Annotated in this window: 45 protein-coding genes (1 of these 45 running past the window's edge); 13 read left to right on the top strand and 32 right to left on the bottom strand. The window is 67.1% G+C overall.

Going from position 1 to position 57,671, the window contains the following annotated elements; genetic code table 11:
* The 3 genes from BDI24065_RS20110 to BDI24065_RS20100 all read left to right on the top strand — a co-directional run.
* A protein-coding gene (locus BDI24065_RS20110) for an aldehyde dehydrogenase (protein WP_175032742.1) crosses the window boundary here: on the top strand, window positions 1–1,252 show its 3' portion. It extends 218 nt beyond the left edge of the window; 1,252 of the gene's 1,470 nt are visible here — the last part of the coding sequence; the start codon falls outside the window, past its left edge; it ends in the stop codon at window positions 1,250–1,252.
* A gap of 113 nt (window positions 1,253–1,365) precedes the next feature.
* Window positions 1,366–2,778 (top strand): purine-cytosine permease family protein, encoded by a 1,413-nt coding sequence (locus BDI24065_RS20105; protein ID WP_175032741.1) that lies wholly within the window; start codon window positions 1,366–1,368, stop codon window positions 2,776–2,778.
* Between the two features lie 123 nt (window positions 2,779–2,901).
* Window positions 2,902–3,291 carry a carboxymuconolactone decarboxylase family protein gene (locus BDI24065_RS20100; RefSeq protein ID WP_175032740.1) on the top strand — a complete coding sequence of 130 codons (390 nt, stop codon included), beginning with the start codon at window positions 2,902–2,904 and terminating at the stop codon, window positions 3,289–3,291.
* A gap of 114 nt (window positions 3,292–3,405) precedes the next feature.
* On the opposite strand, the gene BDI24065_RS20095 is transcribed toward BDI24065_RS20100, so the two are convergent.
* The 4 genes from BDI24065_RS20095 to BDI24065_RS20080 all read right to left on the bottom strand — a co-directional run bounded on the left by BDI24065_RS20095 (window position 3,406) and on the right by BDI24065_RS20080 (window position 11,965).
* Window positions 3,406–5,736 (bottom strand): putative bifunctional diguanylate cyclase/phosphodiesterase, encoded by a 2,331-nt coding sequence (locus BDI24065_RS20095; protein ID WP_175032739.1) that lies wholly within the window; start codon window positions 5,734–5,736, stop codon window positions 3,406–3,408.
* Between the two features lie 53 nt (window positions 5,737–5,789).
* Entirely contained in the window at window positions 5,790–7,889 is a 2,100-nt protein-coding gene (locus BDI24065_RS20090; protein WP_254609807.1) for a putative bifunctional diguanylate cyclase/phosphodiesterase, read from the bottom strand.
* Between the two features lie 518 nt (window positions 7,890–8,407).
* The gene (locus BDI24065_RS20085) at window positions 8,408–10,105 is read right to left on the bottom strand and encodes a M4 family metallopeptidase (RefSeq protein WP_175032737.1); all 1,698 of its coding nucleotides are present in this window, start codon (window positions 10,103–10,105) and stop codon (window positions 8,408–8,410) included.
* A 645-nt stretch (window positions 10,106–10,750) separates the two neighbouring features.
* Entirely contained in the window at window positions 10,751–11,965 is a 1,215-nt protein-coding gene (locus tag BDI24065_RS20080; RefSeq protein WP_254609806.1) for an MFS transporter, read from the bottom strand.
* A gap of 469 nt (window positions 11,966–12,434) precedes the next feature.
* On the opposite strand from BDI24065_RS20080, the gene BDI24065_RS20075 reads away from it, so the two are divergent.
* Window positions 12,435–12,965, top strand: a complete 531-nt coding sequence (locus BDI24065_RS20075; protein ID WP_175032736.1) for a toxin — start codon at window positions 12,435–12,437, stop codon at window positions 12,963–12,965.
* A 29-nt stretch (window positions 12,966–12,994) separates the two neighbouring features.
* On the opposite strand, the gene BDI24065_RS20070 is transcribed toward BDI24065_RS20075, so the two are convergent.
* From BDI24065_RS20070 to BDI24065_RS20050, 5 genes are all read right to left on the bottom strand, one after another.
* Window positions 12,995–13,744, bottom strand: a complete 750-nt coding sequence (locus BDI24065_RS20070) for an SDR family oxidoreductase (protein WP_175032827.1) — start codon at window positions 13,742–13,744, stop codon at window positions 12,995–12,997.
* Window positions 13,745–13,865: 121 nt separating this feature from the next.
* Entirely contained in the window at window positions 13,866–14,273 is a 408-nt protein-coding gene (locus BDI24065_RS20065) for a VOC family protein (protein WP_175032735.1), read from the bottom strand.
* 209 nt (window positions 14,274–14,482) lie between these two features.
* Complete coding sequence (locus tag BDI24065_RS20060) at window positions 14,483–14,977, bottom strand: hypothetical protein (RefSeq protein ID WP_175032734.1); 495 nt, start codon at window positions 14,975–14,977, stop codon at window positions 14,483–14,485.
* A gap of 85 nt (window positions 14,978–15,062) precedes the next feature.
* Window positions 15,063–15,974, bottom strand: coding sequence for a hypothetical protein (locus tag BDI24065_RS20055; RefSeq protein WP_175032733.1), 912 nt, complete (start codon window positions 15,972–15,974; stop codon window positions 15,063–15,065).
* Window positions 15,975–16,777: 803 nt separating this feature from the next.
* Window positions 16,778–20,599 (bottom strand): YadA family autotransporter adhesin, encoded by a 3,822-nt coding sequence (locus BDI24065_RS20050; protein ID WP_175032732.1) that lies wholly within the window; start codon window positions 20,597–20,599, stop codon window positions 16,778–16,780.
* 1,131 nt (window positions 20,600–21,730) lie between these two features.
* On the opposite strand from BDI24065_RS20050, the gene BDI24065_RS20045 reads away from it, so the two are divergent.
* Window positions 21,731–22,537 carry a response regulator transcription factor gene (locus tag BDI24065_RS20045; RefSeq protein WP_175032731.1) on the top strand — a complete coding sequence of 269 codons (807 nt, stop codon included), beginning with the start codon at window positions 21,731–21,733 and terminating at the stop codon, window positions 22,535–22,537.
* A gap of 31 nt (window positions 22,538–22,568) precedes the next feature.
* Here the strand turns inward: BDI24065_RS20045 and BDI24065_RS20040 are convergent, their stop codons facing one another.
* The gene (locus tag BDI24065_RS20040) at window positions 22,569–24,761 is read right to left on the bottom strand and encodes a TonB-dependent siderophore receptor (protein ID WP_175032730.1); all 2,193 of its coding nucleotides are present in this window, start codon (window positions 24,759–24,761) and stop codon (window positions 22,569–22,571) included.
* A gap of 446 nt (window positions 24,762–25,207) precedes the next feature.
* Here BDI24065_RS20040 and BDI24065_RS20035 point away from each other — a divergent pair, with 446 nt between their 5' ends.
* On the top strand, window positions 25,208–26,155 hold the full coding sequence (locus tag BDI24065_RS20035) for a mannuronate-specific alginate lyase (RefSeq protein ID WP_254609805.1): 948 nt from the start codon (window positions 25,208–25,210) through the stop codon (window positions 26,153–26,155).
* 110 nt (window positions 26,156–26,265) lie between these two features.
* On the opposite strand, the gene BDI24065_RS20030 is transcribed toward BDI24065_RS20035, so the two are convergent.
* The 7 genes from BDI24065_RS20030 to argH all read right to left on the bottom strand — a co-directional run bounded on the left by BDI24065_RS20030 (window position 26,266) and on the right by argH (window position 33,469).
* Window positions 26,266–27,651: an MmgE/PrpD family protein gene (locus BDI24065_RS20030; RefSeq protein WP_175032728.1), complete on the bottom strand. Its 1,386-nt coding sequence runs from the start codon at window positions 27,649–27,651 to the stop codon at window positions 26,266–26,268.
* The gene (locus BDI24065_RS20025; RefSeq protein WP_254609804.1) at window positions 27,648–28,556 is read right to left on the bottom strand and encodes a polysaccharide deacetylase family protein; all 909 of its coding nucleotides are present in this window, start codon (window positions 28,554–28,556) and stop codon (window positions 27,648–27,650) included. Before BDI24065_RS20025 ends, BDI24065_RS20030 begins: the two co-directional genes overlap by 4 nt.
* Complete coding sequence (locus BDI24065_RS20020; RefSeq protein ID WP_175032726.1) at window positions 28,553–29,425, bottom strand: polysaccharide deacetylase family protein; 873 nt, start codon at window positions 29,423–29,425, stop codon at window positions 28,553–28,555. Before BDI24065_RS20020 ends, BDI24065_RS20025 begins: the two co-directional genes overlap by 4 nt.
* 7 nt (window positions 29,426–29,432) lie before the next feature.
* The gene (locus tag BDI24065_RS20015; protein WP_053060346.1) at window positions 29,433–30,266 is read right to left on the bottom strand and encodes an ABC transporter substrate-binding protein; all 834 of its coding nucleotides are present in this window, start codon (window positions 30,264–30,266) and stop codon (window positions 29,433–29,435) included.
* Between the two features lie 82 nt (window positions 30,267–30,348).
* Window positions 30,349–31,152 carry an amino acid ABC transporter ATP-binding protein gene (locus BDI24065_RS20010; RefSeq protein WP_277403765.1) on the bottom strand — a complete coding sequence of 268 codons (804 nt, stop codon included), beginning with the start codon at window positions 31,150–31,152 and terminating at the stop codon, window positions 30,349–30,351.
* Window positions 31,149–32,042: an amino acid ABC transporter permease gene (locus tag BDI24065_RS20005; RefSeq protein ID WP_175032725.1), complete on the bottom strand. Its 894-nt coding sequence runs from the start codon at window positions 32,040–32,042 to the stop codon at window positions 31,149–31,151. Before BDI24065_RS20005 ends, BDI24065_RS20010 begins: the two co-directional genes overlap by 4 nt.
* Window positions 32,036–33,469: an argininosuccinate lyase gene (argH, locus tag BDI24065_RS20000; RefSeq protein WP_175032724.1), complete on the bottom strand. Its 1,434-nt coding sequence runs from the start codon at window positions 33,467–33,469 to the stop codon at window positions 32,036–32,038. Before argH ends, BDI24065_RS20005 begins: the two co-directional genes overlap by 7 nt.
* A 126-nt stretch (window positions 33,470–33,595) precedes the next feature.
* Here argH and gcvA point away from each other — a divergent pair, with 126 nt between their 5' ends.
* Complete coding sequence (gene gcvA, locus BDI24065_RS19995; RefSeq protein ID WP_174967229.1) at window positions 33,596–34,474, top strand: transcriptional regulator GcvA; 879 nt, start codon at window positions 33,596–33,598, stop codon at window positions 34,472–34,474.
* 25 nt (window positions 34,475–34,499) lie between these two features.
* Here the strand turns inward: gcvA and BDI24065_RS19990 are convergent, their stop codons facing one another.
* Together BDI24065_RS19990 and BDI24065_RS19985 are read right to left on the bottom strand one after the other, a co-directional pair.
* Complete coding sequence (locus BDI24065_RS19990; protein ID WP_175032723.1) at window positions 34,500–35,030, bottom strand: GNAT family N-acetyltransferase; 531 nt, start codon at window positions 35,028–35,030, stop codon at window positions 34,500–34,502.
* Window positions 35,031–35,176: 146 nt separating this feature from the next.
* Window positions 35,177–36,202: an AraC family transcriptional regulator gene (locus BDI24065_RS19985; protein WP_175032722.1), complete on the bottom strand. Its 1,026-nt coding sequence runs from the start codon at window positions 36,200–36,202 to the stop codon at window positions 35,177–35,179.
* A 352-nt stretch (window positions 36,203–36,554) separates the two neighbouring features.
* Between BDI24065_RS19985 and BDI24065_RS19980 the strand changes: the two genes are divergently transcribed.
* From BDI24065_RS19980 to BDI24065_RS19955, 6 genes are all read left to right on the top strand, one after another.
* Complete coding sequence (locus BDI24065_RS19980; RefSeq protein WP_175032721.1) at window positions 36,555–37,802, top strand: dienelactone hydrolase family protein; 1,248 nt, start codon at window positions 36,555–36,557, stop codon at window positions 37,800–37,802.
* A 41-nt stretch (window positions 37,803–37,843) separates the two neighbouring features.
* Complete coding sequence (locus BDI24065_RS19975; RefSeq protein WP_175032720.1) at window positions 37,844–38,632, top strand: SDR family oxidoreductase; 789 nt, start codon at window positions 37,844–37,846, stop codon at window positions 38,630–38,632.
* Between the two features lie 70 nt (window positions 38,633–38,702).
* Window positions 38,703–39,941: a styrene monooxygenase/indole monooxygenase family protein gene (locus tag BDI24065_RS19970; protein WP_175032719.1), complete on the top strand. Its 1,239-nt coding sequence runs from the start codon at window positions 38,703–38,705 to the stop codon at window positions 39,939–39,941.
* Window positions 39,942–39,946: 5 nt separating this feature from the next.
* A complete protein-coding gene (locus BDI24065_RS19965) occupies window positions 39,947–40,474 on the top strand; it encodes a flavin reductase family protein (RefSeq protein WP_175032718.1) in 528 nt (175 codons plus the stop codon).
* A 35-nt stretch (window positions 40,475–40,509) separates the two neighbouring features.
* Window positions 40,510–41,466: a SphA family protein gene (locus BDI24065_RS19960; protein ID WP_175032717.1), complete on the top strand. Its 957-nt coding sequence runs from the start codon at window positions 40,510–40,512 to the stop codon at window positions 41,464–41,466.
* A gap of 134 nt (window positions 41,467–41,600) precedes the next feature.
* Complete coding sequence (locus tag BDI24065_RS19955) at window positions 41,601–42,863, top strand: serine hydrolase domain-containing protein (RefSeq protein WP_175032716.1); 1,263 nt, start codon at window positions 41,601–41,603, stop codon at window positions 42,861–42,863.
* A gap of 269 nt (window positions 42,864–43,132) precedes the next feature.
* Here the strand turns inward: BDI24065_RS19955 and BDI24065_RS19950 are convergent, their stop codons facing one another.
* From BDI24065_RS19950 to BDI24065_RS19890, 13 genes are all read right to left on the bottom strand, one after another.
* Window positions 43,133–45,076 carry a heavy metal translocating P-type ATPase gene (locus BDI24065_RS19950; RefSeq protein ID WP_175032715.1) on the bottom strand — a complete coding sequence of 648 codons (1,944 nt, stop codon included), beginning with the start codon at window positions 45,074–45,076 and terminating at the stop codon, window positions 43,133–43,135.
* Window positions 45,073–46,116, bottom strand: coding sequence for a protease modulator HflK (hflK, locus tag BDI24065_RS19945; RefSeq protein ID WP_175032714.1), 1,044 nt, complete (start codon window positions 46,114–46,116; stop codon window positions 45,073–45,075). The genes BDI24065_RS19950 and hflK (BDI24065_RS19945) overlap by 4 nt, the downstream gene beginning before the upstream one ends.
* Complete coding sequence (gene hflC, locus BDI24065_RS19940; RefSeq protein ID WP_175032713.1) at window positions 46,113–47,165, bottom strand: protease modulator HflC; 1,053 nt, start codon at window positions 47,163–47,165, stop codon at window positions 46,113–46,115. Before hflC ends, hflK (BDI24065_RS19945) begins: the two co-directional genes overlap by 4 nt.
* 93 nt (window positions 47,166–47,258) lie before the next feature.
* Window positions 47,259–49,154: a protease modulator HflK gene (gene hflK / locus BDI24065_RS19935; protein ID WP_175032712.1), complete on the bottom strand. Its 1,896-nt coding sequence runs from the start codon at window positions 49,152–49,154 to the stop codon at window positions 47,259–47,261.
* Window positions 49,155–49,356: 202 nt separating this feature from the next.
* A complete protein-coding gene (locus tag BDI24065_RS19930) occupies window positions 49,357–49,854 on the bottom strand; it encodes a hypothetical protein (RefSeq protein WP_175032711.1) in 498 nt (165 codons plus the stop codon).
* Window positions 49,855–50,267: 413 nt separating this feature from the next.
* Window positions 50,268–51,236, bottom strand: coding sequence for a type II secretion system F family protein (locus tag BDI24065_RS19925; RefSeq protein ID WP_175032710.1), 969 nt, complete (start codon window positions 51,234–51,236; stop codon window positions 50,268–50,270).
* 36 nt (window positions 51,237–51,272) lie between these two features.
* Entirely contained in the window at window positions 51,273–52,250 is a 978-nt protein-coding gene (locus BDI24065_RS19920; RefSeq protein ID WP_175032709.1) for a type II secretion system F family protein, read from the bottom strand.
* A 33-nt stretch (window positions 52,251–52,283) separates the two neighbouring features.
* The gene (locus BDI24065_RS19915) at window positions 52,284–53,651 is read right to left on the bottom strand and encodes a CpaF family protein (protein WP_175032708.1); all 1,368 of its coding nucleotides are present in this window, start codon (window positions 53,649–53,651) and stop codon (window positions 52,284–52,286) included.
* 18 nt (window positions 53,652–53,669) lie between these two features.
* A complete protein-coding gene (locus BDI24065_RS19910) occupies window positions 53,670–54,878 on the bottom strand; it encodes an AAA family ATPase (RefSeq protein ID WP_175032707.1) in 1,209 nt (402 codons plus the stop codon).
* 22 nt (window positions 54,879–54,900) lie between these two features.
* Window positions 54,901–55,344, bottom strand: coding sequence for a TadE/TadG family type IV pilus assembly protein (locus tag BDI24065_RS19905; RefSeq protein ID WP_175032706.1), 444 nt, complete (start codon window positions 55,342–55,344; stop codon window positions 54,901–54,903).
* A complete protein-coding gene (locus tag BDI24065_RS19900) occupies window positions 55,341–55,874 on the bottom strand; it encodes a TadE/TadG family type IV pilus assembly protein (protein WP_175032705.1) in 534 nt (177 codons plus the stop codon). The genes BDI24065_RS19905 and BDI24065_RS19900 overlap by 4 nt, the downstream gene beginning before the upstream one ends.
* 13 nt (window positions 55,875–55,887) lie before the next feature.
* Complete coding sequence (locus BDI24065_RS19895) at window positions 55,888–57,159, bottom strand: TadE/TadG family type IV pilus assembly protein (RefSeq protein WP_175032704.1); 1,272 nt, start codon at window positions 57,157–57,159, stop codon at window positions 55,888–55,890.
* A 25-nt stretch (window positions 57,160–57,184) separates the two neighbouring features.
* The gene (locus tag BDI24065_RS19890; RefSeq protein WP_175032703.1) at window positions 57,185–57,481 is read right to left on the bottom strand and encodes a hypothetical protein; all 297 of its coding nucleotides are present in this window, start codon (window positions 57,479–57,481) and stop codon (window positions 57,185–57,187) included.
* Window positions 57,482–57,671 lie beyond the last annotated feature (190 nt).

The raw sequence follows: 57,671 nt of genomic DNA, 5'->3' as shown, positions 1-57,671 counted from the left end.
CGCCGATCTCGTCGAACAGGCGGCGCCGCGGCTCGCTGAAATCGAAACGACCGACACCGGCAAGATCATCCGGGAAACGTCGAGCCAGATCGCCTATGTCGCGGAGTACTACCGGTACTACGCAGGCATCGCCGACAAGCTCGAAGGCAGCCATATCCCCGTCGACAAGCCCGACATGCAGGTCTGGCTCGAACGGCAGCCCGTCGGCGTGGTGGCCGCGATCGTGCCCTGGAACAGCCAGCTGTTCCTGTCCGCGGTCAAGGTCGGGCCGGCCCTCGCGGCCGGCTGCACGGTGGTGCTCAAGGCGTCCGAGGAAGCGCCGGGGCCGTTGCTCGAATTCGCGAGGCTGGTACATGACGCGGGCTTTCCGGCAGGCGTCGTCAATGTGATCACCGGCTTCGGCCCGGAATGCGGCGCGGTGCTGAGCAGCCACCCGGGCGTCGACAAGGTCGCGTTCACCGGCGGCCCCGAGACGGCGCGCCACATCGTGCGGAACACGGCGAACAATCTCGCGAAAGTGTCGCTGGAGCTCGGCGGCAAATCGCCGTTCATCGTGTTCGCCGATGCCGATATCCAGAGCGCGGTGAATGCGCAGGTGGCCGCAATTTTCGCCGCGAGCGGCCAAAGCTGCGTGGCGGGTTCGCGTCTGCTGATCGAAGCCTCCATCAAGGAGCGGTTCCTCGCGCTGCTGGTCGAACGCGTATCGCGCATTCGCGTGGGTTCGCCCGGCGAGATGGCAACGGAATACGGGCCGCTCTGCACGGAGCGACAACTTCGCCACATCGAGGCGGTCGTCGCGAGTTCCGTGCGCCAGGGCGCCCGAGTGCTTGCCGGTGCAACGAAGCTGGAGCGCGACGGCTATTACTACGCGCCGACGATCCTGGACTGCACGGGCGTCGACGATGCCGACAGCATCACGACGGAACTGTTCGGCCCCGTGCTGTCGGTCGACACGTTCGAATCCGAACAGGAAGCGATCGACAAGGCCAACAGCACGGCCTATGGTCTCGCGGCCGGGATTTTCACGACCAACCTGACCCGCGCTCACCGCGTGTCGAAGCGCGTGTGTTCGGGCATCGTCTGGATCAACACGTATCGGGCGGTGTCGCCGCTCGTGCCGTTCGGCGGCTTCGGCTTGTCGGGGCATGGCCGCGAAGGCGGCTTGAGCGCCGCGCTCGAATACACGACGACGAAATCCGTGTGGCTTCGCACGTCGGACGAACCGATCAGCGACCCGTTCGTGATGCGTTGAGCAACCGCGCATTCACCCGCAGTACCGATCAAAAGCCTCGAAGGTCATGCCGGGCCGCGCGCGAGAACGTGCGCGGTGTTCCGGCATGACCAGGCGACAAGGATGGAGACAGCATGACAAACCCGGAAAGCGATAGCGGCGTTCTGGCTATCGAAAGCAATTCGATCGATTATGTGGCCCCCGAGGCCCGGCACGGCAAGCCGGCCGACCTGTTCACCCTGTGGTTCTGCACGAATGTCGCGCCGCTGGCCGTGATTTCCGGCGCCACGTCGGTGCTGGTGTTCCACCTCGATCTGGTGAGTGCGATTTTCGCGATCGCGGCCGGGCAGTTCTTCGGCGCGATCTTCCATGCGCTCACCTCCGCGCAAGGGCCGCTCGTCGGCGTACCGCAGATGATCCAGAGCCGGGCGCAGTTCGGTCGATACGGGTCGCTGCTGGTGGTGGCATTCACGACGCTGATCTACCTCGGCTTCTTCGTGTCGAACATCATCCTCGCGGGCAAGACGCTCCACACGGCGGCGCCTTCGGTGCCCGTGCCGGTCGCGACCGTCGTCGGCGCCGTGCTCGCGACACTGGTCGGCGTGATCGGCTGTCACTTCATTCACCGCTTCAACAAGGTGGGCGCGTGGTTCATGGGCGGTGCGCTCGTCGTCGGCATCGCGCTGATGGCGCCGAACCTCGACGCCCGGATCCTCCAGCAAGGCCAGTTCGATCTCGCCAACTGGTTCGCGATGTTCGGACTGTGCGCGGTCTGGCAGATCAGCTTCGCCCCCTATACGTCCGATTATTCGCGCTATCTTCCGGCCTCCACCGGGTTCGCGAAGACCTTTGCATACACGTACTTCGGCACGTCGCTCGGCACGATCTTCGCGTTCCTGTTCGGCGTGCTGGCCGTCAGCACCGGGCATTCCACGGACGCGATGCAGGCGATCCGCGATCAGACCGGCGTGTTCGGCTACGTGCTGATCTTTCTGTTCCTGGTCAACATCATCGGTCACAACGGGATGAACCTGTACGGCGCGGTGCTGTCGTTCATCACCGCCGCGCAGACCTTCCGGCCCCACTGGGTGCCCGGCCGCAGCGTGCGCGTCGTCGTGTCGATGGTCCTGCTGGTTGCGTCGACCGCCACCGCGCTGTGGGCATCGAGCAACTTCATCGCGATCTTCCTGAATGCGGTCTTCGCGATGCGCATCGTGCTCGCGCCGTGGATCGCGATCAACCTGATCGATTTCTACCTCGTCAACGACCGGCACTATCGGGTCGCCGAAATCGTCGGCAGCCATGGCGGCGCATACGGATCGTTCAACGTCAGGAACATGGCGATCTACGTGTTCGGCATTGCGGTCCAGGTGCCGTTCATGGACGAGAGCTTTTTCCACGGCCCGTGGGCATCGGTCCTCGGCGGCGCGGACGTGTCGTGGATGGTGGGCCTCGTCGTCACGGCACTGGCCTGCTATCTGTTCGCGTCGAGGGACGGTTCGCGTGACCGCCGCGGGTGCCCGGCAGCCGCGGAGGTATTGGAGTAAACGGGTGTGTCGGTCGTCGGCGAGGTTCGCGCGGAACGGGTTCGAACACCCGCTTCCCGACCTCGTTCCGACGGTGACGGCAGGTTTTCAAGGACGCTCGTGCGTCAACAGGAGAAATCGATCATGAACGAAGATGATGCGCTGTTTCAGAAGGGGTTGCCGATTCGCCGGGAAGTGCTCGGCGCCGAATATGTCGATGCGTCGATGGAAAAGGCCGACGCCTTCATGATGTCGTTCCAGCGCGCGACGACCGCCTGGGCCTGGGGATGGGCCTGGGGCGACGACACGCTCGATCGCAAGACCCGCAGCCTGCTCAACCTCGCGATGTTGACGGCGGCCGGCCATACCAACGAACTCAAGCTGCACGTCAAGGGGGCGCTCAACACCGGGGTGAGCGTGGATGAAATCAAGGCGACGCTGCTGCACGCGACCGCTTACTCGGGCATCCCGCACGGCCTGAGCGCATTCAAGGCCGCACACGAAGTGCTGGTGGCCGAAGGCGCGTTGAAGTGAACGCCGACGGCTGAAAGACGCAGGGGCGCCAGTGCCGAAGACGCGGCGGCCGTTTCACACCGACGCCTGACGATCGGGATCGGGTATTCGGCAGTCCGGCGGTCTCGCCGGCACTTACGCCTGCCTGGCCGTGGCCTGCGCCGCCAGCGCGGCCCGCTCGATCCAGCGGATGGCCGGTGCATCCTGCTCGCCCGGCGCGGGCCTGCCGATCAGGAAGCCCTGCACCTCGCGACAGCCGGCATCCGTGATGCACGCCAGCTGTTCCTCCGTCTCGACGCCTTCCGCGACGGTCGTCACGCCGAGGCGCTTGCCGAGATCGGCCACCGCGCGCACGACGGCTGCGCAGTCCGGGCGCGTGACCGCATCGCGCACGAAGCTGCCGTCGATCTTGATCTTGTCGAACGGGAACGCACGCAGATGCGCGAGCGACGAGAAGCCCGTGCCGAAGTCATCGAGAGCGACGCGCACACCCATCGAACGCAGCGCGCGCAAGTCCGCGATGGCCTTGGCCTCATCGTGCAGCAGCGCGGTTTCCGTCACCTCGATTTCCAGCCGGTCGGGTGTGAGGCCCGCGCCGGCCAGCGCCGCCGCGAAGGTCGGCACGATCGTGCCGTGGCCGAGTTGCCCCGCCGACACGTTGACCGCGACGCGCGCACCGTCCGGCCAGCGTGCCGCCTCCCGGCAGGCCTGGTCGAGCACGAAGCGGCCGAGCCGGTCGATCAGGCCGCCGCGCTCGGCCACCGGAATGAAGCGGCCCGGTGAAATCCAGCCGGCGCGCGGGTGATGCCAGCGCAGCAGCGCCTCGCGCGTCGTGATCTGGCGGGTCCGGACATCGACGATCGGCTGGTAGAACACGTACAGCCCCTGGTTCTCGTCCAGCGCGACGCGCAGCTTCGATTCGAGCGCGACCCGCTCCTGCGCGCTCGTTTCCATGTCCGGCGAGAACATCCGGTACGTGCCCTTCCCCGCTTTCTTGGCCGCATAGAGCGCCATGTCCGCGCGCGACAGCAGCGCGCCGGCGTCGTTGCCGTGATGCGGCGCCAGCACGCAGCCGATCGACGCGCCGATGCGGAACGGCCGGTCGGGCGACGGCGCATAGGGCGCGACGAGCGTGTCGACGAGCCGCGCGGCCGCGCCCATCGCACGATCCGCGTCGGTGTCGCGCAGCAGCACCGCGAATTCGTCGCCGCCGATGCGCCCGAGCATCATCGCCGGCTCGGGGCACTGCCCGCGCAGACGTTCGGCGACCTGCCGCAGCACCTCGTCGCCCGCCGAATGCCCGCACGCGTCGTTGATCAGCTTGAAGCCGTCGAGGTCGATGAAGAGCAGCCCGAGCACCTTGTCCGAGCGGCGCAGGCTCGCGTCGAATTCGGCCAGGAAGGTCGCGCGGTTCGGCAGCCCGGTGAGCGAATCGTGATGCGCGAGCTGGTGGATACGCGCCTCCGCCTCGGCCTGTTGCGTGACGATCGACCACGACAGCATCGGGCCGATGTAGCGCCCGTCGGCGTCGCGCACGGCCGAGACCTGGATGTCGAGCACTTCCGGCCCGAGCGGAATGCGCGCGCGATGCGGCAGGTTCGCCGGATCGGCGAGCAGGCGGCGCTGGTGCTGCGGGTGCGGGTGGAAGAAGTCGATCGACGCGCCGAGCGCATCGTCCGCGCGGATCGGCAGCAGGTGCTCGATCGAGCGCAGCAGGTTGCGCGACGTCGCGTTCAGGTAGTTGATGCGGAACGTCTCCGGGTCGGCCGTCATCACGGCCACCGGCATGTCGTCGATCATCCGCATCAGCCGCGTCTGCGCCTGCTCGCGCAACCGCGATTCGGCCTGCGCATCGACGGTGCGCAGGAAGCCCCGGTAGTTGACCGAGATGACGGCAATCAGCGCCGCCGACACGAAGGCCATGTTGAGCGCGGTGGCGACGAGCGTCGGCTGGCCGGTCGAGATGAAGAACGCGATGAACGCGACGTTGACGATCACGGCCACGCTCAACGCGGCCGTGCGCAGGTACATCAGGCTGAAGATGCAGCCGATCACCGTGATGGCCAGGTAGAACGCGACCTGGGCCTTTTGCCACGCGTCGCCGTACGGGAACAGCAGCAGCGCCCAGGTGGTGAACGTCACTGCGACCGGGATCACCAGCCAGTTCGTGACCGTGAGCGCGCGGATCACGGTGTCCGGCGTGGGCTCCAGCAGCCGGGTGCGGTGCCAGTGCAGCAGCCGCGCGAGCGCCGCGAGTGTCATCGCGGCCGGCATCGCGACCGACAGCCACCACGGCGTGCTGCCCAGGTGCGTGACGGCGAGGCTCCAGGTGCTCGAGACGAGGATCAGGTACGACACCGGGATCTGGCCGGCGAATACCCGGTATTGCGCCGCGAGCAGGTCCGGGTTCCGGGCCGGCGCCGCGATGCTTGCCAGTCTTGCCATCCGTGCGTAGTGGATTTTCATGTGAGCCTGCGGGCTGCAACCCGGGGTCGGGTTGCCGTGTCCGGCGTCATGGGTTACCCGCGCGGGCCCGGGTCGAGATCGGCGTTGACGGCCGATTCGGACGCGGGAACCGGCGCGCCGGCGCGGTTGCCGCCGGTCAGCGCGATCTGCCCGCTGCCGACGATCTCGTTGAGGGGGGCGGGCCTGCCGAGCAGGAAGCCCTGCGCTTCGTCGCAGCCTTCGTCGGCCAGCAACGCAAGCTGGTCGCGCGTCTCGATGCCTTCGGCCAGGATCGGAATGCCCAGGCTCTTGCCGAGCGCGAGCACGGCGCGGATGATCGCGCGATCCTGCGGTTTCGCTTCCGCGTCCGCGACGAACGACTGGTCGAGCTTGATGCGGTCGAACGGGAACGAGCGCAGCGTGTCGAGCGACGAATAGCCGGTACCGAAATCGTCGAGCGCGATGCTCACGCCCATCGCCTTGATCTGCCGCAGCGTGTCCAGCGCGCGCTCGCGGCCGGCGAAGATCGTCGATTCGGTCAACTCCAGCTGCAGGCGCGACGCCGGCAGGCGGGTTTCTTCGAGCACGCTCGCCACGAGCGCCGTCAGGTCCGCGTGCATGAACTGCACGGCCGATACGTTGACTGCGACCGCATAGGGCGGCTCCCACGTCGCCGCCCGCGCGCATGCCTCGCGCAGCACCCACGCGCCGATGTCCAGGATCACGCCGTTTTCCTCGGCGAGCGGAATGAATTCGGCGGGCGGAATCGTGCCGAGCGTCGCATGCTGCCAGCGCAGCAGCGCCTCGTAGCCGCGGATCTCGCCGGTCGCGAGCGACGTCTGCACCTGGTAGTGGACGCTCAGCTGGTTGTCGGCCACCGCGCGGCGCAGGTCGGCCGCGAGGCTGCGGCGCGCGCGGACGATCAGGTCCATCGCCGGCTCGTAGAAGCAGATCGTTTGCGCGATGCTGCCCTTGGCGCGATACATCGCGAGATCCGCGTTGTTGATGAGGATGGGCTTGGTGGTGGCGTCGTCCGGGTAGATGGCGACGCCGAAGCTCGCGCCCGGCACGACCTCGTAGTCGTCCAGCCTGACCGGCTTGTAGAGCGCCGGCTCGAGCCGCTCGAGCAGATTCATCAGGCGTGCGTCGTCGTCCATCCGGCAGAGCGCCGCGAATTCATCGCCGCCGATGCGGGCGACGAATTCGCCCTCGCGCAGCAGGTTCGCCATGCGGCGAGCCAGGATGCGCAGCACCTCGTCGCCGGCGTGGTGGCCGCGCAGGTCGTTGATTTCCTTGAAGCGGTTCAGGTCGATGCCGATCAGCGCGAGCTTCGTGCGGCGCTCTTGCGCAAGCGCGATCTCGAGGTCCAGCCGCTCGTTGAAGCTGGCCCGGTTCGGCAGGCCGGTCAGCATGTCGCTCAGCGCCAGCCGGCGCAGGTGTTCGAGCGATTCGGCCCGCACGTTGCTGTCGATCACGTAGCTCACGAGCCCCGTGCAGACGATCACGAGCGACGTGCCCGCGACCGCCAGCGCCAGCGGGCGCAGCTCGCTGATATCGGTCCAGTTGCCGTCGAGCGTCAGCGGCGTGATGCGCAGCGCGGCCATCCCGGTGAAATGCAGTGCGAGGATCGCGAGCGACAGCACGCCGGCCATCTGGTTGACCGCGTGCGGCGACGGCCGCAGCGCGAGGTGCAGCGCGAGCGCCGCGAGGGTCATCGCCAGCAGCACCGACGCGATCAGGTAGCCGACGTCCCACGACACGATCCCCTCGACCCGCCACGCGAGCATGCCGGTGTAGTGCATCAGCACGATCGCCACGCCGACGATCGCGCCGCCGAGCGCGGGCGCGACCCTGACGATGCGACAGGTCGTCAGCGCGAAGCCGATCGTGCTGCCGCCGACCGCGATGGCCAGCGACACGAGCGTGAGCGGCAGGTTGAAATGCACGGGCGCGCCGGCGTCGAAGCCGAGCATCGCGATGAAGTGCGTGCACCAGATCGCGACGCCGGCCGAAATGGCCGTCAGCACGTGCCAGCCGAGCCGCTGCGTGCCGGACGTGTTCACCGTGCGCTGGAACAGGCGCGCGGTGACCCACGAGCCGGCCCCGCACAACAGTGCGGCAAGCAATACCAGCCAGTGATTGTGCCGATAAACGATGCACCCTAAAACTGTCACCAAAACCTTTCTTCCCTTATCCGTCGCATGGGCTGATGCCGTTCCTGATCGACGCGGCGGGGGGCGATGCCGCTTCGATCAGGAGCGCCTTCGAGATATCGGCATGTGATGAATAAACTGAACGGCGCGCGTCCGGGCGCAAACGATTGCCCGGCAGATATTTTTCCGGGAAAAAGTGCCGGAACGCGGCGGGACGGGGCGTCGGGGGTGGCCGATGGCTTGCCGATCAAATGCTTGGGCGCCGGCGATGGGTAAGGCGGCGGGCTGCTGCGTAGCCTGCGAGCATCACGCTTGAACGGCGCGACAGGTGTCGACTCGCGGCGAGATCAGCGAGACAGGCGGCGGGTGGAATGAAAGCCGGATTCCAAAAAAATCGACCGCCTGCAATCGCAGGCGGTCGATCAACATCTATCCGTCGTTCGCCCGAGCGTCGCGTGGCTTCGATCGGTTCGACCTTCTCCGAAGCGAAGCACCCGCCACGCGATCTCCGGGCGTTCAACGCATTCACACAGGCGCGATCAATTCACCCCGACCGCACTCCAGGCGCGAGCGACCGTTGCGCTTTCGGCCGAGTTCGCACCGTACAGGTCGGTTGCCGCCTGGATCGATGCACGACGTGCGTTCGGGTAGCTGGAGTTGGCGTTCAGATACACGGTCAGCGTCCGGTACCAGATCTTGCCGGCCTTTTCGCGGCCCAGGCCGCTGAAGGTCGTATCGCCGTTGCAGACCAGCTGCGCCTTCGTCAGGCCGGTATCGGTCGACGGCACCGTCGGGCCTTCGGCCAGCAGGTAGAACAGGCGGTTGCCGACGCCCGACGAGTAATGCGGATCATGGCGCGGATTCGACCACGAGAATCCGCCGGACGGGTAACAGCTGAACGAGCGGCCGTCGAGATCCTGCTTGTACATCTTGCGCAGGCCGCCGCTCACCACGCGTGCACCGATCACGTAGTTGCCGGGATCGTTCGGGTTGTTGGCGTAGTACTTCACGAGCGTGCCGAAAATGTCCGACGTCGACTCGTTCAGGCCGCCCGCGTCGCCCGAATAGTTCAGGTTGGCCGTGGCCTCGGTCACGCCGTGGCTCATCTCGTGCCCGGCGACGTCCACCGAAACGACCGGTTTCGGCAGGCTGGTGCCCGGTTGACCGTCACCGTACACCATCACGCGCGAGGAGAGCCACGCCGCATTCGCGCCGGTCGTGCCGCTGCCGGTGTTGAAGACGACGTGCGCATAGCTCTTCACGCCGCGGCCGTCGTTGAAGATGCCGTTGCGGTTGTGCATCGTCTTGTAGTAGTCCCAAGTCAATGCGAGACCATAGTCGATGTCGGCGGCAACGGTCTGCCGGTCGGTGGTCGTGTTGTTGCCCCACACGTTCGTGCTGCTCGTGAAGATCGGCAGGTCGGTCGCCTGCTCGACATCGTCCGAGGTCAGGCCGCGGCCGTCGTAGACCGAGCCGGAGCCGCGGCTCGGATCCAGCATCCGGTACGCGTTCGTGCCCGTCTGGTCCGTGGTGAGCGTCAGGTTGCCGTAGTACAACGAGCGGCCGGTGCCGGTCGCGGCGGCGGTCTTGATCAGGTCCTGCGCGTCGAGCACGGTGCCGGTACGCGCGTCGACGTAGTACAGCACCGCATCGCCGTGCGCGTCGGTCGCCTTGCCGTACACGCGCACCGCGTAGGCCAGCGTCGGCGCGACGTCACGTGCAAACACGACCAGTTCCGCGTCATCGACGCGGCGCACGTCCGAGTTGAAACGCGCGGCTGCGATGCGCTTGACCCGGGCGGCGCCGACGTCGGGCGCGTTGCGCACCACCGAACGGTTTCCGACCTTGCCGATCGTGCCGGCGAGATTGACCGGCGCGAGCTGCGTCACGCTCGCCTGCTTCAACTGCCCCTTGCTCGAATGGACGACAACGTCACCGCCGATCACGGGCAGGCCCGCGTAGAAGCGGTCGAAACGCACGTGCTCGGTGCCGTCGGGATCGACGATCACGTCGCGTACCTCGAACTGATCGCCGTCCGTCGGCGCGCTCGCCGACGGCCCCGCGAACTTCAACGTGCGTGCTGTGCCGCCAACCGCGAGACTGAAGGCGGACGGGTTCTGCTGGATCAGTTGCAGTGCCTTGTCGACCGTAGCCGACTGGTCGCCGGCCTGGGCAAAAGCACTGAGACTCGCGACGGTAATCGCGGAGATGGACAGCAGACGAGACAGTTTCTTCATGTAATCCCCCGGTTATAAGTGGGTGATGTTCGAGGAATGCATCAAGTACAACTTTGATCCAAGACATGTCACGAACCGCAGAGGGATGCTAGAAGGTCATTTTTATAATTACAAGATATTTTCTGTCAGTTTAATTTTTACTGTCATCTGTGTTAATCAGGTCATGGTTTGGTGAGAAATCTGAAATGATGTCGTCGGTATTGATGACGATATCGGCAACGATGCATCGGTGAAATGTGTGTGGCGAGCCTTGTGCAACTTGGGCAAGGCGTTATGTGGCGCGGGTCCGGCAGAACGGGCGACGTGAGGCAACGGTAAAGCGCAGATGCTATTTGCTTTATTAAATATTGATTTTGATTGTTGCCGTTCCCGGTGCGTCAATGCGATTTTCAAGGTCTCGTCGATTATCGCTTTTGATGGCAGCGCCTTTGAATTCGTAGTGGAAGCGTGGCCATCGACGCACGAGATAATGCTTTCTACGAATCTTCCGGTTGAGCGGCGTCGCGCCGCCCATGGCATATGCGCGTCGCGCATTCCTCCTGCATCGGAATGCCCGCGCAAACAGCGGGCTGTCGATTTCGATGCGGTTTGCCGGAGCCGACCGATCCGGATTCGCGACGGATAGGCAGTGGTCGGTGCGCGGGCCTACCCGCCCCTCACCTTCAACCGCACCACCAGCCACGTCAGCGCCCCCAGCACGAACACGGCGAGCGTCCACGTGCCGCCATGGTGCTGCAGCACCGCGGCTGTCGCGGCGATGCCCGCGAGTCCTTGCTGCAGGAAGCCGCACAAGGCCATCGCATGCGCGCCATGTTCGTGCGCATCGCTGACGGCGGTCGCCATGCTGTTCGGAAACAGCACGGCCTGGCCGAAAATCGCCAGGCAATACAGCGCGATGAAGATCCACAGGCCGGTGAAATGCGTCAGCAGGCCGCCCAGCCACGACGCCAGCATCAATGTGGTTGCGAGCGCAAGCAGTGCGGCGCCGGCATGCATCAGCCGCACCCCGCCGAACCGTCTCACGACGCGATTGACCAGCATCGCGCCGCTGAAATAGGCGATGCCGAGCAGCAGGCCGATACTGCCGAAGCTCGTCACGGCCAGCTTGAAATGGTCCTGGAACACGAACGGACTCACTTCCTGCAAGGTCACGGTCGTCGCGAACCCCAACCCGCCCGCGCAGGCTGGCCACAGGAAGCCCGGGCGCTGCAGCAGGATCCAGTAAGTGCCGGCCATGCCCGACGTGACAGCGGTGCGGCTTCCCGCCTTCAACGGCAGCGCGTAAGACAGGCCGATCGCCAGCGCGGCGATGACGGCCATCAGCACGAAACCCGTTTGCCAATGACTGTACCGGCCGATCAGCCCGCCGACGAACTGGCCGCCGCCCAGCGCCGTGATGAACGCGATCGACAGCACGGAGAGGCGTCGCGCGAGTTCGTCGCCGCGCCAGTTGTCGCGAACGACGATTCTGGCGATGATCGCCGCGCCGCCGCCCCCGATACCCTGGACGGCGCGCAACACGAGCAGCGCCGGTGCGGCCGTGCAGCTGGCGAGCAGCAGGCTGCTGGCGGCGAACAGCAGCAGCGAAATCAGCAACGGGCCACGCCGGCCCCAGCGTTCCGCGGCGGCGCCCCAGAACGGCACCGGCAACGCCGCGCCGATCACGTAGGCGGAGATGGAGAATTCGGCGCCGCCTTGCGTCATCTGCAGTTCGCGCATGACGACAGGCAGCGACGGCAGGTACACCGTCGTCGCCATTTGCGCCATGAAGACGACCAGGCACGCCAGCGCCATCAGGGAAACAGCCGACGCGGCAGGTTCGCACGGTGCGCCGGCGGCAAGAACGGGTTTGTCGCTCATGCCAGCCCTCGTCCCGCTCGCGACGCACACCCGGTGCTTGCCCATCCATGCGCGCATGTCGGGATTCCGTCGCAAGCGTCGCCCGCGTGCATGCATGCCCGCCCCCGGAGTTCGGTCGCCATCGTTTCTCTCTCGCTCTTGTTGACGTTCGTTGCGGCCGTGCGCTGCCCGACCCTCGCGCGAGATTGTACAAAACGCTGAAAGTGCCTGCACGACGCCTCATGCCCTTCGCTATCGTCGCAAGCGCGAGCATTCGGGAGCCGTGTCGTCACGACGTCTCGCGGAGCCGATTCCGGGGAAAATTCGAACCTGTCCGGAACGGCGTGTTCCATTGCATCGAGGACATCGAGGACATCGGGGCGCGCACGACAACCGGTGTGCCAGTTGCCCGGAACCGACCGAAGGCGCAGCACCGTATCGATGCATGAGGCACAATGGGCGGCTTCAAAATTCAATCGCGGCCAAACACATGCGCTTCGTCGTCGTTGGAACCAGCGGAGCGGGGAAATCCACCTTTTCCAGCGCACTGGCGGCAGCAGCCGGCTGCCCGTACATCGAGCTGGATCGACTCTACTGGGGCCCCGACTGGACAGCCGTGCCGCCGGAACAGTTCGAGAACGCCGTGCGGGCCGCAACGGCCGGCGACCGATGGGTCGCCGACGGGAACTACAGCGCCGTGCGCGACGTGCTCTGGTCGAGAGCGACACACGTGATCTGGCTGAACTTCGGGCGGCGCACGGTGTTCTCCCGGGTGCTGTGGCGCACGTTGAGCCGCGGACTCATGCGCACCGAGCTTTCGCACGGTAACCGCGAGTCGCTGCGGATGGCATTCTCACGGGAGTCGGTGCTGCTGTGGTCATACACCACGTTCGCGAAGAATCGCGTCAAGTTCGCCGGCCTGCGCGATGACCCGAAATACGCGCATCTGCACTGGACGGAAATCACCGAGCCTTCGCGCACCCGCGCGGTCATCGACAGGCTGGCCCGCGCCGGTCGTTGAGCGCGGCGCGCGCGTGCGCCAACGGGACATCACTTCACGGCCGCATTGCCGCCGTCCGCGAACAACGCCGAGCCGGTAACGAAACTGGCCATCGGGCTCGCCAGGAACAGCGCCGCGGATGCGATCTCGTCGGGGCGGGCGATACGCTTCATCGCGTGCAGCCCGGCCGCCCATTCCTTCTGCTCCCGGTCGCCACCCATCGCGGTATCCACCCCGCCGGGCAACAGCGCGTTGGCCCGGATCCCGCGTGCCGCATAGTCCGCGGCGATGCCCTTCACCAATCCCGTCAAGCCGGCCTTGGACGCGCCATACGCGGCCATGCCGGGAAGCCCGACGCTGGTTCCGACGAAGCTGGACGTGAAGACGATCGAACCGCCGCCGCGTTCGAGCATCGCGGGAATCTGATGGCTCGCTCCGAGAAACGCCGCCGTCAGGTTGGTCGACAGCGTTTGCTGCCAGTCGTCGAGCGAGAGGTCGGCGAGCGGCTTGAGCGGCCCGACCGTCCCTGCGTTGTTGATCGCGATGTCGAGACCGCCGAACGCGCGCAGGGCCGTCGCGACGAGCCGTCGATGCGTATCGACGTGACAGACATCGCCGGCGCATGCGCATGCCTGCCCGCCCTGACGGCGGATTTCGTCCGCAACCTGGTTCAGCGAGGTTTCGTTTCGCGCGCCCAATACGACTGATGCGCTGTGCGCCGCGAACATCAACGCGATCGCGCGGCCGATGCCGGTAGACGCGCCGGTGACGATGGCGACTTTCCCTTCGAGTAAGGTCATTGTTTTCACATCCCGTGAGTGAGGTTCATCACGGCAATGTAGATGGCCGTTCGCGGGCAGGCACTCCGTTTCTTGCTGTTGAAGTCCTGCGCGGCGGCAGGCGGCGTGCCGCGTGCCTGCGTCAGTCGTCGAACGTGCGTTGATATTCCGGCGCGGCATCCGCGCGCGTGTTCAGTTCGAACATCACGCCGCCCGGTGCGCGGCAGAAGAAGCGCGAACCGCGCCCGTTGTTGAAGACGTCCGTCACCATCTCGACGCCCTCTTCCCTGAAGCGCTCGAACAACGCGCGAACGTCATCGAAGCTCGGCAGTTCGAACCCGACGTGGAAATTCGTCGGCCAGGCGGGCACGCCGTCGCCGACGTGATCGATCACCACGTCGAAGCCCGGGCGCTTGAGGATCCAGGATTTGTCCCAGCTTCCCGCGATCGTGAAGCCGAGGTGCCGCTCGAAGAATCGGGCCGTCGCCAGTGTGTCGGCCGACGGGAAACTCAGGTGATTGAGTTTCATGGTGTGCGTAATGGCAGTCATTGCGAGTCTCTGTCATGCGTCGATCGGCGGAGGCCCCATGCCGTTCCGCCCGGCGCATTCAGAATACGAGCCGCCGCCCACCTTCCACAACTCGCATTGGACGCACGTCCGGACAGCGCGCGAACCCGCGTGAAACCGCGGGCCGGGGCGCGGAGGGGATCGCCGCGAATCGCGCTACTCGCATTCGGCCGGGATGGGCCGGAACCCCATCATTTCCGGCATCCGCCCACGTCCACCTTCGTGATGATGTCGGCATGGTTCGTCTTGATGGTGATCATGCACACGTAGTCGAGGACGGTTTCGTGGTCGTAATAGCCCGTCGCTTGATAGTCGTCCTGATACACCGGCATTTCCGCCACGCCGTTGCCGCCCGGAATCACCCCGGCCACATGACTGCCGACGTACTGGCTGCCGGTCTGGACGAACGACAGGTTCGGGCTCACGTGGACCCGCGAGTTGTCCCAGAAGTAATTCCCGGTATAGCTTGCCGACTCCGGCGACTGCGATAGCGGCGGATGATTGATGAACGGGCGGCCGAACGCCTTGAACGCCACCGATATCGGCTGCCCTACCATCGCTTTGGCCGCCTTTTGAATCGGGCCGGGATACATCGTCGCGCACACCGGGCTGGAATCCATGACGGAGCAGACATTCGCGCAACCGGCGAAGAACGGTATCGCCACGCACGCCCACATCATCGACACGCTCTTTCTCGAGACAGACATCACCATTCGATCCTCTTCCTGGACAAGGGGAACCATCGTTGAAAACGCCATGCTGCGTGCCGCCCTACGTCTTCGCTGCTTCGTAAACCTTCGTTTTCGGATTGAACCGGTATTCGACGACATCCGCGGCGCCGTAGGATTTCTTCTGCCCGGCGTTGTCGATGCCCGTCCCCTTCATCGCCACGCGAAGACGCGGCAAATCGCGCTGATCGGTCGACACGAAGGTCAGCGTCGACGCGCCGGCCACGCACGGGATGCGATTGCCGGTGCCGTCGGCATCGCACGACGCGCCGTTGTCGTTGCCGCGAAACACGTTGCCGGCATAAGTCCAGTCGGTATCGTCAGGATTGCTTGACGCATTGGTGCGCTGGTAGACGAACAGGCTGAACGACTTGATCCGGGTACCGGAAGCCAGATACCAGGTCGGGACCGCCAGCACGATGTGCCCGTCCGGCGTTGTCGTGCTCACGGTCGGCTCCTTGTCGTCGATCGCGTCAGCCTTCTCATAGCCGCCGAACTCGCCAATCGAGCGTTCCGACTCGACCATGTTCCAGCCGGCCACGCCGCTGTCCGTGGTCCATTCGAAGGTGGCTTCGGTGAGCGTCACCCGCGCGTCGGGCGCGGGCGCGGCCGTTTTCTCCTGCTCGGCGTACTTGTTCGGCGTGTCGTAAGCGAAGCCGGTGAAGTAGTGATGGCCGTTCAGGTCGAACGCGTGGCCGTACCAGTACGAGGCCTGGCTTCCATTGGCGATCTCCATCGTGCTCTCGTCATGCGCGTCCTTCTGGTAAATGCCCTCGAGCACCTGGCCGGGCCTCGGCGGCACGGGTGCCGGGATCTTCTCGCTTGCGGCGACAGCGTGTGGTGCCGACGCCGCAGCCGATGGCGCATTCGATGCCGTATCGGCGTGCCCGGATCGATCCCCGCATGCCGCCACCAGAAACGAAACGACGGACAGCCACGCAAACTTCCCGATCATGTGTTTTTCCCCCGTGTGCGATTCCGTAATTCGTCGTCATGTGACCCGATGCGATTTCACGGGATGCACCGACGGGTATCGCAGTGCGATACCGATTGCCCGGGCGACCGATTCAGACGCCGGGTTGTGTTGAACGAATGGAGCGGCGCATCTGGGCGCTCAGCGGCACCGGGCGTCGTAACCAGCGGGACAAGCAGACGGCATGACGGTATGCGCCGCGAACGCAGGCAGCCGAAGGTGACGCGGCAACGCGAAGCGCTGCGCGGGAAGCATCTTGTTGACGGGTTTCATCGTTTTCATTTGTCGTTGTCGGCGCCAATACGGGATTGGAAGACGTGCTCGGACACGCTCAACGCGGGTTGCATTGCGCCAGTCGACGATTATCGCCACTATCGGCGAATAAATCATCCATCGACGGCGTTGGCGGGCGTTGTTTCCCGCCTTGGCGGTAACGCTTGAAATACGCGGGCACTTGGCACGGGCCACACGCTTTCTTTCATAAAAATCACACAATCTGCCGAATCGCAAGTCACCCTTACCGATTTGGCGTGGCCGGTTGCCGGAATCGACGGCTGCGTCCTGCCGACTCCGTTGTTCCGCTGTTTCCCGAGTGAGACTCGAGCGTAGCGCAAGCGGCATGGACTGCCTGACGCGCTCGGCGCAGCCACGTCGATCTTCGTGGCGAACCAAACGTCGATGGCCCGGGGTAGACAAATCCACCCCGGGCCACGGATTTCCCGCCAGTGCCGGGCATCACAGCGGCTGCCCGGCACCATCGGTCAATCAATACCGCTCCAGCAACGTCAGAACTGATAACCCGCGCCCACCACCGCGCCGAAGTCCGAACGCGTGTTGCCCGTTACCGACGCCTTGACGACCCAGCGGTTGCTTTCCGTCACGTACGAATACCCGGCGGCGAAACCCTGCTGGCCGTGATAGTTCGACGTCGCCGCAGAGACCATCGAGCGACCGGCGCCCGTCGGTTGCGGCAGGCCGGCCACGGCCATTGCCGATGCCACGCCGCCGTACATGTCCTTCTTCAGGTCGTTGAACGAGTTGTACACCTGGCCGATGCGCTGGTCGGTGTAGCCCTTCGCCTGGTTCGACGCGGCCGACAGGTTGTCGTTCAGCTGCTGCACGTTCACCGCGTCGGTCGGCGCCGTACCGGCCGCGACGTTCGTGACCTGGCGTTCGCTGCCCTTCGCGCCCACCGAGAACGAATTGTCGCGATCGGCGACGGAGCCCTGGCCGACCGCCACCGCGTTCTTGCCGGTTGCGGTTGCCGTCGACCCGATCGAACCCGCATCGGCACGCGCGATCCACGTGGTGTTCGCATCGGTGGCCGCCGCACGGATCTGGTCGTTGGCCGCCGCGTTCTTCAGCGCGTTGTTGAACTGGCCCATGCTGACCGCGTCGTTGTCCTTCACGCCCGCCGCGACACCGGTCAGCACGCGGTCGCCCGCCGAGCCGGAGAAGTTCACGCTGGTGCCGCCGGTGTCCTTCCCGACCGTGATCGCGCCGTTCGGATCCTGCTGCTGCACGAGGCCGGCCTTGCCGTTTGCGATGTTGGTCACGTTCCCCTGCAGGTTCGTGATATCGGACGTGTTCTTCGCGACCTGCTGGTTGGTCGCGTACAGCTGCGAGCCGTTCACCGCGTCGGTGCTGGTTGCGCTGAGCGTGCCAGCCTGCACGTTGGTGATGCGCGTGCCGCCGGCGCCGCCGAGCGTGATCGTGCTCTTCGAGCTGTCGTCGTACTGCACCGCAAGCGCGCCGAGCTGGTTGAGACTCGACTGCACGCCCTTCAGCTGCTTCACGTTCACTGCGTCCGTATCGTCGGTGCCCGCGGCGACGTTCTTCAGCACGACGGCCGCATTCGTGTTGCCGCCGATCAGCGAGACCGAATTCAGCCGGTTGCCGTTCGCGTCGACGTCGTACTTGACGACGTTCTTCACGGCCTCGCCCGCCTGATTGGACACCTGCGTGATCTGCTGTTCGAGCGACGATTTCACGCCCGACAACTGGCCGCCGTTCACCGCGTCCGTGCTGCCCGCAGCGATATTGCCGTCGGCCACGTTCGTCAGCTTCGTCGGTGCGGCGCCGCGCGCCGCGTTGTAGGCGCCGGCCTTCGGGTCGAACTGCAGCGCGTCCTGCTGCAGCCCGGCGATCGCGGCCGTGTTGCCGGCGATGTTCGTTTCGGCATTGCCGATGCGGGTTTCGTGATTCTCGAGCGTCGTCGTGTTGCTGCCGACGCGGCCGTCGAGGTTCGTGAGGGCGTCGCCGACGTTGTTGAACGAACCGCCGCCGACTTTATAGGCCGGCGCGCTGATCGAGCCGTCCGGATTCGCCGTCGCACCGCCGCCCAGCGCGGCCGCCGTGCCGTCGGTCGCCCGACGCAGTTGCGCGCCGTTCACCGCGTCCGTGCTGCCGGCCGCGACGTTACCTGCCGCGACGTTGGTCAGGCGCACCGGGCTCCCGCCGTTGCCCGCGCCGAGCGAAACCTGCTTCTTGCTCGCGTCGTCATACTTCACCGCGAGCGCATCGAGCTGGCTCGTGCCGTCCTGAATCGCCGCGTTCAACTGGTCGACGTTGACGGCATCCGTTCCGTTCTTGCCGGCCGCGACATTGCCGATGCGTTGCGGGCCATTGCCGCCGTGGCTCGCATCGTAGGTGCCGAGGTTCGCGTTCCACTGGAGCGCGTCCTGCTGGAGTGCCGCGATGTTGCCCGTATTCGTCGTCACCTGGTTGCCGAGCGTCGTCACGTTGTTGCCGACGGTCGTGATCGACTGGTTCAGCGTGTCGGTCGCCTTGCCGAGCTGGCCGACGTTCACGGCGTCGCCCGCGGCAATGCCGTCGGCCACGTTGTGCAGGCCAACCGGCGACTGCGCGCCCTTGCCGCCGAGCGTGACACCGCTGTGGGCGTCATCGTCGTACTGCACGGCGTTCTTCGTCGCGTTGCCGATCTGGTTGGTGATCGACGTGCTCAGGTTGCCGAGCGTCGTGCTGATGTTGCTCGTCACGCTCGTGCTGAGCGACGACAGGCCGCCGTTCAGTTGGCCGACGTTCACCGCGTCGGTATTCGCGACGCCGGCCGCGACGTTGCCGATGCGTTGCGGGCCGTTGCCGCCGTGGCTCGCATCGTATGCGCCGAGGTTCGTGTTCCACTGGAGCGCATCCTGCTGGAGTGCCGCGATGTTGCCCGTATTCGTCGTCACCTGGTTGCCGAGCGTCGTCACGCTGTTGCCGACATTCGTGATCGACTGGTTCAGCGTGCCGGTGGCCTTGCCGAGCTGGCCGACGTTCACGGCATCGCCCGCGGCAACACCGTCCGCGACGTTGTGCAGCGCGACCGGCGACTGCGCACCCTTGCCGCCGAGCGTCACGCCGCGGTGGGCGTCGTCGTCGTACTGCACGGCATTCTTCGTCGCGTTGCCGATCTGGTTGGTGATCGACGTGCTCAGGTTGCCGAGCGTGGTGCTGATGTTGTTCGTCACGCTTGTGCTGAGCGACGACAGGCCACCGTTCAGTTGGCCGACATTGACCGCATCGGTGTTGGCCACACCCGCCGCGACGCCACTGAGCTTCGTGCCGTTGCTACCGTCGAGCGCGATCGCCGCATGCGAATCGTCGGTGTATTTCACGACGTTCTTCGTCGCCGTGACGATGCTGGTGCTGAGGCTGTTGCCCACGCTGGTCACGCGCTGGTCGACGTTCGAGATCGTGGTCGACAGCGAATTGCCGACTGACGTCACGCGTGCGTCGACCGTGGCGATGCTCGTGCTGAGCGTGCCGTTCACGTTCTTCAATTGCTGGACGTTGACGGCATCGGTATCGGCCGCGCCGGCCGCGACGTTCTTGAGCTGGCGCTCGCTGCCGATCGCGCCGAACGACACCGCGCCGCCGACCGGTGCGGCCGTGCCGCCGAACACCGGCGTGCCGCCGTTGTTCGCCCCGACGCTGCCCGAGCCGATTGCCACCTGGTTGTTGCCGTTCGTCTGCGCGCCCGCACCGATCGCCACGGATTGCGTGCCGGCCGCGCGCGTCTGGGTGGCCGCGTCATACGACGCACCGGCCGACACGCCGTCGCTCGACGTCGGGTTGGCGCCGCCGATCGCAACCGAACGATCGCCGCTGGCGAGCGCCGAGTGGCCCAGCGCGATCGAGCTCACGCCGTGCGCGTCGGCGACGTTGCCGATTGCCATCGAGAAATCGCCGACCGCGGCCGACTGACGGCCGACGGCGAGCGACGTGTTGCCTTGCGCAACCGCTACCGTGCCGATGGCCGTGGCCGAATTCGCCAGCGCCTGCGAACCGACGCCGATCGCGATCGAACCGCCGCTGCTGGTGCCGCCATTGCTGCTTGCATTCGACTGGTCGCCGATCGCGATACCGCTGGAATTGGCCTTGGCGTTCGTTCCCATCGTCACGTTGTTGGTGCTCACCGCCACGAAAGTCCCGCTTTTGGTCGACACGCACAGCGGGTTCGTCCCGTCGATGCACTGACCGTTCAGCGCGTTGTCCGGGTTGCCGCGGTCAACGAAATTGTCTGCATGCGCGGCGCCCGCGATCAGGACCCCTGCACCCGTGAACATGGCGGCGGCAAGCGCCGAAATCTGCTTCTTCTTCATGGTCTTCTGCTCCGTTTTGTAGCGTTTGGTTTGAATACGGACTACTTAATTTTGTTGAAGACTTCAGCTGCGATTACGATTGCGACTTCAGTGCGGAACCCGAATGCCATGCCCGGCGCGAGCGTGCCGAAGGCGACACGCATCGTCGCCCCGCCGCGACGGGACGATCGAAAGCCCGGGCACGCCGTTCGTGTTACGGCCCGTTCCGTTAATTCCGGTATTACATTAGGAATGCATATCGTTTTATATGGGCGAATTCGCCCAGCGACTGAATCCGGAGATTCAACCCGCCGTTATGGACACCCCTGATTCGATGTCGCGTAGACCGCGACCAACCCCGCTTCTTTTATTTCATCCACGGCAACCGGATTCTCGCTTGCGCGCTGCGGACATGCGTTCGGATGCGCATCAATTGATGCGTCGGACCCGAATCGCACAACGTCCGCCACAATCCGCCGTGCCTTGTGTTGCTCGGTGCAACCCTGCATTCAAAGTTCGGACGAATTATGGGACACGATCTAAAATTATTGAAGGTAACATTCTTTATAGATTGTAAAATTCAATATATTCAACGAGTTACATTAAAAATGTCCGACTCGCAAACGATTTCGCGTCGCAGGAATTAATCCGGATGTTTTGTTGAGCGGATAAATACTTTGCTGAGGCGGATTAAAAATAAATGCCGGAAAAATTTTCGAAGAAAAACCCGGAGCCGCGAGGTGGGACGCGGGGATGCAAATGAAAATGGCGGAAATGGACAGGCACCGGCGCGCCGCACTGTAAAAGCCAATCCCGATACACGATGAAGAATTCGAAAAGCGGAATGATGCGAATAGAGTCAATGCGTCTGGCAAGAATCGAAATATGCCCCTACAATTCGGCTCGCATCGATACCGGCAGCCGTGCCCTTTTCAGCGCGCGGTGACGGCAACGCGCCGTGTCTTTACCCGATCAGTGATCAAAACAAGCAATACCGGGTATTACGCCGGCCGGTTGTCTGTCGCGCAGTGTGGCGAACGCCGAATATCGATGTGCTTGTGCGTCGCCATAGAGCGGCTTCCGACGATTATTCCGAACCGGGCCGGCCACCCGCAGGAACGCAGCCAGCGGCCATTCCAGAACAGGTGCACGATGCATCCATCGATCTCCGCATTGGGTGACGCCCATATCCTGATCGTCGACGATCAGCCCGACCAGCTTCGCTTGCTGATCGACATCCTGCGCGGCACGGGATGCCGGATCAGCATTGCATCCGACGGGTTGCAAGCGTGCCAGCGCGCGCAGGCGCTCGTGCCCGACCTGATCCTGATGGATGTCCGCATGCCGCGCATGGACGGCTTCACCGCGTGCCGGCTGCTGGCCGCCGATCCGCTGACATGCGCGATTCCGGTGATCTTCCTGACCGTGGCCGGCGCGTTGCACGAACGCCTCGAGGGATTCGAAATCGGCTGCGTCGACTATGTGGTGAAACCGTTCGAGCCGTCCGAAGTGCTCGCACGGATTCGCGTGCAGCTTGCGCGGGAACGGCGCGAGCAGCCCGTCGACACGGAAAGCCCGTTTGCGGCCGGCAAGGACGACGACATCATCGTGCGCGCGGCCATCCGCCACCTGGCGCGGACGCTGAACGATCCACCGACGGTGGAGCAACTGGCACGCGCGGTCGGCACGCATGAAAAGCGGCTGTCACGTGCGTTTCGCGACAACCTCGGCCAGACGGTATTCGAGTATCTGCGGCACGAGCGGCTGCGGATCGCGCAGGATCTGCTGGATTCGACGTCGCTCAGCATTGCCGGCATTGCGAAGGAAATCGGCTTCTCCACGCCGGCGAATTTCGCGACCGCATTCCGCGAACGTTTCGGCCTCACGCCGACCGAGTGGCGCCGCCAGCGCCACGCCGGCGAACGTGCCGCGCGCCGGGAACCGCAGCGCGACGCGTAGCACGCGTTCCACGCGTTCCGCGCGTTCGCGATTACCAGTTGTATTTCGCGCTGGCCAGCACGGTCCGCTCGTTGCCGAACACGCAGACGGCGTACGACTGGCAACCGCTGACATAGCGCCGGTCGAACAGGTTCGCGACGTTCAGCGCGAACCGCCAGTGCGGCATCTCGTAGTGCAGCGCCAGATCGACCAGCGTCACGCTCGGCACGGTCAGCGAGTTGTCGGGTGCGCCGGCCGACGCACTCTGGTAGCGCACGCCACCGCCGAGCCCGAGGCCCGACAGCGGGCCCGTGCGCCAGGTCCAGTCGGCCCACATCGACGCCATCTGCCGCGGCAGCGGCACGGCGACCGGCCAGTTGTTCAGCGACGCATCGTTCGCCTGCACGTTCTTGACGTCCTGATAGACATACGATGCGACGATCGACAGCTCGCGTGTCATCTTGCCGACCGCACTCAGCTCGATCCCGCGCGAACGCACCTTGCCGGTCTGCACGGACGTCGTGCCGGTCGGGTCGAGATTGACCGGTGTCGGCGTCACGACGTGAGTCTGGTCGATCTGGTAGACGGCCGCACTCAGCATCAGGTTCCTGCCGGGCGGCTGCCAGCGCAATCCGGCTTCCGTCTGCTTGCCGCGCGTCGGCGTGGGCAAGCCGCCGCCATACAAGCGCACGCCGATGACGGGATCGAACGACGTCGAATAGCTCACGTACGGCGACAGTCCGGCGTCCCCCTGATAAGTGAGCCCGACGCGCCCGGAGAACGCACTGACGTCCTGCTGCGCCTGCGTGCCGGCCGTGCGGTCGTCGAACCGCGCATTGACGAAATCCTCGCGGCCGCCGAGCGTCAGCGTCCAGCGCTTCCAGCGGATCTGGTCCTGCGCGTACACGCCGACGCCGTTCATCGCCGTGTACTGGTCGATGTGGCCGAGCGACGTCGGGCCGGAGAAAATCGCGTCGGTGACGGGGCGATAGACGGGTTGATACAGGTTGAGCGACGGCGCCAGCGCGAGCCGCACGCTGTTGGTCGTCGTCTGCCGGTCATATTGCACGCCGAGCAGCAGCGTATGTTCGAGCGGCCCCGTGCCGAAGCGTGCCTGCGCGTGGTTGTCGATGTCGAACCGGCTGTAGTTGAGCTGGAACAGCCCCGCGTAACGCATCATGTCGGTGGTGCTGCGGGGCATGAAACCAATGCCGAACACCGTCGCGTCGTCGAGCGACAGGTGCGACCAGCGCACGTCCTGGTGCAGCGACCAGATCGCATTCACGCGGTGCTCCAGCGCGTAGCCGAGCGACCACTGCTTCTTCCGGTAGTCGTTGAACCCGGGGGCGCCCATGTAGATGTCCTGCGACAGGCGGCCGTTCGGGTTCGGCAACACCGTGCCCGACGCGGGCAGGAAGTTCGACGAAATATCGCCGCTGTCCTGCAGGAACGTCGCCGAGAGCGTCAGCGACGTGTCCGCGTTCGGCCGCCAGCGGAACGACGGCGCCAGCGCGACGCGCCGGTCGCCGTTCGGGCCGGTGACCGCATTGCCGTCGCGCGCCACGCCGACGAAGCGGTACGCGTAGCGGCCGTCCGGGTCGAGCGTGTCGCCGACATCGACCATGAATTGCTTGCGCGCGTCATTGCCGATCTCCACGCCGGCTTCGCGAACGCGTTCGCCGTCGGCGAGCTTCGTGTGCGCGTCGACGATCGCGCCGGGCTCGCCCGCGCCGTACAGCACCGACGTCGGCCCGCGCAGCACGGCGATCGAGTCGATCGTGTACGGATCGACGCGCCAGTTCGCGATGACGGCCGTATTCGGCGCGGCCACACCGTCGACGTACAGCGTCGGCGTGAAGCCGCGCAGCGCCGCATACCAGTCGGTGCGGCTGTCGGCGCCGAACGTCGCGAATCCCGGCACGTAGCGCAGTGCCTGGTTCAGGTCGGTCGCGCCGGTCATCTCGATCTGCTGCGCGGTCACGAGATTGATCGTTTGCGGGATCTCGGCCACCGGCGTGTCGGTCTTCGTGCCGGCCGCGGTGCGCAGCCCGACGAGCCCGCTCGACGAACCGTCGGCCTTCCCTGCCACGTCGATTGCCGGCAGCGCGGCCGCCGCCGCGCCGGCCGGCGGCGTGGCGGCCGCACCCGATGCCTGCGCGTGTGCGCCGCCCGCTGCCGCCACGTACAACGCGCTCCCGGCAGCGATCGCCCTCGCGCGTCGCGCCGCGCCCGTCCCCGTTACCATCGTTCCATGCTCCGTCGTGCTGGTGGCCGATTCGGCCCGATCGCGGCGCGACGCACCGTCGGCGTCCGCCCTGTGTTGTCTTCCTGGCGATGCTGGTTGCGCGCGAGTCGGCATGCACTGGCCCATGGCGTCGGTCGCGAGCGCAGCGATGATACCGGGCGAACATAGCGCAGTCTTTAAAAAAGTGAGTCGACGTTCGGTGCATGGAAAGCGGAGCCGGTTCGGCAGCGATCCATGCGGCTTTCGCCGGGCAAGGCGGATGAAAGACGAGGACGCTAGACTGCGTGCGCCGCGGGAGCGGCCGCAGATTGAACGGCCCTGCGCGCGTCACCGGGCTTCGCCGGGTCGTTCCGGCCGCACGCGCCCGACGTCGCGATGTTGTGCGCCCCAGGGGCGGCTTCCGTGTTTGTCACACCACCGTCATCAGCGAGGATCCTATGCGCCGCATGTCGTCCCGACCGCTGTTCGCTGCGTTGTTCGTCGCAGGCGCGCTCTTCGCCGTTGTGCCACCCGCCCATGCGTGCGACCTCCCGGCGGCCGTCACGACGATCGATCCGCCCGGCTACTATGACGACGCCGCCGGCTATGCGCGCGCCGTGAAGCCGATGCGCGATTTCATTGCGCGGCTCAATGCGTCGGCCGACAAGGGTGACTGGTCGTGCGCCGCGAGCCTGCTGGAAAGCTGGGCGCAAGCCGATGCGCTGATGGGCCCGATCTCCGGTTATCAGGGCTACTACGAGCGTTCGTGGGCCGGCACCGACTTCGCGATGGTGATCCTGCGCATGCCGCGCGACGTGCGCGAAGCAAACCGCGCGCGGTTCGACACGATCGATCCGTGGCTCGAACGCATCGCGATCGCCACCCGCGATGCGGAGGCGATCAATCATTTGCACAACAACCTCGTGTACTGGGCCGGCCTCGACCTGATCGCCATCGGCACCGTGACCGGCAACGCGAGCCTCGTCGACTCGGGGCTGCTGCGGGTACGCGAAGGCATCCGCGACATCGGCCCCGACGGGGCGCTCGCGCGCGAAGTCAAACGCGGCAACCGCGCGCTGCACTATCACACGTTCGCGCTGCTCCCGCTCGTGTTCGCAGCGGAACTCGTGCAGCGGCGCCATATCGATCTCTATCGGGAAAACGACGGCGCGATCGGCCGCCTCGCGAACCTCGTCATCGATGCGGTCGACGATCCCGCCAGCTTCACGGCCATCACGCCGGTCAAGCAGGACCTGTTTCCGTGGACGTTCCGCGATGAACTGAGCTGGGTCGAGCCGTACTACGCGCGCTTTCACGATAGCCGCCTGCCGGCGATCATCGCGCCGCGCCGGCCGTTCACCGAATGGCGGCTCGGTGGCGACGTGACGGCGGTCTGGGGTGCGCCGCTGCCGTAAGCCCGGTCACCCGCGCACGCGGCGCGCCCTGAGCGTCGCCGTATCGTCGGCCGGCAGCTTCTCGCGAAAATGTCGCAGCCGCAGCGCCCGCACGAAACCCATCGGCACACTCAATCGAGGCTGCCCGGATCGCCTGCGAGCCGCTCGTTCAGCACGCGCGCGTCCGCCTGCCGGTCCAGCGACAGGCACATGTCGCTCAACGCATCGACGCGCGCACGGTCAAGCGCCAGGCCCGCCAGCGCACGATATTTCGCCAGAAGCGTCGCATCCGGCAGCGGATTGCGCGGATCGCCGAGTGCGATCGGAACATGACGCGATTCCCGCATTCCGTTCGCGCGGTACAGGATGACCGTCGGCTCGTCGAGATCGCCGAGCTCGGGATCGACATCGACCTCGATGCGTGCGAGCAGCGCGGTGACGCGCGGATCGGTGCGCCGGTCGTCGCGATAGACACCGAGTCCCGTGTCGCCGAATGCGAGTGCCGCCGCCACCGCGTACGGCAGGCTCATCTGCGCGGATGACAGCGTCGACAGGTCGCGACCGCCGCACATCCGCACAACGAACGCGCTTGCGCGCACCACCACCCGTTCCAGCTCGCCGGCGTCGAACGTGCGGCCGTCCGCAAGCTGCAGCGCCGCGTCGACGGCCGCATGCGCACTGCGGCACGATGCATGCGGCTTGATCGAGCAGCGCATCAGCTTCCAGTGCGCGCCAAGGCCATCAGTCAATGCGTCGGGCACACGAGACTGCGCGGCGAACGTGTTGAAGAAGCCACCCCATACGTCGTCGAACACGCGGGCGGGACCGCTTACGCCTTCGCGCGCGAGCAGCGCCGCGAGCACGCCGCCTTCCGCCGCGCGCCCGGCGTGCAGCCGCTTCGTCTGCGATCCGTCGTGGATGAAGCTCCACAGTCCGCCGGCGAAGCTCGCCGCGTGGCCAAGCGCGTCGCGCGTGCGTGCGGTGTCGAGCCCGAGCACGCGCGCACTCGCGGCCGCCGCGCCGAACACGCCGCAACTGAGCGTCGAATGCCAGCCCGCGCCGTTATGGGCCGAGTAGCCGCCCGCCGCCTCGAGCACGCGCCGGCCGACGTCGTAACCGAGCACGATTGCCGTCACGCATTCCCGGCCCGTCACCGGGTGGCCGGCGCACGACAGCGCGGCGAGCACGGCAGGCAGCACGACCGCCCCCGAATGGTCGCAGCCGCCGGAATCGTCGAGCTCGAGCGCATGCGCGGCAATGCCGTTGACGAACGCCGCGTCGCGCGCGCCGGCGGTCCGGCGCGTGCCCCAGAGCGATGCGCCACCGTGCGCGGTGTCGCCGGTCAGCGCGCGGGCGCTGCGCGTCTCGACGGCCGACGTGCCGGCCAGCGCCGCACCGAATGTGTCGAGCACGTGACGCCTGGCCTTCGCAACGACCTCCTCCGGCAACGCGTCGGCGGCTGTCTGCGCGACGAACGCCGCGAGCCGCGTCGCGCGTGTTTGCGCATCCGTCGTCATCTCGCCGACTCCTCGGCCACGCAGTGCGCGAACACGTCGACCGGATGACCCGGTTCATTGACGGGCGCCTGGGTGCGCCACCAGCTTGCGATGTCGCGCCCGGTGGCGAACCACACGTCGCCCGCGTCGCGCAGGTGAGCCAGCAACGCCCGCAGCAGATCGATGCGCGCCGCCGTGCCGATGATCTCGGGATGCAGGCGCAACACGCAGCACAGCCCGAAACGCCGGAACCCGTCGACGTCGCGCAGCCAGTTGTCGAGCACGTCGCGATAGGCAGCGATGCGAGGCTGGCCGGCAGGCACGGGCGGCGACAGGTTGAACGCGAAGTACGGCTCGTCGTCGAGTTCGTCGTGGAGCGGCAGTTCGACGAGCCGCGCACCTTCCGTGCCGCCGTCGCCGCGCGGATGCACGTACGGCCGATCGTCGCCGCGCCACGACGACGACCACGTGAAGCCCTCCGCGACGAGAAAATCCGCGAAACCGTCGGCCCAGTTGCCGGTGAACGAGCGAAAACCCGCCGCCTCGCGGCCGGTCGCGTCCGCCAGCGCGCCACTCCCGGCGCGGCACGCATCGATCTGCGCGGCGAGCGGCAGCGCATCGAAATCCTCGCAGCGATAACCGCTCACGCCGAGCTCGTGGCCAGCCGCCGCGATCTCGCGCACCGCGGCCCCGTGGGTTTCGGCGACGACGCCGGGCACGAACCAGCTCGCCGGTACGCCGAACGCGTCGAATGCCGCGAGCAACCGGTCGACGCCTCGGGTCGCGCCGTAGCGCCACACCGACAGCGATTTCTCGCGGCCGACGATGCGCGGCTCGCGGGTCTGGATGCCATGAATGTCGTTGAAGTCGACCGTGATCGCGACCGCGCAGCGCGCGCCGCCCGGCCATGCAGGAAATATCGTCACGCGTTGCTCCGTTGCGTCGGTTGTGCATCTCGCGTGGCCTGCGCGAGCCACCAGTCGGCCACTTCGCGGCAGCGCGCGAACCATACGCCATCCCGTGCGCGCATGTGCGCGAGCCACGCCTCCAGTAGCGCGATGCGCCCCGGCTTGCCGCAGACCTTCGGATGCAGCAGCGTCGTCAGGCACAGCCCTTCGCGGTACACGCCGTCGAATTCGCGCGTCCAGTTGTCGAGTGTCGCGCCGTAACCGGCGATCCGGTCGAGCCCGGCCGGATAGTCGGGGTTGCGGTGATACGCGAGCGACGCGTAATCGTCGGTCTCCCAGCGGCCCGGAATCTCGACGAGCGGCGGCGCGCCGTCCGTGCCGTGCAGCAGGTACGGCCGGTCGTCGCCGCGCATCGAACTCGAATAGCGCACGCCGGCCTCGCGCAGCACGGCCACGGTCGCGTCGCTCCAGTCGCCGGACGGCGTGCGGAACCCGACCGGCCGCACGCCGAGCGTGCGCGCGAAGACGTCGGCGGACTGCGCCATGATTTCGCGCTGCCGCTCGGGCTCGAGCGTCCAGAACGCTTCGTGCCGATAGCCGTGATAGCCGATTTCGTGGCCGCGCTCGACGATCGCCGCGCATTGCGCGGGCCACGTCTGCGCGATCCACGCGGGCACGAAGAACGTCGCGGGCAGATCGAACGACGCGAGCAGGTCGAGCAACCGGCCGAGCGCGCGCCACGGCCCGTAGCTGCCGAGCGTGAAATACGCGGGGTTGCGCCAGATCGACCCGTTCAGCATCGCGTCGCCGGTCGGGCCGTCGAGATCGAACGCGAGCGCGACGCATGCGCGCTGCGCGTCCGGCCAGCGGGGAGCGAGGTCCGTCATCTCGCGCTCAGCGCGTCGCGTTGATCGTCGCCTTCGCCACTGCGTGCTCCTGCAGCCCCCATTTCGCGAGCAGCTTCTGGTACGAACCGTCGGCGATCAACTGGTTGAGCGCCGTCGTCAGCGCACTGCTCAGCGCGGTATTGCCCTTCGCGACGCCGATACCGGTGTATTGCGACAGGAACGGCTTGCCGACCGGCGCATATGCGTTCTGTTCGAGACTGTTCTGGTACGGCAGCGTCTCGCCGCCCTGCACGGCCGCGTCGATGCGGTTCTGGCGCAACTGCATCCGGGCGTCCGCCGAGCCGTCGGTACCGACCACGACGATCGCCGGCTTGCCGGCTTTCACGCAGTTCTCCGCGCTCCACGCGGTCGTGTTGTCCGGAAACGACGTGCGCCGGCTCGACCCGACGCGCTTTCCGCATAGCGCGTTCATCTGCGCGAACTCGCCGGCACGCGCCTTCAGCGTGTAGAACTGCGGGCCCGTCTCGATGTAGTCGACGAAGGTCACCGCATCGCGGCGGGTCGGCAGGTCGGTCATGCCGGACAGGATCATGTCGACGCGTTGGGTGGCAACCGCGCTCATCATCTGGTCGAAGCTGGTTTCGACCCAGTTCAGTTTCGCGCCCATCTTCGCGGCCAGTGCCTCGCCGAGATCGACGTCGAAGCCCGCCAGCTTGTCGGTCGCCGGGTCCTTGTATTCGAACGGCGGATAGTTCGGCACGATCGCGACGTTCAGCGTACGTTTCGCGCTCGCGGATTGCGCGGCGGCGTACGACGCGTGGAGCGCGAGCGCGCCGAATGCGACAGCGGCCAGCGTGCGGGTCAGGACGGATGCTTTCATGGGATGTCGCCTTGTCGTAATGAAGTCATGGGGGACTGCGCCGCTCTCGGTGACGGCTCGATCGATCGGGGGCCCGGCCCGTTCATGCAATCACGGCGGAGATGAAGTCGCGCGTGCGCGCATGCGTCGGCGCGGACAGTACCTGGTCGGGCGGCCCGCTCTCGACGATCCGGCCGCCGTCCATGAACACGACGCGGTCGGCCACCTCGCGCGCAAACCCGAGCTCGTGCGTGACGACGATCATCGTCATCCCGCTCTTCGCGAGATCGCGCATCACGGCCAGCACTTCACCGACGAGTTCAGGGTCGAGCGCCGACGTCGGTTCGTCGAACAGGATCAGTTGCGGATGCATCGCAAGCGCCCGCGCGATCGCGACGCGCTGCTGCTGGCCGCCCGACAGCTCGACCGGAAACGCGTCGCACTTGTGCCCGAGCCCGACGCGCGCGAGCAGCGCGCGCGCTTCCTCCTCGGCTTGCGCGCGGCGGCGCTTGAGCACCTGCACCGGGCCTTCGATCACGTTCTCGAGCGCGGTCTTGTGCGGAAACAGGTTGAAGCGCTGGAACACCATGCTGGTCGCGAGCCGCTGGCGCGCGACCTGGCGCTCCGACAGTTCGTGCAGCCGGTCGCCGGTGCGCCGGTAGCCGGCCAGCTCGCCGTTGACCCACAGCGCGCCCGCGCTGATCGTCTCGAGCTGGTTGATGCAGCGCAGGAACGTGCTCTTGCCCGAGCCGGACGGCCCGATGATGCACAGCACTTCGCCCGGCGCGACGTCGAGCGTGATGCCGTGCAGCGCCTGGAAATCGCCGTACGACTTGCGCACGTCGACCGCGCGAACGACCGCGTTCGTCATGACGTTCTCCCGATGGTTGAGGATCGTATCGTTCATTTGCGCCCTGCCGCTCGGCCCGCGCCGCGTGCGTAGCGGCGTTCGACGCGCGCCTGCGCGAGCGACAGCACGGTCACGACCGCGAGATACCAGATGCCGGCGACGATCAGCAGCTCGATCACGCGGGCGTTCGCGTAATAGATGTTCTGCGCGTTGTGCAGCATCTCCGCGTATTGCACGACGCTCGCGAGCGACGTCAGCTTGACCATGCCGATCAGCTCGTTGCCGATCGGCGGCACGATCACGCGCATCGCCTGCGGCAGGATGATCCGGCGCAGCGCCTGCAGGCGCGCCATGCCGATCGATTTCGCGGCCTCGTACTGGCCGGTGTCGACCGACAGCAGCCCCGCGCGCACGACCTCCGACGTATACGCGCCCTGGTTGATCCCGAGCCCGAGCACGGCCGCGAGGAACGGCGTCATCACGTCGACGGTCCGGTATTCGGCGATGCCCGGAATGCCGAGCGTCGGAAACACCAGCGCGAGGTTGAACCACAGCAGCAGCTGCAGGATCACCGGCGTGCCGCGGAACAGCCAGATGTAGCCCTGCGCGATCGCGCCGAGCACCGGGTTCGACGACAGCCGCATCACCGCGGTGACGACGCCGAGCACGACGCCGAGCGTCATCGCGAGCACGGTCATCACGATCGTGTTGCCGAGCCCCGTCAGGATCGAGTGCGCGGTGAGGAACTGGCCGACGACGCGCCACTCGATCTGCCCGCGCGCGAACGCGGCGACCACATAGGCCAGCGCGGCGATGATCGCGATCGACGCGACATAGCGGCCCCAGTAGCGCCGGCGCACGCGCACGAGGCCGGCCGTGTCGTCGGCCGCGGGGCCGGTCGGCACGGATGCGCGGTCGAGACGGCTTGAATCGGATGCGCTCAGCATGACGGCCCCCGGTAGTCGACCGCCCACGCGGCCTGGCGTTCGATGGCTTCGCCCAGGCGGCCGATCTGCTCGCGCACACGGGCGGGCGACGTGCCGCCCGCACCGCCGCGGGCCGCGACGGCCGCGTCGAGCGTCAGATGCGCGCGCACCGCCGGCGCGAGCCGCGCGTCGACGGCCTGCAGCTGTGCCGCGCTCGCGTCCGCGAGCTCGATGCCGTCCCGCTCGCACGCGCGCACGAGCGCGCCGGTGATTTCGTGTGCTTCGCTGAATGGCACCCCCGTCAGCGCCAGCCAGTCGGCGACTTCGGTGGCGAGCGTGAAACCGAGCGGCGCCTGGCGACGCATCTCGTCGACGTTCACGCGCATCGTGCGGATCATCCCCGCCATCGCGGGCAACACGAGTTCGAGCGTATCGATCGCATCGAACGCGGCGATCTTGTCTTCGGCGAGATCGCGGTTGTACGCGAGCGGCAGCGATTTCAGCGTCGCGAGCAGGCCCGTTAGGTTGCCGATCAGGCGCCCGGCCTTGCCGCGCGTGAGTTCCGCGATGTCCGGGTTCTTCTTCTGCGGCATGATCGAGCTGCCCGTCGCATAGCCGTCGTCGAGTTCCACCCAGCGGAATTGTCGCGACGTCCACAGGATCACTTCTTCCGACAGGCGGGACAGGTTGACGGCCAGCATGCTCGTGACGAACGAGAATTCGGCGACGTGATCGCGGGCGGCCACCGCGTCGATCGAGTTCTCGCACGGCGCGTCATAACCGAGCTCCTGCGCGGACAGCTCGGGCCGCACGCAGATCGCCGAACCGGCAAGCGCGGCCGCGCCGAGCGGCGAACGCGCGGTGCGACGGTCCCAGTCGACCAAACGGTCGGCGTCGCGATACAGCGACTGCGCGTGCGCAAGCAACTGATGGCCGAACACGATCGGCTGGGCCGGCTGCAGGTGGGTGAATCCAGCCGTCACCGTATCGACGTGCCGGCTCGCCTGGCCGACCAGCGCGTCCTGCAGGTCGAGCACGCCGCGCACCAGCTGGCGCGCCTTGTCGCGCAGGTACAGGCGCAGGTCGTTCGCCGCCTGGTCGTTGCGCGACCGCCCGGCGCGCAGCTTGCCGCCCAGCGCCGGCAGCCGCTGCGTGAGTACGCGCTCGAGGAAGGTATGCACGTCCTCGTCGGCCGGCGACGGCGCGATCGCGCCGGCCGCGTAGTCGCGTGCGATGCCGTCCATCGCGGCCAGCAGTTGCGCCAGTTCGTCGTCGCTCAGGATGCCTGCGCGATTCAGCTCGCGCGCATGCGCACGGGAGCCCGCCAGGTCGTACGGCACGAGACGGAAGAAACTCGGATCGGAGCGGGACAGGTTCAGCAGCGCATCGGACGGCTTCGACTGGAAGCGGCCGCCCCACAGGCGTTCGATCGGTTCGGTAAGGCTCATTGCGGTCGACCTCGACTCGGTTGGATTGCCCCCACTGTAGGCATTCAATTTTTTTTGTTGTAGCGAGAAATTGAATCCGCTTAAATGAAATTTTTCTCAGCACAGCGTCATTCGACGCGCCCGCCGATGCGCAACCGCCTGCCCCCGCTGAACCCGCTTCGCGCGTTCGAAGCCGCCGCCCGGCGCGGCAGCGTGTCGGCCGCCGCCGACGAACTGCACGTGACCGCGAGCGCGGTCAGCCACCAGATCCGGATTCTCGAAAGCACGCTCGGCGTCGCGCTTTTCGTCAGATCAAAGGCGCGCGTGAAGCTCACGCCGGAAGGCGAAGCGCTGCTGGAGCCGGTCGGCGCTGCGTTCGACATGATCGCGAACGCGACCGTCAGGCTCGATTCGCCGGCCGCCGCCGGCGATCTCGTCGTGTCGACGCCGCTGTCGCTGACGTCGCGCTGGCTCGCCAGGCACATCGGCGATTTTCTCGAGCGCTACCCGGGTATCCACCTGAAAGTGATTCCGTCGAACGACGAGCGCGAGATCTATTCGCCGGACGTCGACGTCTGCATTCGCTACGGGGAAGGCAACTGGCGCAACCGGCATGTCGAGTTGCTCGAGCATCCGGCGCTGTTTCCGGTCGTGAGCCCGGCCTTGATGAACGGGCCGGATGCGATCCGCAAGGTGCAGGATCTCGCGGGACGCACGCTGTTCTGCGAGCATGCGGGTTCGTGGATGCGCTGGCTGGCGGAAGCGAACGCCGACCAGCTGCCGGGCATCCGCATTCTCGAAATCGGCAACGCGCACATCGGCGTCGAAGCTGCGGTGCACGGGCAAGGCGTGGCGCTCGGCGACAGCCTGTCGGTGCGCGACGACCTGATCGACGGCACGCTCGTGCGGCCGTTCAGCGCGACGGTGCCGTCACGTCATGCTTACTATCTCGTCACGCGTCAGGAGCTGGCCGACTCGCCGCTCGTGACCGCGTTCACGTCGTGGCTGCGCGCGCGGCTCGCGTGACGTGCGTCGCGACGCGAGGCCGGGCTCAGGTCGCGAGACTCGCAAGATCGTCCCACACCATCACGATGTTGTGCGATCGCCAGATCGGCCCCGGATCGATGTACTCGCCGGCAAGCCGGCCGTGCAGCGCCTCATAGAACGCGATCGCAGCGTCGTTCCCGGTGACGACGCTCAACGCGGCGCCGTGGTAGCCCAGCCGGCTCAGATGCATCGCCAGTCGCGCCAGCAGCTGACGGCCGATGCCGCGCCGCTTGTACCCGGGATCGACATACAGGAATTTGATCTCGCCGCGGCCGTCGAAGATCGATTCCGACGGCGTGCCGGCCGCGCCGATTCCAACGATCCTGTCGTCGGTCTCCGCAATCAGCACGAGCTGGTGCGCGTCGTTCGACGACAGCTTTTCCCGCCATTTCCTGCCGCGATAGCGCTCGTCGAGGACGGCGTACGCTTCCGCCGGCGCGAGATCCCGGTAGGTGTGCCGCCAGACCTTGACGTGAAAGTCGGCGATCGCCTGCGCATCGTCGAGATGGGCGGACCGGATGGCTATGCCAGTCATCGAAAACTCTCCCGGGCGGCGTGGCGATGGTGGGTACGGCGTGCATCGCGGATTGTCCGCGATCCGTGCAGCGATGTCGATCACCGCTCATCGCCGGTGGCCTGGAACGCCGAACGTGCCCGCTGTTTCCTTCGCTGTTTCCTTCATCAACCCCGCCCGCGCCGCATCCTGAGCGTCGCCGACGGCGACTCGCCGAACGCCCGCTTGTACTCGATCGCGAATCGCCCGAGGTGCGCGAAACCCCATTTCAGCGCGATATCCGTCACCGATGCGAGGCCCGGCGAATCGTCGGCCAGCAGTTCCTCGCGCACATGTTGCAGCCGCAACTGCCGCACGAAGCCCATCGGCGTGATCCCGTGGCGATGGCGGAAGCCGGCGAACAGCGTGCTCGGGCTGACGCCGGCGAGTTCGGCGAGCCGTTCGATCGTCAGCGGCTCGTCGAGATGCGCGCGGATGTAGTCCTCGACGCGCCGCACGTAGAACGGCGCGAGCGCCACCGGCAGATGCCGCGTGCCGTTGCGCGCGCTGTTCGGGTGGCCGTGCAGCAGCAGGTTGAGCAGCGTCGATTCGAGCGGCTCGAACGCAAGCGGGTGACGCAGCGGATGCGCATCGGTCGCGATCGCGCCCGCGAGGATCGGCAGCATCTGCGCGAGACAAGTGCCCTGCGACGAGGACAGGCTGAATTCCGGTTCGAATTCGACCGGTGCGCGCCGGTCGTCGCCGAAATGCCGCTGCGCATGACGCTCCATCACTTCACGCTCGATGCGCAGGATGACTTGCGGACACGCGTCGCCCCACCGCATCTTCAGCGACAGCGTCGGCGAGATCAACGATGCGGTGCCGAGCGACGACACGAAACGCGCGGACCCGCACTCGATCTCCGCGTCCCCGCGCAGCGGAATCTGCAACAGGAAGAAATGCTCGAGCGGCCCCGGCTCGATGCTGACGCCACCGCCATAATCGAGCAGGTTCAACGACAGGTTGCCCCAGCGTGCATGATGCATGCAGCTGTGCAGCGCGCGCGATTCGCCGGTCGGCGTGAGCCGGTGCGGCTTGAATACGTCGGCGACGCGTGCGCGAACCTCGTCGACGTCGTTCGACTGCAGCAGCAGGTTGTCGTGATTGAAACAGGCCGTATCCGGCAGCCAGCCCGTTCCGGAAAATTGCGCCATCGATGTTCTCCCGTCATGCTCGGTTGCACTCGCGCCGTGCATGCGTTCCCGGTATGGGGGCATCCGCCGCACGATCCGGATAGTGCCCGGAGTATCCGGACAGTCCGGCCGCCAAAGCACGCAAGTCCCGCGCAAACGACGCAAGAAGCGGACCGTTCGCGCATCGTAGAAAACTGTGCGGGTCTTCCGCATCCGCACATACCCGCAGTCAGCCGCGCGCCCGCCCACGCGCGGCGGCCGGTGCAACAGGTTTCCGGAATTCGCGGATACCGGCCGAAGAAAGCGGATAGAAACGCCCATTTCGTCCGCCAATACTGGGCTCGTCGCAGCAATGAAACGAATGGAGGGACACATGCAAGGACGTCACATCGAGATTCCGTCGCCGGACGGCGGCACGTTTCGCGCGTACCTGAGCACGCCGGCCGCCGGCAAGGGGCCGGGCATCGTGCTGTGCCACGAGATCTTCGGCGCGAACGCGACGATGCGGGAAGCCGCCGACTACTACGCGGCGGAAGGCTATACGGTGCTGGTGCCCGACCTGTTCTGGCGCCAGGCGCCGGGGATCGAACTCGGTTACTCGGAAGCCGACGTCGAGCGCGCGATGGCCCTTTACCGCGAATACGACGAGAACAAGGGCGTCGAGGACGTCGGCGCGGCGCTGGCCGTGCTCAAGCAGCGGCCGGAATGCACGGGCGAAACCGGCGTGCTCGGCTACTGCCTCGGCGGCAAGCTCGCGTATCTCGCTGCGTGCCGGCTGCCGGGCGTGGCCGCAGCGGTCAGCTACTACGGCGTGGGCATCGAGCAGGCGCTCGACGAGGCGTCGCACCTGCACGGCCGGCTCGTGCTGCAGATCGCGGGGCAGGACCGCTTCTGCCCGCCCGACGCGCAGCAGCGCATGGCCGACGCGCTGGCCGGGCGCGACGGCGTCGAAGTGTATGTGTATCCGGGCGTCGATCACGCGTTCGCCCGTGCGGGTGGCGATCATTTCGACAAGGCCGCCGCGGTGATGGCCCACCAGCGCGCGATCGCCGCTTTCCGTGCCGCGCTCGGCCCGCACTACGACCTGTCCACACTGTGGGAGGCGCATCTCAAACACGAATTCGACACGCGCAACGTCGATGCAACGATGGCCACGATGGTTGCCGAACCGTACGTCAACCATATTCCGACGCTGACGGGCGGCGTCGGCTACGACGAGCTCAAGCGCTTCTACACGCATCACTTCGTGCATGCGAATCCGCCCGACACGACGATCACGCCGATCTCGCGCACGATCGGCGCGAGCCAGATCGTCGACGAGCTGCTGTTCTGCTTCACGCACACCACCGAGATCGACTGGATGCTGCCGGGCGTCGCGCCGACCGGCAAGCGCGTCGAGATTCCGCTCGTCGCGATCGTCAAGTTTCGCGGCGACAAGCTCTATCACGAGCACATCTACTGGGACCAGGCGAGCGTGCTCGTGCAGATCGGCCTGCTCGATCCGGCCGGCCTGCCGGTCGCGGGCGTCGAAACGGCCCGCAAGCTGCTCGACGAAGCCGTGCCGTCGAACGGCCTGATGCGCCGCTGGCAGGACAGCGAGCCGTCGTCGGGTACGCATTGACGCAGCCCCTTCCCTCACACAACGATTTCCGGAGACACCCCATGACTGCCCTTGCTGGCAAAGTCGCGATCGTCACCGGCGGCGCCACGCTGATCGGCGCCGCGGTCGCGCAGGACCTGAGCCGCGCCGGTGCGTGCGTCGCGATCCTCGATCTCGATGCCGGGAACGGCGCGCGCGTGGCCGATTCGCTCGGCGAACGGGCGATGTTCGTCGCGCTCGACATCACCGACGATCGTGCGATCGAGCATGCGGTCGCGGCCATCGTCGAGCGGTTCGGCGCGATCGACGTGCTCGTCAACCTCGCGTGCAGCTACGTTGACAACGGCATCCAGGCGACCCGCAACGACTGGCTCGCCGCGATGGACGTCAACGTCGTGTCGGCCGCGATGCTCGCCAAGGCCGTGCATCCGCACCTGGTCCGGCGCGGCGGCGGCGCGATCGTGAATTTCAGCTCGATCTCGGCCCAGTGCGCGCAAACCGGCCGCTGGCTGTACCCGACGTCCAAGGCGGCGATCCGCCAGCTCACGCGCAGCATGGCGATGGATCTCGCGCCCGACCGCATTCGCGTCAACTCGGTGTCGCCGGGATGGACGTGGTCGCGCGTGATGGACGAGATGACGCACGGCGATCGCGCAAAGACCGATCGGGTGGCCGCGCCGTTCCACCTGCTCGGCCGCGTCGGCGATCCGTCCGAGGTCGCACAGGTCGTGACGTTCCTGTGCAGCGACGCGGCGAGCTTCGTGACCGGCGCCGACTACGCGGTGGATGGCGGCTACTCCGCGATGGGCCCCGAACAGGCGGTGCCGGCCATTCCGCGTCTGGCGGAGTGACCGTTCTTCACCGCCGCTTCCCGCAATCATTCCGATTCCGGCCGGCATCCGGCCAACCAAGGACATTCCCATGAGACGCATCGCCATCGTCGGCGCCGGCCAGTCCGGCCTGCAACTCGCCTTCGCCCTGCTCGACCAGGGCTACCACGTCACGCTCGCGACCAACCGCGACGCCGAACAGATCCGCACCGGCAAGGTCATGTCGAGCCAGTGCATGTTTCACACGGCATTGCAGATCGAGCGCGATCTCGGCCTGAACACGTGGGAGGAAGCGTGCCCGTCCGTCGAAGGAATCGGCATCGCGGTGCCGCATCCGGACGGCAACGGCCGCAAGGCGATCGACTGGTCGTCGCGGCTCACCCGCTATGCACAGTCGGTCGACCAGCGCGTGAAAATGGCCGACTGGCTCGACGGCGTGCGGCGCCGCGGCGCGGACGTGCGAATTGGCGACATCGGCGTGCCCGAACTCGAGGAGCTGGCGCGCAGCCACGACCTCGTGCTGCTCGCGGCCGGCAAGGGCGAGATCGTCAATCTGCTCGGCCGCGACGACGCGCGCAGCGCGTTCGACCGCCCGCAACGCGCGCTGGCCCTCACCTATGTGAAAGGGATGACGCCGAGCCAGCCGTATTCGCGCGTGCGCTTCAACCTGCTGCCGGGTATCGGCGAGTATTTCGTGTTCCCCGCGCTGACCACGACGGGCCCGTGCGAAATCATGGTGTTCGAAGGCATTCCGGGCGGCCCGCTCGACTGCTGGGCCGACGTGAAGACGCCCGAGCAGCATCTGGATCGCAGCCTGTCGTTCCTGCAGCAGTACGTACCGTGGGAATTCGAGCGCTGCCGCGACGTCGAGCTCACCGATCCGAACGGTACGCTGGCCGGGCGCTTCGCGCCGACGGTGCGCAAGCCGTTCTTCCGGCTGCCGTCGGGCCGCACGGTGTTCGGGATGGCCGATGCGGTGGTCGTCAACGATCCGATCACCGGCCAGGGATCGAACAACGCCGCGAAATGCGCGAAAGCGTATTTCGATGCGATCGTCGCACGCGATGCCGCGCCGTTCGGCGAAGACTGGATGCAGCAGACGTTCGAAGGCTACTGGGCCTATGCGCAGCATGTCGTGCGCTGGACCAACTCGCTGCTCACGCCGCCGCCGCCGCACATCCTCGAACTGCTCGGCGCGGCCGGTCAGTTGCCTTCGCTCGCCGCGGCGATCGTCGACGGCTTCGACGATCCGCGCCGCTTCTCGCCGTGGTGGTTCGAGCCGTCGGCCTGCGCGGCGATGATCCGCGAACACAGCGTGCGTGCGGAGTAACCGGCATGGACACGACCGCTACCGATCGCCCGGCCCTCGACCCGCTGCAGTTGCGCGCCGCGTTCGGGCAATTCCCGACCGGCGTGACCGTGATCACCACGTGCGCGGCCGACGGACGCAAGGTGGGCCTCACCGCCAATTCGTTCTCGTCGCTGTCGCTCGATCCGCCGCTCGTGCTGTGGAGCCTGCGCAAGGTCGCGCCGAGCCGCCCGGATTTCGTCGCGGCCACCCATTTCGCGATCAACATCCTCGCGCACGACCAGATCGCGCTGTCGCGCCGCTTCGCGACGCCCAGCGCCGACAAGTTCGACGGCGTGCTTCACGTCGATTCGGAGACCGGCGGCGTGCCCTGCCTCGACGGCGCGAGTGCGTGCTTCGTGTGCCGCAACATCGGCCATTACGAAGGAGGCGATCACCTGCTCTTCATCGGCCAGATCGAACAGTTCGACGCGAACGGCCATGCGCCGCTCGTGTTCCACGCCGGCCAGTATCGCGCGATCGCCGATCATCCCGATCTTTTTCGCACCATTTGATTAGTTATACCAATAAATAACCAGGAGGTGTGAACATGAAACTCGGCTCTCGCGTGCTCGTCGTCGCAGGCCTCACGATCGCCGGCATGGCCGCAAGCGCACCGGCCGGCGCGGCCGACCTGCCGGCGGTCAACCTCGGCATGACCAGCTTCCTCGACGGGATGCCGCCGGCCGGCTCCGGCTGGTACGGCACGCAGTACCTGCAGTACTACACGGCCGGCCGCGTCAACGACAATGCGGGCAACAAGGTCGGACTGCCGAAGCAGGACATCGACCTGTTCGCGGGGCTGAGCCAGCTCGTCTATCAGTCGCCGCTGACGTCCGCGGGCATGCATCCGGGCCTCGACGTGATCCTGCCGTGGATCGCGTCCGCGCGGACCGACGACGGCATCGGCAACGTCGCGCTGAATGCACGTGCCGGTTTCGGCGACCTGCTGATCGGCCCGTTCATCCAGTTCGACCCGGTGATGGGCGCGCAAGGCCCGCGCTTCGCGCAGCGCGTGGAATTCCAGTTCATCGCGCCGACCGGCGCGTACGATCCGTCGCGCGCGATCAACCCCGGCAGCCATTTCTGGTCGTTCGATCCGTACTGGGCGGCGACGCTCTGGCTCACGCCCAAATGGACCGTGTCGTGGCGGTTGCATTACTTGTGGAACGCGACCAACCACCAGCCGGCCACGTCGCTCGGCCCGGACGTGACGTCGACGCAGGCCGGCCAGGCGATCCACGCGAACTTCGCGACCGAGTACGAAGTGCGCCCCGGCCTGCGGCTGGGGCTCAACGGCTACTGGCTGCGCCAGACCACCGACATGAAGGAAAACGGGCAGGACGTGCCCGGCACGCGGGAGGCCGTGTTCGCGATCGGCCCGGGGGCGATGGTCAGCTTCTCGCCGCAGGATCATCTGATGTTCAACGCGTACTTCGAGACCTATGCGCGGAACCGGCCGCAGGGCACGCGGTTGGTGCTGCGGTACGTGCATCACTTTCAGTGACGGCCGCCACCGGTCAAACGGGCCTGATCTCGATCGTCAGACGAAAACACAGGCTGCCGGCACCATCGCGCCTGTCCTATAGTTCTGGAGAAGACCACGCAGGCAATACGTCACGACCACGGAGGGTCCGCACCATGGCGACTTCAGCAACCTCCCGGATCTTGTCGAACGTATCGCGACGGCTGGTGCACGGCATGGTTGCCGTCGCACCGGCCGTGGTCATCGGCCTCGCCGTGTCCGCGTGCGGCGGCGACAGCTCGTCGAGCTCGAGCACGCCCGCGTTCGCGAACGCGGCGCGCCCGCAGATCAACGCGCTGCTCGCGGATACGCTCACCCCCGGCGCGGTCGTCTATGTGCAATCGCCGCAAGGCAACTGGCTCGAATCGTTCGGCACGGCCGTGCGAGGCACGAACACGCCGATACCGACGAACGCGCATTTTCGCGTCGGCAGCGTGACGAAGACCTGGACCGGCACGGTGATCCTGCAACTCGTGCAGGAAGGCCGGCTGAGCCTCGGCGACACCGTCAGCCAGTTCGTCGCGAACGTCCCCAACGGCAATACGATCACGATCGAACAGCTGCTGACCATGCGCAGCGGCCTCTACAACTATTCGACGAATCTGGCGTTCAACCAGACGCTCGATGCGCAGCCGGACATGGTGTGGACCACGTCCGAGTTGCTGGGGATCGCGGAAGGCCAGCCCGTCTATTTCCCGCCCGGCACGGATTTTCGCTACTCGAATACGAACACGGTGCTGCTCGGGCTCATCATCGAGCAGCTGACCGGCATGAGCGCGGCCGATGCGATGAACGCGCGCCTGTTTGCGCCGCTCGGCCTGGCCAACACCTTGCTCCCGCAGCAGCAGGATACGTCGCTGCCGGCACCCGCACCGCAGGGCTATCAATGGGGCACCAATGCCGAGACGACCGACAGCGACGCGCTGTCGCCCCAGCGCCAGGCCGACGCGAAAAACGGCACGCTGCAGCCGACGAACGTGACCGGCGTCAATACGTCGTGGGCATGGACGGCCGGCTCCGGCATTTCGACCGTGACGGAACTGGCCGCCTACGTGCAGCGGATGGTCGGCGGCGGCTACCTGAACGCCGACCTGCAGGCGCAACGGCTCGCCAGTTGCACGCCGATCGATCCGACCGACCCGATGTCGGCGAGCTACTGCATGGGTCTGGCCAAGTTCGGCACGTTCTACGGACATACCGGCGAGATACCGGGCTTCAATACCTTCATGGGCTACGACCCGGTCACGAAGACGACGATCGTCACGTGGGCGAACACGGCTGCCGCGCCCGATGGACGCGCACCGGCCAACGAAATCGCGCGGATCATCATGGGCGAGCTCAGCAACGCGGCCGAGGTGCCGAGCGAAGGTCGGCCGTGATGCGGTGAAGGCGAACGTTGCGACCGGGAATGAAGTGCGCGCCGGTTCACGGTCGGGATTCGACGGCTACGAGCTGCGCCGGACCATCGACATGAAAGAAGACAGGGTTCGCGATCGGCCAGCGTGCGATCGCTGTTTTCTCGCGGCAGGATCACCTGCTGTTCAAGGCGTGCTTCGAGACCCATTTGTGTAATGGACCGCAAGGATGCGGCTAATACCGTGCCACGTGCAGCCATTCCCGTAATGGCTGCCCTACCCCCGGCTTCCGCTCACACGCCGCGAACGTCCTCGTCGATCCGCAGCAGCCGCCCGGCGTTCGCGATCACGATGAACGTGCCGACGTTGTGCAGGATCGCCGCCCACACTGCGCCGAGCATGCCGGTCGCGGCGAGCGCGATCACCGCGAGCGTCCACGCTAGGCCGATCGCCGCATTGGTCGTCGCCGTGCGCCGGCATTGGCGGCCAAGGCGGATGCAGGTCGGAATCCGCTTCAGGTCGTCACCCAGCAGCACGACGTCGGCCGACGCGATCGCGATGTCGACACCACGCTCGCCCATCGCGATGCTCGTCGAGCCGGCCTTGATCGCCAGCACGTCGTTCAGCCCGTCGCCAACGACCAGCGGATGCAGGCCCGCGCCGATCTCCCGCATCACGTAATCGAGCTTGTCGTGCGGCAGCGCCTGCGCGACCACCGTCTCGATGCCGGTCTCGGCCGCGACCTTGCCGGCCACGCGCTCGAGGTCGCCCGTCAGCAGCGTCTGCCGTGCAAGGCCCAGCGTCCGCAACTCGGCGAGCGCGTCGCGCGCGTCGGGCCGCAGCGTATCCGCGAAACCGAACCACGCGAGCAGCCGCCCGCCTAGCGCGAGGCCGACGAGCGGCCCGTCGAAACCGTCCGGGGCCGGCGGCAACGCATCGACGTGGTCGGCGAGCAGACCGAGCCGGCCGAGTACCGCCGTACCGTCCGGCGTGTCGGCAACGACGCCGAGCCCGCGCAATTCCCGCGTGCGGTCGAACGGCGCCACGACGGAGCCGGTGAGACCTGACGCGGCGGCATCGCGAACGAGCGCGCGGCTCGCCGGGTGCGCGCTGCTTTCGCCGAGCCGTGCGGCCAGCGCACGTGCCTGGGCGCCGTCGACGCCCGGCTGCAACCACACCTGCCGGACCTGCAATTCCCCGCGGGTGAGCGTGCCCGTCTTGTCGATCACGAGCGAATCGACCTCGGCGATCTTGTCGAGGAACGCGGCATTGCGAAACAGGATGCCGTGCCGCGCGCCGACCGCGATCCCGGCGATGGCCGTGGACGGCGCGGCGAGCACCAGCGCGCACGGGCACGCGGCCACGATGACCGCGAGCATCGCCGATGCATTCGTGGACGTGATCCAGACGATCGCCGCGATCAACAGGACGAGCGCGAGATACGCGCCCATGTGCCGCTCGAGCACCTGCGTGACGGGCGGTTTCGCCTGTTCCGCGTGCTGCATCAGCGCGATGATCTTGCCGAGCGTCGAATCCTTGCCGGTGTGGGTGACGTCGATGCGCAGCACGCCATCGAGATTCAATGCGCCGCCATACACGGTGCTGCCGGTATCGACGTCGTGCGGTACGGATTCGCCGGTGATCGGCCCGTTGTCGACGCTCGACGTGCCCGCCACCACGATACCGTCGACCGGAATGCGCGCGCCGGCCACCACTTCGATGCGGTCGCCCGCACGCAGTGCGTCATACGCGACTTCGACCACACTGCCGTCGGCACCGATGCGACGCACGCGGCCGGCCGTCAGCCGGCCCAGCGCGCGGATCGCCTCCTGCGAGCCGAGCACGCTGCGCTCCTCGAGCGCATGGCCGAAGGTCATCACGATCGGCAGCAGCGCGGCCGTCGTCATGTCGCCGATCGCCCACGCGGCCAGCATCGCGAGCGCGATCAGGCGATCGGTCACGCCGTGCAGGCTCGGCGCGCGCAGGCTGTGCCACGCACTCGCAAACACCGGCCCCGCGACGATCAGCGACGCGAGCGCGGCAAGCAGTTGCGCGAGCGTGTCGCCGCCGCCCGACAGCATGCGCCATGCAAACGACAGCACGAGCAGGCCGCCCGCGAGCAGCGCCAGCGCGATCTGCCGCGTGATCGTGCGGCGTTCGTCGGTGGACAGCGCGTAGGCCGTCGTACCGGCGGGCGCGGCGTCCGGCTGCGTGGCCGGTTCGGCGAGCGAATTCATCGGGCGTTTCCGGGCAGGATCAGGTTGGAGGTGTCGTGCGGATCGATCGTCGTCACGCGCCCGGCTTTCGACAGCACGCGCTGCACACGATCGCGATACAGCCGCGCCAGCAGCCCCGGATCGCCATTCTCGCGGAGCGTCGCGTCGAGCTGCCGGATTTCGAGCGTGTCGGTCTGCGCGGTCGCGACGCGCTCGGCCGCGTGGGCCTGCGCGTCCTGGACGATCCGGTCGGCATCCTGCTGCGCATCCTGGCGCCGCTGTTCGGCGGCGGTTCGGGCTTCGGCGATGGTCCGCTCGGCGACCTGCAGCGACGTCAGCACCGCGTTGAACGCGTCGGCGGCCGCGCCGGGAAACGCGGGCTGCACGTCGACGCGCGCGACTTCGACGCCGAGCCCCGCGTGCGCCGCGTCGAGTGCGCGCAGGTGCCGCGCGATCGCATCGGCGAGATCGCCGCGCAACCGTTCGCGGCGTGCGGCCATCTGCCGGTCGGCGGCCAGTTGCTCGGGCCGCGCGACCAGGATCGCGTCGAGATCGCGGGTCGCCGCGACCTCGACGGCCGACGCGGACACGATCCGCTCGAGCGCCGCGTCGAGACGGTCCCGCTGCAGCACATACGCGTACGGATCGCCGACCCGGTAATAGAGCACCGCGCTCAACGCGACCGCGCCGCCGTCGCCCGTCAGCACGTAGCCGGAACCGGCAAGCGCATCGGGCAGGCGCGCGACGCCCTGCGCGGACGGCGCGAGCGCCCGTGGATCGCGGTCGAGCGAGCGGATCCGCTGCTCGAGCACACGTGCGGCGCCCGGCACGAGCACGACCGATTCGAACGGCTGCGGCCATGCGATCACGAGCCCGGCGTCCTGGGTGCGCACGAGCGCGCCGAACCGCATCACGACCGCGCGGCTGTCCGCCGGAATCCGCCGGATGTTCGAGCCGGCCCACGCGCATGCAGCGAGCACCGCGAGCGCGGCGACGAACCAGAACGACAGGCGCACGGCCTGCGCGCCCGGCCCGAGCGGCGGTGCGGACGGCTCGCTCATCGCGCGGCCTTGTGCGCTTTGGGCACCGGCGCGGCCTGCGCCGGCGAGTCGCCCGGCCCCTGCACGAGCACGCGGAACGGCGCGGCGTCGGTGCGCAGGATCAGGTTCGTATTGGTGCCGACCACCGCGTTCAGCGTGTCGAGCGAACGCAGCATCGTGTACAGGTGCGGGTTGCCCGCATAGCTCTTGCCGTAGATGTCGGCCGCGTCCTTGCGCGATTGCGCTTCGATGCCGGCCGCTTTCACGTTCGCATCGGCCAGCGCGATGCGCGCGTCGCGCTCGGCGTCCGAGCGGATCTGCGCGGCCTCGCGATTGCCGTCCGCGGTGCGCTGCGCGGCCACGGTCTCGCGCTCGGCGCTCATCCGGTCGACCGTCGCCGCGAGCGTGACGGCCGGCAGCGTGAGCCGTTCGAGCCCGACCTGGGCAACGCGCACGCCGTAAGCCGCATAGAGCTGCGCGTCGATCTGCCGGCGCAGCGTGTCCTCGAATTCACCGATCTTCACCTGCGCCGGATCGGTGTTCACGAGCGACGCGAGATCGTACCCGGCGGACGTCGTCTGCAGCGCGGAGCCGACGAGCGAGCGGATCTGCCGCGCCGCTTCGTCCGGCTCGTTGCCGACCGCCCGCATGAAGCGCCCGATGTCGCGCGCATCGGCCGGCACGCGCCACGCGACGTACGCCTCGACGATGATGCGCAGCCCGTCGCGGGTACCGACATCCTGCAGACCGCTCGACGTGGTGTGCAGGCGCAGGTCGACGGGCGTCACCGCATCGATCGGCGCAGGCAGGCGCCACGCGAGCCCGGGTTCGAGCAGCACGCGCACGGGCCGCCCGAAGCGCGTGATCACCGACGCCTCGCCGGCATGCACCTGCACGAAGCTCGCCACCCCGAGCGCAACGAGCACGCACAGCCCTGCCACGGCGACACGCAGGCGGAACGTGCCGGGCGGCTGAGGCGCACCGTGATGCGCGTGATGCGCGTGATGCGGGTGGTCGTGGCCATGGCCGTGGTGCGCATGGTCATGCGCGTGCGAATGAAACAGACTCACGATGTCGCCCCGGGTGCGGCGTCGCCCGCGTGCGGTGCGGCGGCACGGCTTGCCGCCGTGTTGCGCCACCCGTGCGGAAATCGCCGCGACATGTCAATGGATGCCGGCCAGATCGCCGGCAGGAGTATTGCGAAGATCGACGGTCGCCCGCGTGCCGTCGGCAAGCCGGTCGTCGATGATCGTCATGCGCGCGTTACGCAGGCCGCGTTGCAGCCGGTCGAGGTAATACTCGAACGAAAACGCCGGGCCGCCGAGCCGGTACGCAACCAGGTCGGCGTCGAAATCGATCTGCTGCACGCGCGCCGACGACACCGTATCGCCGGCCTGCGCTTCCGCATGCGCGATCCGTTCGAGCGCCTGCTGCTGTGCGTTGCCGAGCAGGCCGGCCGCGAAGCCGCGCGCCTGCGCGACGCTGCCCTGCGCGCGGATCTGCGCGGCCTGCACGTCGTGGAACGCGGCGGCCGCACCGGTCGGCGGATGCACGCTCTCGATCACGACCGCGACCACGTCGACACCGCTTTGCAGCCGGTCGAGCTGCTGCTGGATCGCGCGCTTCAACTGATCGGCCATCGCGGCCTGATTGGTTTCCAGCAACGATTCGAGCGTATGCGACGCGAGGTAGTGCACGAGTTCGCGATTGGCGCTCGTGCGCACCGTGCTTTCCGGGTCGATCGTGCGATAGAGCGCCGCACGCGCGGCGGCATCGGTCAGGCCGAGCCGGTAGTCGACCCGCACGTCCGCGTTGACGATCTGGAAGTTCTGGCGGTCCCCGTTCGCGCCGGCGATCACCTGGGTGGTTTCCCACGGATGCGGCACATCCCACAGACGGTCGAGGCGTTCGGGCGTCGGGCCATCGGCTGGCACGGGTGTCATATCGGCGTTGCCGTCATTTGCACTGCCCGCGATCGCGACCTGGTGCACCGCGCCGTTGTCGACGATGCGTGCGCGCCCGAACGGCCAGGGCAAGCCGACGTGCAGGCCCGGCTGCCAGACCGCGACCGGCGCACCGAACCGTTCATAGACCGCGCGCTGCTCCGGGTTCAGCACGACGACGGCGGTGAGCAGCCACGCACACGCGACGGTGGCGGCGAGCGCGCCGGGCAGCAGCCGCACGAAGCTGCGCCAGCCCCAGCTCTGCCGCAGGTCGATGCCGTAACGTTGGCGCAGCTCGGCGCCGAGCGACGCGAACGGCGACGGGCGCCGGCTCAACAGCCCGGCGATCGCGCTGGTCGGCACGACGGCGCCGCGCGGCACCGCAAACCACGACAGCACGCCGCGCAGGGCCAGTTCGGCGGCGACGGCGGCATTGAGCAGCGCGACCGCCTGCACGAGCCAGTCGGCCGGACGGTGCCGGAACGCGAACCAGGCGGCGGCCAGCACACCCGCGAGCGCGGTGACGAGCGCGACCCGCAGCACCCGCGTGAGCGACGCGGACACCGCCGAACCGCTGGCGGCCGCCGCATGATGGCGTTCGGCGACGAGTGTCAGAAATGCGAGGACGATGCAGGCCGCGCCGGCCGCGAGCGTGGGCTCGGGCGCCGCCATCGCGCGCACCAGCATCGCGGGCGACGGCGGCTGCCACGCGAGCGCAGCAAGCGCGACGGAGAGCATGCCGCCGCCGGCAACGGCCCACGGCCGCCAGTCGATCGCGGCGGCGATCGCCGGCCACGGGTTGTCGTCGTGCGCCGGTTCGTGCTTGCGGCTGAACGCATCGCGCAACCAGTCGCCGATCAGCGTGGCGGCCGATATTTCCGGAGGATGGCGGCGTGCGCGGCCGGCGAGCAGCACGCCGATCGCGACGACGAGTACGTTGCACCACGCGCTGGCAAGCGGTGCGCACCAGCGCAGGTCGGCAGGCAGGATGTCGACGGCGCCGAGCGTGCCGAGCGCGGCGACCAGCAACGCGGCGGCCCCTGCGACCGGCGCGAGTGCGTCGCGGCCGGCCGGGCTGCCGGGAATGTCGTCGTTGCGTTCCGCCTGTTGCCCCATCGGGGTTCCTTACGTGCGAATTACAGGGTGCGCAGGCGTCCGTGCGGAATTCTGCGAGCGGCAATGTAGCGCGGCGGATGATGAAACTCAAGGTATCGATGCGATTGACGCGACCGGCGAAACAGTCGTGCGGATCGGACCTTTCCGCTGCCTTGCGGGCCATGCGCGCCGTCGACCTCGCGGGCCGCGAATCATCCCCGATTCACATCAGATGCCGGTACGTCGCCGACGCGATCTCCAGCACGCGGCCGGAATTCGGCACGAACGCGATACGGACACGCTCGCCGTCGCGCAAGTTGTCAAAGGCGTCCTTGTTTATGTCAAAGCGTCGGCGCGGTATGTCGCGATCGTGGTCGGCAATGAGCAGGTAGTAGCTCGGCACGCCGCCAACCGTCTGCACGTCGAGCCTGGCAATCGTGGTGTCGAGCACGAACTTCCGGTTGGCTTTCAGGTCGAGCGAAACCTTGTGTGCGTACCACTTGCCGATCAGATACACGCCCAGGCTGGTCGTCACGATCGTCCCCGCCACCCACTGGAACGCCAGCAGCGAAAATACCCTCCGCTCGGTGAGGAAGACGGGGCCCACGACCACCGCGGCAAACACGAGCGCCACCACGACGACCAAGCGGCCGCCGCCTTTCATGCCGCGCAAGCGGGCGCGCTCGTCGGGCTCCAGCGGAGCGGTTGTCAAAATCGGCATGGTTCTCCTGTCGCGTCTCGACCGGAAATGGCGCTTACCGCGCCGCGAATGCCGACCATGCTATAGCGCGGCGCCGCTCGTGTCATCGCCGCGATTGCGTCAGGGATGGCGCGGCAACGCCGCGCTGTCGCGCACAACGCGATGCCGGCAAACTTCGCCGGCATTCAGGTTAGCAGTAGGGGGCAGCCGCTAAGGCGGTGGACTACGGCTTGTTCCATGGCCGACCATGGGTCCAGGATGCGTTGACGCCGCTATGGTCAACCTGTCTCGCGGCGCCGCCTGGGGAGGGAGCCTCCATGAAGCCTGTTGCCGCGCCGGCCGGCGGGGGTGGCCGCCCGGCACGCAAAACCTTTATCGACGATTCGGACGATTCAAACGATCACGTCGATCCCGGCAAGACGCCGGCTCGCCGCTCACTGCGACATCCCGACGAACGTCGGCAGCAGCACGCGATAGACGTGAATCATCGCCGGCCCGAGCAGCACCAGCATCAGCGAAGGAAAGATGCAGAAGATCAGCGGGAACAGCAGTTTCAGCGCGATCTTCGCGGCCCGCTCCTCCGCGCGCATCCGGCGCCGCGTGCGCAGCATGTCCGACAGCACGCGCAGCGATTCGCTGATGCTCGTGCCGAACCGGTCGGCCTGGATCAGCATCGCGCAGAACGACTCGATGTCTTCCGTGCCGGTACGCAGCGCGAAATTGCGCAGCGCCGTCTCCTTCGTGAAGCCGGAGCGCATCTCGAGCAGCAGCAGGTCGAGTTCGCTCGATACCACTTCGCTGCTGAAGCGCAGCTCCTCGCTCACCTTCATCAGTGCCGCGTCGAGCCCCAGCCCCGCTTCGACGCACACCGTCAGCAGATCGAGCGCGTCCGGGAAATCCTCGAAGATCTTCTGCTGGCGCACCTTGATCCGCTGCGACAGCACGATGTTCGGGATGTAATAGCCGATCCCGGCCAGCACGACGAGGATGACCGACAGGATGGCGCGCTCGTCGCCGAGCCGGGTCGTGATCAGCACCAGCAGCGCCGCGCACGGCAGCGCGAGCGCGAGCACCGTCTTCGCGGTGAAATACAGCGCGGCCGCGCTCTGGTTGCGCCAGCCGGCATTCATGAGCCGGATGCGCAGCGGCGAACTCTCCCAGCCCTCCTTCGGCACCGACAGCTTCGAGATCGGGGTAGACAGCTCCACCAGCTTCGCGACCCAGCGCGACGTCATGTCGTCGCCGTCGCCGGACGCCACACCGGCGCCGGCGCCGCCGGCTTGCTGGATGCGGCGCTGGATATTACGCGGCGCGAACAGCAGCATCGCGACAAGCGCGCCGCCGGCCACTAAGAGGAACAAGCCACCCAGCATCACGGCGTGGGCTACGCTCAGGTTTTGCATGACAGCCTCGCAACGGTTCGTTATTCGATTCGCGCGTCAGACGCGAATCCGGACAATGCGGCGGATCCAGAGCAGACCGAAGAGCATCGACACCAGCATCACGCCGACCATCCTGATCCCCGCCGGATCTTCCCAGAGCACCGACAGGAACTCGCGGTTCAGCAGTGCGATCGCCCCCGCGGTCCCGAACGGCAGCAGCCCGAGAATCCACGCCGACAGCCGCCCTTCCGCCGACAGCACGCGCACCTTGTCGAACAGCTTGAAGCGCTCGCGGATCAGCGCGGAGATGCTGTCGAGCAGCTCGGCCAGGTTGCCGCCGGTCTCGCGCTGGATCAGCACCGCGATCACGAAATAGCGCAGGTCCTGCACCGGCACGCGTGTCGCGAGGTTCATCAGTGCGTCGTGCAGCGACACGCCGTAGTTGACCTCGTCGAACGTGATCCGGAACTCGCCGCCCATCGGATCGGGAAACTCCTCGCTCACCATCCCGATCGTGCTCGTGAACGAATGACCGGAGCGCAGCGCGCGCGAGATCATGTCGCAGATGTCCGGCAACTGCCGTTCGAGCTTGCGCATACGCCGCCGGCGGCAGCGCATCACGTACATCACCGGCCAGCAGCCGGCAAACAGCGCGATCGGCAACACGGCCAGTTGCGGCAACGTGGCGAAGCTCAGCGCGAGCCACGCGAGCGCCGGGAACACCACGCTGAGCACGATCAGCTTCGGCAGCGTCCAGTCGAGGCCCGACTGCTGGATCATGAGATCGAGCGCGTGCACGCGCGGCACGCGCAGCAGCAGCTGATCGAACGTCTTCGACTCGTCGAGCATCCGTTTCTTCAGGATCGACAGCCGCTCCTGCTGCACGTTGCCGCCGGCCGACATCGCGCGAATGCGCGACTCGATCCGGCGCGCGGCGGTGCCGTGCCGCGCGTTCCACCATTGATAGGCGCCTTCGATCGTCAGCACGACCGCGACGAACGTGAGAATCACAAAGGCGTAAAAGATCGTGTTCATGAGGCCTCCCCGGCAGCCAGCGGCGCCCTGTCGTCAGTTCGTCTCGTAACGCTGCGACGGGTCGTAGAGCGAATCCGGCAGGTTGATGCCGAATGCCTGCAGCCGTTCGACGAACTTCGGCCGCACCCCCGTCGCGCAGAAGTGGCCGCGTACCGTACCGTCGCGGTCCACGCCCGTGCGCTTGAACGTGAAGATCTCCTGCATGTTGATGATGTCGCCCTCCATCCCGGTCAGTTCCTGGATGCTGACGATCTTGCGCTTGCCGTCCGTCAGTCGTGCCGCCTGCACGACCACCGAGATCGCCGACGCGATCTGCTGGCGCATCGTCTTCGGCGGCAGCGTCAGGCCGGAGACGCTGATCATGTTCTCGAGCCGCGTCAGCGCGTCGCGCGGCGTGTTCGCGTGGATCGTCGCGAGCGAGCCTTCGTGGCCGGTGTTCATCGCGTTGAGCATGTCGAGCGCTTCGGCGCCGCGCACTTCGCCGAGGATGATCCGGTCCGGGCGCATCCGCAGCGCGTTGCGCACCAGCGTGCGCTGCGTGATCTCGCCCTTGCCCTCGATGTTCGGCGGGCGCGTTTCGAGGCGCAGCACGTGCGGCTGCTGCAGCTGCAGCTCGGCGGCATCCTCGATCGTCACGATCCGCTCGTTGCGCGGAATGAAGCCGGACAGGATGTTGAGCAGCGTCGTCTTGCCGCTGCCGGTGCCGCCCGACACCAGCACGTTCACCTTCGCGCGCGACAGCGCGTCGAGCAGTTCGGCCATCGGCGGCGTCAGGCTGTGGTAGCGCACGAGGTCGTCCATCTTCAGCGGGTTGACCGCGAAGCGGCGAATCGACATCAGCGGCCCGTCGATCGCGGACGGCGGGATGATCGCGTTCACGCGCGAGCCGTCCGGCAGCCGTGCATCGACCATCGGGCTCGATTCGTCGATGCGGCGCCCGACGCGCGACACGATCTTCTCGATCACCTTCATCAGGTGCGCGTCGTCGTAGAACGTCACGTCGGTCAGTTCGAGCTGGCCGCTGCGCTCGACATAGACCTGCCGGTACGTGTTGACGAGGATGTCGGAAATGCCGGGGTCGCGCAACAGCACTTCGAGCGGGCCGAAGCCGAACATCTCGTCATACACGTCGATCGCGAGCTGCCGCCGCTCGATGTCGTTCGCCGGCATCCGTTCGTCGTCGAGGATGCGCGAGATCAGCGCGGCGATTTCCTGCCGGACCTGATCCTGCTGCAGCCGCGACAGGCGCTCGAGCTCGACGCGCTCGAGCACGGCCAGGTGAATCTCGCGGCGCAGCTTCTGGTACGCATCGCGTACCGACGAATGGGCCGGGCCGGCCGGTTCGCTGCCCGCCGCCAGCGGCTGGGCCCGGTGCAACGACATCTGTTCGCGCAATGACATGATGGTTCCCCGAAAGAATTACATGGACTTGAGTTTCGGCGTGGCCTTGCGGCCGAAGAGCCGGGACATCAGCGGTTCGCTGCGCGTGACGCCGTGTCCCGCGCGCACCTCCCCTTCGACCAGTTGTTTCGCATAACCCTGCAGCGCACGCGTGACCGCCGTGCCGCGTGCGAGCCGCGACACCGGATGGCCCTGGTTGATGGCTTCGAGCACCGTCTCGACGTCGTCGGGAATCGTGCAGACGGCCTTCAGGCCGAGCACTTCCTCGAGCGCGGTGCGGGTCCGGTCGCTCGTGCGCGTCGCGCGGTTCAGGATGAGCCGCATCTGGTCGGTCGAGTAGCCGAGCGACACGAGGATCTCCAGCAGCCGGCGGCCGGCGCGCACGTGCGGCATCGCGGGCTGCAGCACGAGCTGGATCTGGTCGCTGCGATCCAGCGCGACCATCGACAGCGGATTGATGCAGACGCCGACGTCGAAGATCACGAAGTCGTAGCGCGGCGCGGCCACGCCGAGGATCCATTCGACCGCGTCCTCGCGCATCTCGGCGGCCTTGACCGGGTCGCCGGCGCCCGCGAGCACGTGGAAGTTTTCCGTCACGTGCGCGACGCTCGCGTCGAGGAACGCGCTGTCGAGCCGCTCGATCTGCGCGCACAGCTGCGGCAGCGTCGACGGCGGGGTTTCGTCGCTGACGAGAAACGCCGCGTCGGCGAACTGCTGGTTCAGGTCGATCAGCAGCACGCGGCGCTTGAAGCCTTCCGCGATCTCGAAGGCGACATTGCTGGCCACGAAGCTCGTGCCGACCCCGCCCTTGCACGACATGAACGACACGATCCGCGTATCGTCGGTGTCGCGCCGCGTGCTTTGCGCGGCCGCGCGTTCGAGCGCATTGCCGAGCGCCTGCGTGTCGAGCGGCCACTGCAGCACGTCGCGTGCGCCTGCGCGCATCGCGTCGAGCAGCACGTGCGGCGACGTGTCCGCCGTCACGAGGATGCAGGTCAGCCCGGCGTGCGCACGGCAGATCCGCTCGATCGCCGACAGCTCGGACGCGTCGAGCGACGTGCCGTCCACCAGCAGGATGTCGAACGCGTCGAGCCCGTCGGTGCGATGTTCGATCTGCGACGGGTGGCCGGTCGCGCGCGTTGCGCGATAGCGTCCGCAGTCGGCCACGAGGCGCGCGATCTGCGTGAGTCGCGCGGTGTCGTCGGAAGCTACGAGGATGTTGATCATGACGTGTGCCTCGCTTGTTCGATCAATTGCAGTTGGCGCCGCCGGTCGAGGAAGTCAGGCTTTCCCGCGGCAGTGTCGTCGTGAACGGCGGCATCGTCACCGTGACGTTCATGAACGGGATCATCGTCTTGACCGTGACGTTCGTGACACTCACGGTCACGAACGAACACGTGCTCACCGTGCAGTTGGCCGGCGAGTAGTTCACCGACACGTTCGCGTTCGACAGCAGCGGCAGCATCGCCGTCACGCGCTTCGCAACCCCGGCGGCATTGACGTCGCATACCACCGCCGTGCGTGCGCCCAGGCGCACGGCTTCGCTCGCGGTGTTCCAGTAAAACAGCACGCGGCCGAATTCGAAGATGCCGATCAGCAGCATGATCAGGACCGATGCGATCAGCCCGAACTCGACGAGTGCCGCGCCGCGCTGGGCGCGCCGACGTGACAGCGGGATAGGACGCGCGCTCATGACACTTGCCTCATCACGGTGACGATGTTGCCGAACGTGATCGACGTGAGCCCCGGGTACACGGGGATCGGCTGGTACTTGTAGCCCTTGATCTTCACTTCGACGACGTTGATGGCGCCCGACGCCGTACCGCTCGCCGCGTTGTTGCTCGCGTCGTAGGTCGGCAGGCTCGCGAACTGCGACGGGTCGGACGTGTCGCTGCAGCCGGTCGTGTGCTGCGCATCGCAGATCGTCACCATCGAGGTCGTGAGCCCCGGCACCAGCTCGGTGCCGGACGCACCGCAGGTCGTGCTGCCGTAGACGACGAGGCACTGCGCCGCCGACACCGGATACGCGCTGTCGGTCGGCAACCAGACCGACAGGTAGCGCGCCGCATCCCGCGTCGCCTTGGTCAGCGTCTCGTACTGGTAGATCGCGCGGCCGAACTCGGCCACGCCGGTCGCGAGCAGGATCATCGGCATCAGCACGACCGCGAACTCCACGGCGACGACGCCACGGGTGCGCGAACGGCGGAACGGAAGCTTCTTCATGATCGTCTCTCCGCTATTGAACGAGCATCGGAACCTGGGTCCCGGACGCGCTGCCGCTGCCCGGCATCCCGTGCGTCGCGCACGGGTTGTTGCCCGACACCGACGAGCCGAGATATTCGAGGTGCGCGACGACACCGCCGCTGCCGGGGCTGAACGGCAGCGGGTCGAGCATCAGCACGCAATCCCATTGCGTGACGTGCACCTTGCCGCTGTTGCCGTTCAGCGTCGAGCAGTCGCCTTCCGGGGCAAGCGCGACACGGCGGTCGCCACCGTAGGTCTGGTAATTGCTCGCCGACCACGTGCCGTTGGTCGCGACCCCGCTGCCCGACGGCGGCGCGCCGTCGCCCTGGTAGGACTTGAACGCTGTGCGGTCGGTCACGAACTGCGTGTATGCGTCGCCCTTGATGCCGGCCGTTCCGGGCGGGCCGTAGTTCGGGCCGACATAGGCGTAGCCGGTGAAGTCGGGCTGGCCGCTCGACCCGTTGGCACCGTTCGTGTAGATGCCGAAGCGCGTATTCCAGGCACGCAGCGACGCCGACTTGAGACCCGTGCTGCTGAGATCCGGCGGGCTCGTGATGTTGCAGGTGTTGCCCGACAGCTCGGTGGAAATGGTCGTTTCGTTGGTCGAACCGTCGAGCGCTGCCCAGCCGAAGTTGCCCGGCCCGTAGGTCGACGACGACCCGGAAGGCGACGAGAGCCAGGCGCCGACGCTGTACGCCGGCGCACCCGTCGCGCGGCACACGAACACGGGAATCGCGCAGGTCGTCTGCCCGCCGCCCACCGTCGCGATCGCGCTGGCCGACACGGTCGCCGCGTTCGCGAGCTTCGTGCCCGGCAGCACGTTCAGCACCTCGATGAACCAGTTCGCGATGTTGCTCAGCGACGCGGTGCACTGCACGTACTTGATATTCGCGGGCGTCGTGACCGAGTTCTTCGTCAGGAACGGATCGGTGAGCGAATCGCTGAACGTGACGTTCGCATTCGTCGACAACTGCACCGACTTGTTCTGGAAGAACACGAAGTTCAGGTGGCCGGCGGCAATGCCGTCGGCCTCGGCCACGGACAGGCTGATGGCCCCGGTCAGGTCACGCGCGGCGGACAGCGCGCACGCATCGGCGCTGTTTTGCAATTCGCTGCGCGTGACGTACAGCTTGCCGAGATCCAGCGCGAGACCGACGAACCCGATCATCACCGCCAGTGCGAGACCGACGATGATCGCGACGGCACCGCGCTGGCGATGCAGGCTGCGACGCATGACTTTCGGATAGCGAGCTGCGCTGTTCATGGCGTTCTCCCTGAGCGTGCCGTCGTTACTGGGTGGCCTTGCCGATCCCGATCACGAACGCGTTGGTAGGCGGATCGATCTGCTTGAACGACTTGTCGTAGTTGTCGAGCGCGGAAGTCGCCGCGTTGCCGTCGACCATCGTCGTCGCGGCCGCGTGTTCGGCGGCATGCGGATCGATGATCTGGGCCTGCGTCACCGCGCGGACCGATTGGCCGAAGCGGGTGTCCCACACCGGCGTCGACGACATGCAGCCGGCGAGCGCGAAGGCAAGCGGTGCGGCGAGCGCCGCGCGGCGCACGAATACGAGGTAGGCGGATTTCATGAGTGTCCCCTTGGGATGGCATCAACGATCGGTGGACTCGGGTTCCGAGCGGGCGATCTGCGCGTGGGCAGCCGCCGGGATCCGGTGCTTCGGTCCCGCCGGCGCGGCCGGCTGGGTCGACCCGCCGGGGCCGGTCGCGGCCAGGCGCGCGGCAGCGGCTTCGATGTGCGCGATGCGGGCCGCGTTGGCC

The sequence above is a fragment of the Burkholderia lata genome (genome assembly GCF_902499025.1).
GTDB lineage: Bacteria > Pseudomonadota > Gammaproteobacteria > Burkholderiales > Burkholderiaceae > Burkholderia > Burkholderia lata_C.
Note: the sequence above shows the minus strand (reverse complement) of the source record. Positions and strands in the feature narration are given on the sequence as shown.

Coding starts and splice junctions, on each gene's coding strand:
- BDI24065_RS19955 (WP_175032716.1), top strand. CDS start 41,601: ATGGCGACTTCAGCAACCTCCCGGATCTTGTCGAACGTATCGCGACGG.
- BDI24065_RS19890 (WP_175032703.1), bottom strand. CDS start 57,481: ATGAAATCCGCCTACCTCGTATTCGTGCGCCGCGCGGCGCTCGCCGCA.
- hflK (WP_175032714.1), bottom strand. CDS start 46,116: ATGAGCGAGCCGTCCGCACCGCCGCTCGGGCCGGGCGCGCAGGCCGTG.
- argH (WP_175032724.1), bottom strand. CDS start 33,469: ATGAGCCTTACCGAACCGATCGAACGCCTGTGGGGCGGCCGCTTCCAG.
- BDI24065_RS20085 (WP_175032737.1), bottom strand. CDS start 10,105: ATGAAGAAACTGTCTCGTCTGCTGTCCATCTCCGCGATTACCGTCGCG.
- BDI24065_RS20010 (WP_277403765.1), bottom strand. CDS start 31,152: ATGAACGATACGATCCTCAACCATCGGGAGAACGTCATGACGAACGCG.
- BDI24065_RS19920 (WP_175032709.1), bottom strand. CDS start 52,250: ATGAACACGATCTTTTACGCCTTTGTGATTCTCACGTTCGTCGCGGTC.
- BDI24065_RS19980 (WP_175032721.1), top strand. CDS start 36,555: ATGCAAGGACGTCACATCGAGATTCCGTCGCCGGACGGCGGCACGTTT.
- BDI24065_RS19965 (WP_175032718.1), top strand. CDS start 39,947: ATGGACACGACCGCTACCGATCGCCCGGCCCTCGACCCGCTGCAGTTG.
- BDI24065_RS20075 (WP_175032736.1), top strand. CDS start 12,435: ATGCGCTTCGTCGTCGTTGGAACCAGCGGAGCGGGGAAATCCACCTTT.
- BDI24065_RS19985 (WP_175032722.1), bottom strand. CDS start 36,202: ATGGCGCAATTTTCCGGAACGGGCTGGCTGCCGGATACGGCCTGTTTC.
- BDI24065_RS20070 (WP_175032827.1), bottom strand. CDS start 13,744: ATGACCTTACTCGAAGGGAAAGTCGCCATCGTCACCGGCGCGTCTACC.
- BDI24065_RS19960 (WP_175032717.1), top strand. CDS start 40,510: ATGAAACTCGGCTCTCGCGTGCTCGTCGTCGCAGGCCTCACGATCGCC.
- BDI24065_RS20040 (WP_175032730.1), bottom strand. CDS start 24,761: ATGGTAACGGGGACGGGCGCGGCGCGACGCGCGAGGGCGATCGCTGCC.
- gcvA (WP_174967229.1), top strand. CDS start 33,596: ATGCGCAACCGCCTGCCCCCGCTGAACCCGCTTCGCGCGTTCGAAGCC.
- BDI24065_RS19925 (WP_175032710.1), bottom strand. CDS start 51,236: ATGCAAAACCTGAGCGTAGCCCACGCCGTGATGCTGGGTGGCTTGTTC.
- BDI24065_RS20050 (WP_175032732.1), bottom strand. CDS start 20,599: ATGAAGAAGAAGCAGATTTCGGCGCTTGCCGCCGCCATGTTCACGGGT.
- BDI24065_RS19910 (WP_175032707.1), bottom strand. CDS start 54,878: ATGATCAACATCCTCGTAGCTTCCGACGACACCGCGCGACTCACGCAG.
- hflK (WP_175032712.1), bottom strand. CDS start 49,154: ATGGGGCAACAGGCGGAACGCAACGACGACATTCCCGGCAGCCCGGCC.
- BDI24065_RS20015 (WP_053060346.1), bottom strand. CDS start 30,266: ATGAAAGCATCCGTCCTGACCCGCACGCTGGCCGCTGTCGCATTCGGC.
- BDI24065_RS19970 (WP_175032719.1), top strand. CDS start 38,703: ATGAGACGCATCGCCATCGTCGGCGCCGGCCAGTCCGGCCTGCAACTC.
- BDI24065_RS20020 (WP_175032726.1), bottom strand. CDS start 29,425: ATGACGGACCTCGCTCCCCGCTGGCCGGACGCGCAGCGCGCATGCGTC.
- BDI24065_RS20005 (WP_175032725.1), bottom strand. CDS start 32,042: ATGCTGAGCGCATCCGATTCAAGCCGTCTCGACCGCGCATCCGTGCCG.
- BDI24065_RS19895 (WP_175032704.1), bottom strand. CDS start 57,159: ATGAACAGCGCAGCTCGCTATCCGAAAGTCATGCGTCGCAGCCTGCAT.
- BDI24065_RS20100 (WP_175032740.1), top strand. CDS start 2,902: ATGAACGAAGATGATGCGCTGTTTCAGAAGGGGTTGCCGATTCGCCGG.
- BDI24065_RS20080 (WP_254609806.1), bottom strand. CDS start 11,965: ATGAGCGACAAACCCGTTCTTGCCGCCGGCGCACCGTGCGAACCTGCC.
- BDI24065_RS20030 (WP_175032728.1), bottom strand. CDS start 27,651: ATGACGACGGATGCGCAAACACGCGCGACGCGGCTCGCGGCGTTCGTC.
- BDI24065_RS20105 (WP_175032741.1), top strand. CDS start 1,366: ATGACAAACCCGGAAAGCGATAGCGGCGTTCTGGCTATCGAAAGCAAT.
- BDI24065_RS19905 (WP_175032706.1), bottom strand. CDS start 55,344: ATGAGCGCGCGTCCTATCCCGCTGTCACGTCGGCGCGCCCAGCGCGGC.
- BDI24065_RS19900 (WP_175032705.1), bottom strand. CDS start 55,874: ATGAAGAAGCTTCCGTTCCGCCGTTCGCGCACCCGTGGCGTCGTCGCC.
- BDI24065_RS20095 (WP_175032739.1), bottom strand. CDS start 5,736: ATGAAAATCCACTACGCACGGATGGCAAGACTGGCAAGCATCGCGGCG.
- BDI24065_RS20055 (WP_175032733.1), bottom strand. CDS start 15,974: ATGATCGGGAAGTTTGCGTGGCTGTCCGTCGTTTCGTTTCTGGTGGCG.
- BDI24065_RS19950 (WP_175032715.1), bottom strand. CDS start 45,076: ATGAATTCGCTCGCCGAACCGGCCACGCAGCCGGACGCCGCGCCCGCC.
- BDI24065_RS19915 (WP_175032708.1), bottom strand. CDS start 53,651: ATGTCATTGCGCGAACAGATGTCGTTGCACCGGGCCCAGCCGCTGGCG.
- BDI24065_RS20065 (WP_175032735.1), bottom strand. CDS start 14,273: ATGACTGCCATTACGCACACCATGAAACTCAATCACCTGAGTTTCCCG.
- BDI24065_RS20045 (WP_175032731.1), top strand. CDS start 21,731: ATGCATCCATCGATCTCCGCATTGGGTGACGCCCATATCCTGATCGTC.
- BDI24065_RS20035 (WP_254609805.1), top strand. CDS start 25,208: ATGTCGTCCCGACCGCTGTTCGCTGCGTTGTTCGTCGCAGGCGCGCTC.
- BDI24065_RS19990 (WP_175032723.1), bottom strand. CDS start 35,030: ATGACTGGCATAGCCATCCGGTCCGCCCATCTCGACGATGCGCAGGCG.
- BDI24065_RS19975 (WP_175032720.1), top strand. CDS start 37,844: ATGACTGCCCTTGCTGGCAAAGTCGCGATCGTCACCGGCGGCGCCACG.
- BDI24065_RS19930 (WP_175032711.1), bottom strand. CDS start 49,854: ATGCCGATTTTGACAACCGCTCCGCTGGAGCCCGACGAGCGCGCCCGC.